56 protein-coding genes and 4 pseudogenes (1 of these 60 running past the window's edge) are annotated in these 54604 nt (G+C 61.9%); 33 read left to right on the top strand and 27 right to left on the bottom strand.

Annotation, left to right across the window (positions count from 1 at the left end; all coding sequences use genetic code 11):
- Together mmsA and mmsB are read left to right on the top strand one after the other, a co-directional pair.
- Positions 1-502 carry the 3' portion of a multiple monosaccharide ABC transporter ATP-binding protein gene (gene mmsA / locus ACFXS9_RS02810; RefSeq protein ID WP_392684919.1) on the top strand. 1061 nt of this gene lie to the left of the window's left edge, so 502 of the gene's 1563 nt are visible here — the last part of the coding sequence; the start codon falls outside the window, past its left edge; its stop codon occupies positions 500-502.
- Positions 499-1680 carry a multiple monosaccharide ABC transporter permease gene (gene mmsB, locus ACFXS9_RS02805; protein WP_392684916.1) on the top strand — a complete coding sequence of 394 codons (1182 nt, stop codon included), beginning with the start codon at positions 499-501 and terminating at the stop codon, positions 1678-1680. The genes mmsA and mmsB overlap by 4 nt, the downstream gene beginning before the upstream one ends.
- 11 nt (positions 1681-1691) lie before the next feature.
- Here mmsB and kdgD read toward each other — a convergent pair whose 3' ends face one another.
- Entirely contained in the window at positions 1692-2642 is a 951-nt protein-coding gene (gene kdgD / locus ACFXS9_RS02800; RefSeq protein ID WP_392684913.1) for a 5-dehydro-4-deoxyglucarate dehydratase, read from the bottom strand.
- A gap of 64 nt (positions 2643-2706) precedes the next feature.
- Positions 2707-3633 carry a LysR family transcriptional regulator gene (locus ACFXS9_RS02795; protein ID WP_392684911.1) on the bottom strand — a complete coding sequence of 309 codons (927 nt, stop codon included), beginning with the start codon at positions 3631-3633 and terminating at the stop codon, positions 2707-2709.
- Between the two features lie 237 nt (positions 3634-3870).
- On the opposite strand from ACFXS9_RS02795, the gene ACFXS9_RS02790 reads away from it, so the two are divergent.
- The 3 genes from ACFXS9_RS02790 to ACFXS9_RS02780 are packed head-to-tail and all read left to right on the top strand — an operon-like array spanning position 3871 to position 6838.
- On the top strand, positions 3871-4851 hold the full coding sequence (locus ACFXS9_RS02790) for a Bug family tripartite tricarboxylate transporter substrate binding protein (RefSeq protein ID WP_392684908.1): 981 nt from the start codon (positions 3871-3873) through the stop codon (positions 4849-4851).
- Positions 4852-4861: 10 nt separating this feature from the next.
- On the top strand, positions 4862-5311 hold the full coding sequence (locus tag ACFXS9_RS02785; RefSeq protein ID WP_392684905.1) for a tripartite tricarboxylate transporter TctB family protein: 450 nt from the start codon (positions 4862-4864) through the stop codon (positions 5309-5311).
- Between the two features lie 27 nt (positions 5312-5338).
- Positions 5339-6838 (top strand): tripartite tricarboxylate transporter permease, encoded by a 1500-nt coding sequence (locus tag ACFXS9_RS02780; RefSeq protein WP_392684903.1) that lies wholly within the window; start codon positions 5339-5341, stop codon positions 6836-6838.
- A 12-nt stretch (positions 6839-6850) separates the two neighbouring features.
- On the opposite strand, the gene ACFXS9_RS02775 is transcribed toward ACFXS9_RS02780, so the two are convergent.
- The 3 genes from ACFXS9_RS02775 to ACFXS9_RS02765 are packed head-to-tail and all read right to left on the bottom strand — an operon-like array spanning position 6851 to position 9416.
- On the bottom strand, positions 6851-7540 hold the full coding sequence (locus ACFXS9_RS02775; protein WP_392684900.1) for a DUF1045 domain-containing protein: 690 nt from the start codon (positions 7538-7540) through the stop codon (positions 6851-6853).
- Between the two features lie 20 nt (positions 7541-7560).
- Positions 7561-8754: an alpha-D-ribose 1-methylphosphonate 5-triphosphate diphosphatase gene (locus tag ACFXS9_RS02770; protein WP_392684897.1), complete on the bottom strand. Its 1194-nt coding sequence runs from the start codon at positions 8752-8754 to the stop codon at positions 7561-7563.
- Positions 8751-9416, bottom strand: a complete 666-nt coding sequence (locus ACFXS9_RS02765; protein WP_392684894.1) for a chloramphenicol acetyltransferase — start codon at positions 9414-9416, stop codon at positions 8751-8753. The genes ACFXS9_RS02770 and ACFXS9_RS02765 overlap by 4 nt, the downstream gene beginning before the upstream one ends.
- Before the next feature lie 185 nt (positions 9417-9601).
- On the opposite strand from ACFXS9_RS02765, the gene phnC reads away from it, so the two are divergent.
- From phnC to phnE (ACFXS9_RS02745), 4 genes and pseudogenes are all read left to right on the top strand, one after another.
- Positions 9602-10417 carry a phosphonate ABC transporter ATP-binding protein gene (gene phnC, locus ACFXS9_RS02760; RefSeq protein ID WP_392684891.1) on the top strand — a complete coding sequence of 272 codons (816 nt, stop codon included), beginning with the start codon at positions 9602-9604 and terminating at the stop codon, positions 10415-10417.
- A 76-nt stretch (positions 10418-10493) separates the two neighbouring features.
- Positions 10494-11402 (top strand): phosphonate ABC transporter substrate-binding protein, encoded by a 909-nt coding sequence (gene phnD, locus ACFXS9_RS02755; protein ID WP_392684889.1) that lies wholly within the window; start codon positions 10494-10496, stop codon positions 11400-11402.
- A gap of 68 nt (positions 11403-11470) precedes the next feature.
- Positions 11471-12358 (top strand): phosphonate ABC transporter, permease protein PhnE, encoded by an 888-nt coding sequence (phnE, locus tag ACFXS9_RS02750; RefSeq protein WP_392684886.1) that lies wholly within the window; start codon positions 11471-11473, stop codon positions 12356-12358.
- A pseudogene (phnE, locus tag ACFXS9_RS02745) lies at positions 12355-13210 on the top strand (phosphonate ABC transporter, permease protein PhnE). The gene phnE (ACFXS9_RS02750) and the pseudogene phnE (ACFXS9_RS02745) overlap by 4 nt, the downstream one beginning before the upstream one ends.
- A gap of 101 nt (positions 13211-13311) precedes the next feature.
- Here phnE (ACFXS9_RS02745) and phnF read toward each other — a convergent pair.
- Positions 13312-14037 carry a phosphonate metabolism transcriptional regulator PhnF gene (phnF, locus tag ACFXS9_RS02740; protein ID WP_392684883.1) on the bottom strand — a complete coding sequence of 242 codons (726 nt, stop codon included), beginning with the start codon at positions 14035-14037 and terminating at the stop codon, positions 13312-13314.
- A 105-nt stretch (positions 14038-14142) separates the two neighbouring features.
- Here phnF and phnG point away from each other — a divergent pair, with 105 nt between their 5' ends.
- From phnG to ACFXS9_RS02695, 9 genes and pseudogenes are all read left to right on the top strand, one after another.
- A complete protein-coding gene (gene phnG, locus ACFXS9_RS02735) occupies positions 14143-14604 on the top strand; it encodes a phosphonate C-P lyase system protein PhnG (RefSeq protein ID WP_392684880.1) in 462 nt (153 codons plus the stop codon).
- A 4-nt stretch (positions 14605-14608) separates the two neighbouring features.
- A complete protein-coding gene (phnH, locus tag ACFXS9_RS02730; protein WP_392684877.1) occupies positions 14609-15217 on the top strand; it encodes a phosphonate C-P lyase system protein PhnH in 609 nt (202 codons plus the stop codon).
- 3 nt (positions 15218-15220) lie between these two features.
- Positions 15221-16323, top strand: a pseudogene (locus ACFXS9_RS02725) (carbon-phosphorus lyase complex subunit PhnI).
- On the top strand, positions 16320-17204 hold the full coding sequence (locus ACFXS9_RS02720) for an alpha-D-ribose 1-methylphosphonate 5-phosphate C-P-lyase PhnJ (RefSeq protein WP_392684874.1): 885 nt from the start codon (positions 16320-16322) through the stop codon (positions 17202-17204). Before ACFXS9_RS02725 ends, ACFXS9_RS02720 begins: the two are co-directional and overlap by 4 nt.
- On the top strand, positions 17197-17994 hold the full coding sequence (gene phnK, locus ACFXS9_RS02715) for a phosphonate C-P lyase system protein PhnK (protein ID WP_392684871.1): 798 nt from the start codon (positions 17197-17199) through the stop codon (positions 17992-17994). The genes ACFXS9_RS02720 and phnK overlap by 8 nt, the downstream gene beginning before the upstream one ends.
- Before the next feature lie 8 nt (positions 17995-18002).
- Positions 18003-18701, top strand: coding sequence for a phosphonate C-P lyase system protein PhnL (gene phnL, locus ACFXS9_RS02710; RefSeq protein ID WP_392684868.1), 699 nt, complete (start codon positions 18003-18005; stop codon positions 18699-18701).
- A 13-nt stretch (positions 18702-18714) separates the two neighbouring features.
- A complete protein-coding gene (locus tag ACFXS9_RS02705; protein WP_392684865.1) occupies positions 18715-19869 on the top strand; it encodes an alpha-D-ribose 1-methylphosphonate 5-triphosphate diphosphatase in 1155 nt (384 codons plus the stop codon).
- Positions 19866-20477, top strand: coding sequence for a phosphonate metabolism protein/1,5-bisphosphokinase (PRPP-forming) PhnN (gene phnN / locus ACFXS9_RS02700; protein WP_392684862.1), 612 nt, complete (start codon positions 19866-19868; stop codon positions 20475-20477). The genes ACFXS9_RS02705 and phnN overlap by 4 nt, the downstream gene beginning before the upstream one ends.
- 1 nt (position 20478) lies before the next feature.
- A complete protein-coding gene (locus ACFXS9_RS02695; RefSeq protein WP_392684859.1) occupies positions 20479-21090 on the top strand; it encodes a pyridoxamine 5'-phosphate oxidase family protein in 612 nt (203 codons plus the stop codon).
- 21 nt (positions 21091-21111) lie between these two features.
- Here ACFXS9_RS02695 and ACFXS9_RS02690 read toward each other — a convergent pair whose 3' ends face one another.
- Complete coding sequence (locus ACFXS9_RS02690) at positions 21112-21375, bottom strand: hypothetical protein (RefSeq protein ID WP_065748409.1); 264 nt, start codon at positions 21373-21375, stop codon at positions 21112-21114.
- A gap of 138 nt (positions 21376-21513) precedes the next feature.
- Between ACFXS9_RS02690 and ACFXS9_RS02685 the strand changes: the two genes are divergently transcribed.
- The 4 genes and pseudogenes from ACFXS9_RS02685 (at position 21514) to ACFXS9_RS02670 (ending at position 23735) form a co-directional block, all read left to right on the top strand.
- Entirely contained in the window at positions 21514-21840 is a 327-nt protein-coding gene (locus tag ACFXS9_RS02685) for a hypothetical protein (protein WP_392684857.1), read from the top strand.
- Positions 21841-22134: 294 nt separating this feature from the next.
- A pseudogene (gene pqqA / locus ACFXS9_RS02680) lies at positions 22135-22214 on the top strand (pyrroloquinoline quinone precursor peptide PqqA).
- A gap of 302 nt (positions 22215-22516) precedes the next feature.
- The gene (locus ACFXS9_RS02675) at positions 22517-23176 is read left to right on the top strand and encodes a hypothetical protein (protein ID WP_392684855.1); all 660 of its coding nucleotides are present in this window, start codon (positions 22517-22519) and stop codon (positions 23174-23176) included.
- A gap of 322 nt (positions 23177-23498) precedes the next feature.
- Positions 23499-23735, top strand: coding sequence for a hypothetical protein (locus tag ACFXS9_RS02670; RefSeq protein WP_392684852.1), 237 nt, complete (start codon positions 23499-23501; stop codon positions 23733-23735).
- An 18-nt stretch (positions 23736-23753) separates the two neighbouring features.
- Here the strand turns inward: ACFXS9_RS02670 and ACFXS9_RS02665 are convergent, their stop codons facing one another.
- From ACFXS9_RS02665 to ACFXS9_RS02645, 5 genes are read right to left on the bottom strand one after another with little or no spacing between them, the layout of a single operon-like run.
- Entirely contained in the window at positions 23754-24098 is a 345-nt protein-coding gene (locus ACFXS9_RS02665; protein WP_392684849.1) for a hypothetical protein, read from the bottom strand.
- A 34-nt stretch (positions 24099-24132) separates the two neighbouring features.
- The gene (locus ACFXS9_RS02660) at positions 24133-24927 is read right to left on the bottom strand and encodes a pentapeptide repeat-containing protein (protein WP_392684846.1); all 795 of its coding nucleotides are present in this window, start codon (positions 24925-24927) and stop codon (positions 24133-24135) included.
- Between the two features lie 48 nt (positions 24928-24975).
- Positions 24976-25704, bottom strand: coding sequence for an ABC transporter ATP-binding protein (locus tag ACFXS9_RS02655; RefSeq protein ID WP_392684843.1), 729 nt, complete (start codon positions 25702-25704; stop codon positions 24976-24978).
- Positions 25694-26431, bottom strand: a complete 738-nt coding sequence (locus tag ACFXS9_RS02650) for an ABC transporter permease (RefSeq protein WP_392684840.1) — start codon at positions 26429-26431, stop codon at positions 25694-25696. The genes ACFXS9_RS02655 and ACFXS9_RS02650 overlap by 11 nt, the downstream gene beginning before the upstream one ends.
- A 1-nt stretch (position 26432) precedes the next feature.
- Positions 26433-27407, bottom strand: coding sequence for an ABC transporter substrate-binding protein (locus ACFXS9_RS02645; protein WP_392684837.1), 975 nt, complete (start codon positions 27405-27407; stop codon positions 26433-26435).
- Positions 27408-27493: 86 nt separating this feature from the next.
- Here ACFXS9_RS02645 and ACFXS9_RS02640 point away from each other — a divergent pair, with 86 nt between their 5' ends.
- Entirely contained in the window at positions 27494-27853 is a 360-nt protein-coding gene (locus ACFXS9_RS02640; RefSeq protein WP_392684834.1) for a hypothetical protein, read from the top strand.
- Positions 27854-27978: 125 nt separating this feature from the next.
- Here the strand turns inward: ACFXS9_RS02640 and ACFXS9_RS02635 are convergent, their stop codons facing one another.
- Positions 27979-28797, bottom strand: a complete 819-nt coding sequence (locus tag ACFXS9_RS02635) for a quinoprotein dehydrogenase-associated SoxYZ-like carrier (RefSeq protein WP_392684831.1) — start codon at positions 28795-28797, stop codon at positions 27979-27981.
- Positions 28798-28853: 56 nt separating this feature from the next.
- The gene (locus ACFXS9_RS02630; protein WP_392684829.1) at positions 28854-29780 is read right to left on the bottom strand and encodes a quinoprotein relay system zinc metallohydrolase 2; all 927 of its coding nucleotides are present in this window, start codon (positions 29778-29780) and stop codon (positions 28854-28856) included.
- Between the two features lie 233 nt (positions 29781-30013).
- Here ACFXS9_RS02630 and ACFXS9_RS02625 point away from each other — a divergent pair, with 233 nt between their 5' ends.
- Both ACFXS9_RS02625 and ACFXS9_RS02620 read left to right on the top strand, forming a co-directional pair.
- Positions 30014-30898 (top strand): substrate-binding domain-containing protein, encoded by an 885-nt coding sequence (locus ACFXS9_RS02625; protein WP_392684827.1) that lies wholly within the window; start codon positions 30014-30016, stop codon positions 30896-30898.
- The gene (locus tag ACFXS9_RS02620) at positions 30895-31470 is read left to right on the top strand and encodes a PQQ-dependent catabolism-associated CXXCW motif protein (protein ID WP_392684825.1); all 576 of its coding nucleotides are present in this window, start codon (positions 30895-30897) and stop codon (positions 31468-31470) included. Before ACFXS9_RS02625 ends, ACFXS9_RS02620 begins: the two co-directional genes overlap by 4 nt.
- Before the next feature lie 3 nt (positions 31471-31473).
- Here ACFXS9_RS02620 and ACFXS9_RS02615 read toward each other — a convergent pair whose 3' ends face one another.
- The 7 genes from ACFXS9_RS02615 to ACFXS9_RS02585 form a co-directional block, all read right to left on the bottom strand.
- Positions 31474-32085 (bottom strand): hypothetical protein, encoded by a 612-nt coding sequence (locus ACFXS9_RS02615; RefSeq protein WP_392684822.1) that lies wholly within the window; start codon positions 32083-32085, stop codon positions 31474-31476.
- Positions 32082-32930 carry an ABC transporter permease gene (locus ACFXS9_RS02610; RefSeq protein ID WP_392684819.1) on the bottom strand — a complete coding sequence of 283 codons (849 nt, stop codon included), beginning with the start codon at positions 32928-32930 and terminating at the stop codon, positions 32082-32084. Before ACFXS9_RS02610 ends, ACFXS9_RS02615 begins: the two co-directional genes overlap by 4 nt.
- Positions 32927-33676 carry an ABC transporter ATP-binding protein gene (locus ACFXS9_RS02605; protein WP_392687217.1) on the bottom strand — a complete coding sequence of 250 codons (750 nt, stop codon included), beginning with the start codon at positions 33674-33676 and terminating at the stop codon, positions 32927-32929. The genes ACFXS9_RS02610 and ACFXS9_RS02605 overlap by 4 nt, the downstream gene beginning before the upstream one ends.
- A 68-nt stretch (positions 33677-33744) precedes the next feature.
- Complete coding sequence (locus tag ACFXS9_RS02600) at positions 33745-34749, bottom strand: YVTN family beta-propeller repeat protein (protein WP_392684816.1); 1005 nt, start codon at positions 34747-34749, stop codon at positions 33745-33747.
- Positions 34734-35915, bottom strand: a complete 1182-nt coding sequence (locus tag ACFXS9_RS02595) for an ABC transporter substrate-binding protein (RefSeq protein ID WP_392684813.1) — start codon at positions 35913-35915, stop codon at positions 34734-34736. Before ACFXS9_RS02595 ends, ACFXS9_RS02600 begins: the two co-directional genes overlap by 16 nt.
- Before the next feature lie 113 nt (positions 35916-36028).
- Complete coding sequence (fghA, locus tag ACFXS9_RS02590; protein WP_392684810.1) at positions 36029-36874, bottom strand: S-formylglutathione hydrolase; 846 nt, start codon at positions 36872-36874, stop codon at positions 36029-36031.
- Positions 36871-37527, bottom strand: coding sequence for a response regulator (locus tag ACFXS9_RS02585; RefSeq protein WP_392684807.1), 657 nt, complete (start codon positions 37525-37527; stop codon positions 36871-36873). The genes fghA and ACFXS9_RS02585 overlap by 4 nt, the downstream gene beginning before the upstream one ends.
- Positions 37528-37713: 186 nt before the next feature.
- On the opposite strand from ACFXS9_RS02585, the gene ACFXS9_RS02580 reads away from it, so the two are divergent.
- Both ACFXS9_RS02580 and ACFXS9_RS02575 read left to right on the top strand, forming a co-directional pair.
- Positions 37714-39063 (top strand): histidine kinase, encoded by a 1350-nt coding sequence (locus ACFXS9_RS02580; RefSeq protein WP_392684805.1) that lies wholly within the window; start codon positions 37714-37716, stop codon positions 39061-39063.
- A 409-nt stretch (positions 39064-39472) separates the two neighbouring features.
- Positions 39473-41662: a TonB-dependent receptor gene (locus ACFXS9_RS02575; RefSeq protein WP_392684802.1), complete on the top strand. Its 2190-nt coding sequence runs from the start codon at positions 39473-39475 to the stop codon at positions 41660-41662.
- A gap of 80 nt (positions 41663-41742) precedes the next feature.
- On the opposite strand, the gene ACFXS9_RS02570 is transcribed toward ACFXS9_RS02575, so the two are convergent.
- Positions 41743-42711: a helix-turn-helix domain-containing protein gene (locus ACFXS9_RS02570; protein ID WP_057847777.1), complete on the bottom strand. Its 969-nt coding sequence runs from the start codon at positions 42709-42711 to the stop codon at positions 41743-41745.
- A 54-nt stretch (positions 42712-42765) separates the two neighbouring features.
- Here ACFXS9_RS02570 and ACFXS9_RS02565 point away from each other — a divergent pair, with 54 nt between their 5' ends.
- The 6 genes and pseudogenes from ACFXS9_RS02565 (at position 42766) to ACFXS9_RS02540 (ending at position 48933) form a co-directional block, all read left to right on the top strand.
- Complete coding sequence (locus tag ACFXS9_RS02565) at positions 42766-43005, top strand: hypothetical protein (RefSeq protein WP_392684799.1); 240 nt, start codon at positions 42766-42768, stop codon at positions 43003-43005.
- Between the two features lie 122 nt (positions 43006-43127).
- The gene (xoxF5, locus tag ACFXS9_RS02560; protein WP_392684796.1) at positions 43128-44930 is read left to right on the top strand and encodes a lanthanide-dependent methanol dehydrogenase XoxF5; all 1803 of its coding nucleotides are present in this window, start codon (positions 43128-43130) and stop codon (positions 44928-44930) included.
- A gap of 113 nt (positions 44931-45043) precedes the next feature.
- Positions 45044-45565, top strand: a complete 522-nt coding sequence (locus ACFXS9_RS02555; protein ID WP_392684793.1) for a c-type cytochrome, methanol metabolism-related — start codon at positions 45044-45046, stop codon at positions 45563-45565.
- A 45-nt stretch (positions 45566-45610) separates the two neighbouring features.
- Positions 45611-46717, top strand: a complete 1107-nt coding sequence (locus ACFXS9_RS02550) for an S-(hydroxymethyl)glutathione dehydrogenase/class III alcohol dehydrogenase (protein ID WP_065748431.1) — start codon at positions 45611-45613, stop codon at positions 46715-46717.
- A 26-nt stretch (positions 46718-46743) separates the two neighbouring features.
- Positions 46744-47313, top strand: coding sequence for an S-(hydroxymethyl)glutathione synthase (gene gfa / locus ACFXS9_RS02545; protein WP_392684789.1), 570 nt, complete (start codon positions 46744-46746; stop codon positions 47311-47313).
- Positions 47314-47735: 422 nt separating this feature from the next.
- Positions 47736-48933 (top strand): annotated as a pseudogene (locus ACFXS9_RS02540) (fumarylacetoacetate hydrolase family protein).
- A gap of 15 nt (positions 48934-48948) precedes the next feature.
- Here the strand turns inward: ACFXS9_RS02540 and ACFXS9_RS02535 are convergent.
- From ACFXS9_RS02535 to ACFXS9_RS02515, 5 genes are read right to left on the bottom strand one after another with little or no spacing between them, the layout of a single operon-like run.
- Positions 48949-49299, bottom strand: a complete 351-nt coding sequence (locus ACFXS9_RS02535; RefSeq protein WP_392684786.1) for a hypothetical protein — start codon at positions 49297-49299, stop codon at positions 48949-48951.
- Positions 49296-51818: a cytochrome c oxidase subunit I gene (ctaD, locus tag ACFXS9_RS02530; protein WP_392684783.1), complete on the bottom strand. Its 2523-nt coding sequence runs from the start codon at positions 51816-51818 to the stop codon at positions 49296-49298. Before ctaD ends, ACFXS9_RS02535 begins: the two co-directional genes overlap by 4 nt.
- Positions 51819-52781: a cytochrome c oxidase subunit II gene (gene coxB, locus ACFXS9_RS02525; RefSeq protein WP_392684780.1), complete on the bottom strand. Its 963-nt coding sequence runs from the start codon at positions 52779-52781 to the stop codon at positions 51819-51821. It abuts the gene before it with no gap.
- Between the two features lie 38 nt (positions 52782-52819).
- Complete coding sequence (locus tag ACFXS9_RS02520) at positions 52820-53947, bottom strand: c-type cytochrome (RefSeq protein ID WP_392684777.1); 1128 nt, start codon at positions 53945-53947, stop codon at positions 52820-52822.
- A 2-nt stretch (positions 53948-53949) separates the two neighbouring features.
- Entirely contained in the window at positions 53950-54603 is a 654-nt protein-coding gene (locus ACFXS9_RS02515; RefSeq protein WP_392684774.1) for a cytochrome c oxidase assembly protein, read from the bottom strand.
- Position 54604: the final 1 nt, after the last annotated feature.

Below are 54604 nucleotides of genomic sequence, written 5' to 3'. Positions count from 1 at the left end.
GATCCTGGATGCCGACGTCCGCAAGAACATCACGCTGGCGAGCCTTGGCCGCGTGGCGAGGCAGGGCAGGATCGATGATATGTCCGAGCTGCGTGTCGCGAGCGAATACCGCAACCGGATGCGGATTCGCTGTTCCGACGTCTATCAGGAGACCGGGCAGCTCTCCGGCGGCAATCAGCAGAAGGTCGTGCTGTCGAAATGGCTGATGACCGATCCGAAAGTATTAATCCTCGACGAGCCTACGCGCGGCATCGATGTCGGGGCAAAATACGAAATCTATTGTATCATCAATGAGCTTGCCGAGGCAGGCAAGGGCGTGGTGATGATCTCGTCGGAAATGCCGGAATTGCTCGGGGTCTGCGATCGTATCTGCGTGATGAATGACGGCGCTTTGGTCGGAGAATTCACCGCCGCCGAGGCCACCCAGGAAAGGATCATGCGCGCCATCATGCGCAACAAGGAAATCGACAAGAAGGTACTTCAGGGAGATTTGCGGCCATGACCGACAAGACGGTTGCGCTGCCCGGGCACGCCGGATTCATCAAGAACAATTTGCGCAACTACGGCATGCTGCTGTCGCTGTTTGCGATCATGTTGTTTTTCCAGGTCATGACCGACGGCACGCTGCTGCAGCCGCTGAACCTCACCAATCTGGTGCTGCAGAACAGCTACATCGTGATCATGGCGCTCGGCATGCTGCTGATCATCGTCACCGGCCATATCGACCTGTCGGTCGGTTCGGTCGCGGGCTTTGTCGGCGCCGTCGCGGCGGTGCTGATGGTGCGCTATCACGTTGCCTATCCGCTGGCTTTCATCGCCTGCCTGCTGGTGGGCGCGCTGATCGGCGCCGCACAGGGCTATTGGGTTGCCTACTTCAAGATCCCGTCCTTCATCGTGACGCTGGCCGGCATGCTGGTGTTCAAGGGGCTTGCGCTCGCGATCCTGGCGGGCCAGTCGGTCGGGCCGTTTCCGCCGACCTTCCAGAAATTGTCCTCCGGCTTCATCCCCGAACTGTTTCCCGGCGCCGGCACGCTTTATCCGACATCGCTATTGATCGGCGCCGTCTTGGCGGTGGCCTTGGTCTATACCAGTGCGAAGAACCGGGCACGGCAGGCATCGCACGGCATCGATGTGGAGCCCTTTGGCTTCTTCGTCGCCAAGAGCGCGCTGCTGTTCGCCGTGATTGTGTTCTTTGCTGGCCTGATCGCCTCGCATCGCGGCCTGCCTAACGTGCTGGTGATCATGACGGCGCTGATCGGGCTCTATGCTTTCGTCACCACCCGTACGGTGATTGGCCGTCATATCTATGCGATCGGCGGCAACGCCAGGGCCGCCAGCCTGTCCGGCATCAAGACCGAACGGCTGACGTTCCTGACCTTCGTCAATATGGGCGTGCTGGCGGCTCTCGCCGGTCTCGTGTTCGCCGCGCGGCTCAATACGGCGACGCCGAAGGCCGGCGCCGGCTTCGAACTCGATGTCATCGCGGCCTGTTTCATCGGCGGCGCGTCCGCTTATGGCGGCGTGGGCAAGGTCGGTGGCGCCGTGATCGGCGCCATGATCATGGGCGTCATGAACAACGGCATGTCCATCCTCGGCATCGGCATCGACTACCAGCAGGTGATCAAGGGCCTGGTGCTGCTCGGCGCCGTCTGCCTGGACGTCTACAACCAGCGGCGATAGGGCAGCAGCGGCTACGCGGCCGCCAGCTCCCGCTTCGCGAACTCGCTGGTCTTGAGACGTGCGACGAGTGCTGCCACTTCCTCGGTCTCGGCGGGCGTCAGGTCCGTCAGTGGCGAACGGACATGGCCGCTGTCACGGCCGATCACCTTCATCCCCGCCTTGATGATCGAGACGGCATAGCCGCGTTTGCGGTTGCGGATCGCGATCAGAGGGAGGATGAAATCGCGCAACCCGGCCTGCACCGTCTCGCGGTCGCGGCGGCGCACGGCCGCGTAGAACTTGGTCGAGAACTCCGGGACGAAGTTGAATACCGCGGAGGAATAAGTGGTTACGCCCATTTCCAGATAAGGCAGTGCAAAGGTCTCGGCCGTCGGCAATCCGCCGACATAGGTCAGCCGGTCGCCCATGCGCAGGTGGATGCGGGTCATCAGCTCGATGTCGCCGATACCGTCCTTATAGCCGACCAGGTTGGGGCAGCGCTGGCACAGTCTCTCGAGCGTATCCTCGTTCACGATCGCATTGTCGCGGTTGTAGACGATGACACCGAGCTTGGTCGCATTGCACACCGCTTCGATATGGGCGGCCAGTCCTTCCTGTTCCGAAAAGACCAGATAGGGCGGCAGCAGCAGCAAGCCGTCGGCGCCGGCCGCCTCGACCCCGATGGCAAGTTGCGTCGCCATCGCGGTGCCATGGCCAATCCCGGCGAGCACCGGCACGCGTCCCTTGGTCTCGTCCACAGCCGTTGCCACGACCTTCGCGACCTCGGCCGGGCTCAGCGAGAAGAATTCGCCGGTGCCGCCGGCGGCAAACAGACCCGCCACCTCATACCCGCACAGCCAGTCGAGATTGGAGCGGTAGCGAGTCTCGTTGAACGTGTTGTCGGGCCGAAATGGTGTAACGGGGAACGACAGCAGGCCATCGCCGATCCGGCTGGCCATCTCCTTGGGGGTCATCTTGCTCATGCTCTTGTCCTTCAGCGGCTTACGCCAAAGGATTAATGCAAGATGCCCACGGACGGAGACCCAATCACTGTATCGATCGATCCATTGATTGGATCGAGCCGGGTTGGCCGGCAAGGTCTCGGGCAATGCCGGCAATGACGGGGAGAAGCGGATTGTCATTATCGCCGCGCCGGACAAAGAACAATTCGGCCGGGCGCTGCCACTGCATCAGGACGGGCCGCAGCACGACGCCGCTGAAGCGCAGATTCGCCGCGGTCTCGGGGACTAACGCCACGCCGACACCCGAATGCACCATGGCAAGGATCGAATGGATCTGCGCAAGATGCTGCGCGTAATTCGGCACTAGATTTGCGCGTGAGAACAACTCGACCAGGAGATCGTGGAAATAGCGGGCTTCATATGGCTCGTACATGATGAAGGGCTCGCTCGCGAGATCCTCCAGACGTGGCTCGTCCGCCTGAGCGAGCGGACGGTCGCTCGGCAGAGCCGCGACCAGCGGTTCCGCCGTCACGCGGAAGGCGTCAAGACCACCGCGCGGTATCGGCGGGCGGAGCAGGCCGATATCGATCTCGCCGGAATCGAGCCGCTTGAGCTGGTCGCTGGAGACCATTTCCTTCAGCGATATCTCGATATCGGGAAGTTCGCGCCGGCAGGCCGCGACCAGCGCCGGCACGTAGCTGTAGGCGGATGTGGCCGTGAAGCCGATATTGATCGATCCGGCCTTGCCGCTTGCCATCCGGCGGGCCAGCACGGCCGCGCTTTCCGCCAACTTGAGGAGATGCCGCGCATCGATCAGAAAACGCTGGCCCGCCGGCGTTAGCTGGACGGCGCGGTTGCTGCGCTCCAGCAGCGTCACATCGAGGACGCGTTCGAGAATCTGGATCTGTCGGCTGAGCGGCGGCTGCGTCATGTTCAGTCGCTGCGCCGCGCGCCCGAAATGCAGTTCTTCCGCAACTGCAACAAAGCAGCGCAACTGGCTCAGCTCAAACATGAAATCCGTATTTTCAACCTGAGACGAAGGGCCGGTGACCGGCCGGATGTCCGACTTCTACCGGCTGATGCGCGGCCGATCCATCCAAAAAAGGTATCGACCTATCCGCAGACTAATTCATAGGCCACCCTGCCCATGACCTATCATTCCTCCCCAACGCTGCCTCGAAGGTCTGCAGCCTGCCGGTGAAAACGGCGGGATCGCGCTGAATTGCGCTTTGAAACGGAGGAACGACCGATGTCTATGCCATCTCTCGCCCGGGCGATTGCCGCCGCTGTCCTTACGGTGTGCGCCTTGGCGCCAAGCGGAGCGCGCGCCCAGAATTTTGAGCGGCCCGTGCGGCTGATCGTGCCGTTCGCTCCCGGCGGCACCTCGGATATTTTGGCGCGCCTGATCAGCCCAAAACTATCCGCCGCCATCGGTCAGTCGGTCGTGGTCGAGAACAAGCCGGGCGCAGCGGGCAATCTCGGGGCCGACGCCGTCGCCAAGGCGCAGCCCGACGGCCACACGCTGTTGCTGATGGATGTCGGATCGCTGGCAACGGCGCCCAGCCTGTTTTCCGATCTCACTTTCGACGTTCAGAAGGACCTTGCGCCCATTTCCATGGTGATGTTCGGCCCCTACGTCCTGGCCGTCCATGAATCGGTCCCGGCGAAGTCGTCCAAGGAGCTGATCGAATACGCCAAGGCCAATCCGAACAAGCTCACTGTCGCCAATTCCGGCGTCGGCGGCGCCAATCATATCACCGCCGTGGTGATGGCGAAGGAACTGGGAATTCAGTGGAAGAACGTTCCCTACAAGGGCGGGGCCGCTGCCTCGCGCGCCGTGGTGTCCGGGGAGAGCGGCGTGATCATCAACGGCGCGGCGGCGACGATGCCCTTTGTGACAAACAAGCAGCTTGTCGGACTTGCCGTCACCGGCGAGCAGCGGATTGCCTCGGCTCCCGATCTGCCGACTTTCAAGGAGGCCGGCCTGCCCGGCGGCGACGCCGGGACCTGGCAGGGCATCCTGACCACCGGTGGCACGCCGCCTGCCATGGTCGCGCGATTGAACGCCGAAATCCGCAAGATCCTGGAGCTTCCCGAGATTCAGCAGAAGATCGCCGAGCAGGGTGGCGTGGTGCGCGGCCAATCGCCGGAGGAATTCCGCAACTGGCTCAAGGACGCGACGACGCGCTGGGGCACGATCATTCGCGAGGCCGGCATCAAGGGCAGCTAAGGGCGGGCCGATGACGCGTTCCCGGATCGACCTGCAGGACCTGCTGTTTGGCCTGTTCCTCGTGGCGGTGGCGACGGGTACGCTCGTCGCCACGCGCAATCTGACGGTCGGTCACGCCGCCGATATGGGGCCGGGCTATATGCCGCGCGTCGTCGCACTCGCGCTGATGGTGTTCGGCGTCTTCTTTACCGGGCGTGGGCTCTGGCGCGCGGGTCGCGGCATCTCGTCCGTTCAGTTGCGGCCGCTGCTGGCGATCCTGGCTTCTGTCGGCGTTTTCGCGCTGACGGCGGAGCGGTTGGGCCTCGCGATCGCCTCCGTCGCCGCCGTAATTCTCGCCAGCTTCGCCACCCGAGAAGCCCGGCTTGTCGAGACCGTGGCGTTTGCCGTCGTGCTTTCGGGCGCTGCCGTTCTTCTGTTCGTCAAGTTGCTGGGCTTGCCGATCCCGATCTGGCCCCGCTAGGGCGGCACGCTTCGCAGGCAGACGCATATGGAACTGTTTGACAATCTGCTGATGGGTCTTTCGACGGCCCTTCAACTCAACAATTTGATTTTCTGCCTGATCGGCGTGGTCATCGGGACCGCGATCGGCGTGCTGCCCGGCATCGGTCCGATTCCAACGGTGGCGTTGCTGCTGCCCTTCACCTTCGGCCTGTCGCCTGCGAGCGCCATGATCATGCTGGCCGGCATCTTCTACGGCGCGCAATATGGCGGCTCGACCACCGCCATCCTGGTCAATGTGCCGGGCGAGACGTCGTCGGTCGTCACCTGTATCGACGGTCACGAGATGGCCAAGCAGGGCAGGGCCGGAACCGCGCTGGCCATTGCCGCGATTGCCTCGTTCTTTGCCGGCACGATGGCGACGATCGTGATCGCGCTACTCAGCGTGCCGTTGTCGGTGCTGGCGCTTAAATTCACCGCGGTCGAATATTTCAGCCTCCTCGTGCTCGGCCTGATTGCCGCAGTCGTGCTCGCGCATGGTTCGGTCGCCAAATCGCTGGCAATGGTGCTGCTGGGGTTGTTGCTCGGCCTCGTCGGGATCGATGTCTCGTCGGGCGTCGCACGCATGACTTTCGGCATCCCCGCACTCTCGGATGGTCTTGATTTCGTGCCGATCGCGATGGGCCTGTTCGGGCTGGGTGAAATCATCGCCAATCTGGAAAGACCCGCCGAGCGCCGTGTCGTCAGCCAGTCGATCCGCAGCCTGATTCCGAGCTGGACGGATTTGCGGGCGGCTTTTCCGGCCGTGGTGCGCGGCACGGCGCTGGGTTCTGTGCTGGGGGTGTTGCCCGGCGGCGGCGCTGCGCTTCCGCCGTTCTCCTCCTACGCGCTGGAGAAGAAGCTCGCCCGCGATCCCTCACGCTTCGGCAAGGGCGCCATCGAGGGCGTTGCCGGTCCGGAGGCCGCCAACAATGCCGGCGCCCAGACCAGCTTCATTCCGCTCTTGACGCTCGGCATTCCAGCCAACGCCCTGATGGCGCTGATGATCGGCGCGCTGATGATGCAGGGCATCCAGCCCGGCCCGCAGATCATGACCGAGCAGCCCAAGCTCGTCTGGGGCGTCATCGCCAGCATGTGGGTCGGCAACCTGATGCTGCTGATCATCAACCTGCCGCTCATCGGCCTGTGGGTCTCGATGCTAAAAATTCCGTATCGGCTGCTGTTTCCCGCCATCGTTCTGTTCTGCTGCATCGGCACCTACGGGATCGCCAATAGCCTGTTCAATGTCTGGCTGATGATGGGCTGCGCCTTGATCGGCTATTTCTTCATCAAGATCGGCGTCGAGCCGGCGCCGCTGCTACTTGGCCTCGTGCTCGGTCCACAATTGGAAGAGAACTTCCGGCGCGCGATGTTGATCGCTGACGGCGATTTCACCGTCTTTCTGTCGCGGCCGATCAGCGCGGTCATCCTCGCAGTCGTCGCCGCCTTGTTGCTGGCAATGCTTTCGCCGGCAATTCTGAGAACGCGGAAAGAGGCGCTGGCGGAATGAGCGGTGTGGCCGTCAGTCGCGCAGTTGCCAGCGGCCGATGACCCGAAACCGCGAATTCGCATTGTCCTGACGACACAAGGCGATGGCGTCGATAGCGATCGGGCCGATGCCGGTTGTCGAAAACCTGCTGCGTAGCGTTGCCACAATCGGCTCGCGCCGTTCGGCGGGAAGCCGTCCCGTCAGCGTCATGTGGAAGCGAAATTCCTCGAAGACGTAAGGGTAGCCCCAGCGGTCGAGATAGTCGCGCTGCCGTGGCGTCAGCGCCGCCGGACTTCGCCGCGCGCGATCTTCCGGGCTGAGTGGAGCGCGGAACGGATCGAATGCCATGGTCGCCTGGGCGGCAAGCAGGTCGAGATCTGCCGACGGTTCGCCGGGAATGAGCGCAATGAAGCCGCTGATCGAATCGACGACCGGTTGGATCACGGGCACTGGCCGGGCCAGATCGGCGAACAATTCGCAGGCCGCAGCAAGCTGCGCCTCGGCCTTGCCGTCGGCCAGCGCTATCGGCGCCTTCAGCGTGGCGTGAAAGCCGTATTTGCGCGGATTGCGCGTCAGCTCGCGCCAGTCCAACGGGAGACCGTCCGGAAAGGACAGGTCTTCACCGCGATGGGCATCGTAGCCGAGCAGAGAAGCGCCGAACCGGTCGAGCGCGCTGTCGGGCCTGGCGGTGTGATAGATTGCGTAACGGGGGTAATTTGCCATTGCGTCAGAATACGGCCGCCTCACGCGGCTGCAACTGCCTTGCGTGTTGCTGCGGACGAACGGACAAGACGGTTCGCCTCTGTCAGATGTACGACACGCCCCGCGGCAATGACTGCGACGACCCGCGGCCGCAGCGGCACCGTGTCATCGACGAGAAGGATGTCGGCGCGCTGTCCTGCGGCGAGCGTGCCGCGATCGGCGAGGCCGGCGGCACGCGCCGGTGCCGCCGAGATCAACTGCCATGCCGCGGCCAGCGGCAGAACGGCGTCGGCCACAAGCCGGAATGCCGCCAATAGCGGCGCCGGATAATAATAGTCCGACGCAAGCACCGAACAGAGGCCCTTGGCGATCATGTCGGAGGCCCTGGTCCAGCCGGTATGGCTGCCGCCGCGCACGACATTGGGCGCGCCGAACACGATGAAGTCTCCGGCTTCGGCAGCATCGCGTGCAGTTTCCTCGTTGACCGGGAATTCGGCGATTGCAACGCCCTGCGCGCGGAAGGCCTGCCGCATCGCCGGGCTCTCGTCGTCGTGGGAGAGCATCCGGACGTTTGCCGCGCGCGCTGTCTGCGCCAGCCGGGCGATCGAAGCCGGCACGTCGTGGCCGCGGCAGACCACACGTTCCACCAGGCGATCGAACGCCTCCTTGCTGAGACCCGTGCGGTCGACCATTCGGCTGCGCTTTTGCGGCTTGGCGAGGCTGGCGACCGTCGAGTCCATATGGTCGTTGAAGGCGAACAGGTCGACGCGTCCTTCCGAAAGCCAGCCGATGATTTCGCTTTCCGCGTCGAGATTGTAGGTCTCGTGCCGGAGATGGAAGCGGGTGTCGGCGGCGAGCTGCGGCCGCATCTGCTCGATCGCCTCCAGCAGGCGCCTGGCATTGTCGGCGCTGCGCAGGCCGGGCTCCCACGACCAGGTCGTGGCATGATAGACGGTCGTGATCCCGTTGCTGATCGCCTGCCGGTCGCTGTCGACAAGCGCCACATCGATCGGGAAATCGACCCCGGGGCGCGGCATCATCTGCCGCTCGAAGGCATCACCATGCAGATCGACAATGCCCGGCAATACCAGGAGGCCGTTGGCATTGACGCCACCGATGCTGTAGTTGCTGTCCGCACCTACGGCTGCGATCTCGCGGCCAGCGATCCGCAATGAGGTTTCGACGATTTCGTTGCCGAGCAGGGTCCGGCCACCTTCGATGAACAGTTCAGTCACGATGCGGCACTCTGGTTGAATGGACGGCGACTAGCTGCGGCGCCGGCTTCGTACTTTTCGAGAAAGCCCGCTACATCGAGCTTGCGGAAATCGGGCAGGGCGCGGCGCAGCGTCTCATGGTCCCAATCCCACCACGCGAGTTCCGCAAGCCGCCCGGCAATGGATTCCGTAAAACGCCGCTTGATCGGCCGTGCCGGATTTCCCGCAACGATCGTATAGGCGGGGACGTCCTTGGTCACGATGGCGCCGGCGGCGACCACTGCGCCGGTGCCGATCGAGCGGCCAGACAGAATGACCGCGCCGTGGCCGATCCAGACATCATGGCCGATATGGACGTGATGCTTGCGGCGCCATGCAAAAAACTCGGCATCGTCGCTCTCGCCCGAAAAGTAGCTGGAGGCGCGGTAGGTGAAATGCGCCTGCGAGGCCCGGTGCATCGGATGATTACCCGGATTGATGCGCGTCATCGCCGCGATCGAACAGAATTTCCCGATCGTCGTATAGGTGATCTGCGAGTCGTTCACGACGTAGGAATAATCGGCCATCGTGACTTCGAGCAGAATGGTCCGGGCGCCGACCTCGGTGTAGGCGCCAAGCTGGCAGTCGCGCACTGACGCGGTGGGGTCGACCAATGGTTCAGTGGGAAGCATCTTGCCGGCCATCGGTAACGTCCATCTACAATCGGGAAAAGGGGCACCCGCTCGTCTTCGATGCGCTTGATGACAGGATCATGACGGACACATGACGCCCGCTGCTGTGGACGAACGCCGCACCGCAGCGTGCGTGTCACACAACTGTAAGATCGAGCCGCTAGCGATGCTCCACGATCGGGACTCTGGAGCATTGCATGCTGGTGGTTGAAGGTTTGACGTGTCGGTTCGGCACCAAGGCCGCGGTGGATAACGCGTCTTTCTCGATTCAGCCGGGCAGCTTCGTCGGCGTGATCGGCCGCTCCGGCGCCGGCAAGTCGACGCTGCTGCGGATGATCAACCGTCTCGCCGAGCCTTCCGAGGGACGCATCCTGTTCGAAGGCGTCGACGTGACCGCGCTGCGCGGCAAGGAGCTGCGGCAATGGCGCGCGCGCTCGGCGATGATCTTCCAGCAGTTCAATCTGGTCGGCCGGCTCGATGTCCTGACCAATGTGCTGATGGGGCGGCTGGCTGCGGTACCGTCATGGCGTTCCCTCGCTCAGCTTTGGCCCGAACGTGACAAGGCAATAGCGATGTCGGCGCTCGAACAATTCGATATGGCGTCTATTGCATCCCAACGCGCCGACCAGCTCTCCGGCGGTCAGCAGCAGCGCGTCGCGATTGCGCGTGCGCTGGTACAGGAGCCCGACATCATACTTGCCGACGAGCCAATTGCTTCGCTCGATCCTCGCAACACCCGTGTGGTCATGGATGCCTTGCTGCGCATCAACAAGCATTTCGGGATCACCGTAGTCTGCAATCTGCACTCGCTCGATCTGGCGCGAAGCTACTGCGATCGTCTGATCGGCATGGCGTCGGGGCGGATAGTGTTCGACGGCGCACCGGTGGCGCTGACAGATCGCATCGCGCGTGAGCTCTACGATCTTGAGGCCAATGAGGTGATGGATGCGACGCCGGCGCTTGCGCCAGTCGGATCGGCGGTTCCCACGCTCGGTACGGTCGCCGCGGCCTGAGTGTTGCGTCCAAAAATCAAGAGCTGCGCGGGACTTGAAATCCGCAAGCTAAATTGCTGCAAAAACAGGAGACGTCATGTTCAATCGTCTTATTATCCTCGCCGCTGCGGCGGGATTGGTATTCTCAGCTTCCCCCGCATCAGCCCAGGACTGGAAAGCGAAATATCCCGAACTGGTGTTCGCAAAGGTCCCCGATGAGAATGCATCGGGAACGACCAACCGTTGGACGCCTTTGGCGGAGTATCTGTCCCGCGAGCTCGGCACGAAGGTGACGCTGCGGATCGCCAACGACTACGCCGCCGTGATCGAAGGGCAGCGGGCCGGCAACATCCACATCGCGATGTACGGTCCGGCGTCTTATGCACGTGCGTACATCATCGGCGCCAAGGTCGAGCCGTTCGCGATCGAAGTGAATGGCGACGGCACCAAGGGCTATTACTCCGTCCTCTATGTCAAAAGCGACTCGAGCTACAAGGACATCAAGGACCTGAAAGGCAAGAATCTCTGCCTTGTCGACCCCAATTCAACGTCAGGCAACAACGTGCCGCGTTTCGCGATGGACAAGATGGGCATCGACCCGGAGAAGTTCTTTTCCAAGGTGGTTTATTCGGGAAGCCATGAAAACGCGGTGATCGGGCTTGCCCAAGGCACCTGCGATGCGGCGTTCAACTGGTGGAATGACGAAAAAGAATCGAACCTGCTGCGGATGGAACGCAAGGGCATGGCGAAGGCCGCCGATTTCAGGATCATCCTGAAATCCGAACAGATTGTGAATTCGCCGATGGCATATCTCGGTAGCCTGCCTGCCGACCTCAAGGCGGCGATCAAGAAGGCCGTGCTGGAAATTGCAGTGAAGGACAAGGCCGCTTTCGACAAGATTTACGAAGGGAAGCAACTGCCCTTCGTCGAGGTTGACCACAAGGCCTATGAGGCCGTGATCGATCTGACCAAATTTGTCGACAGCTTGCGCAAGCAGAAGTCCTGAACGGAACGACGTTTCCAGACGATTCGGGCGGATCGCGAGGTCCGCCCATTGTCTCTTCAGAAAATTCCATGCGAACAGCAGTCCCCGAATTCCCGGAAGCCAGGCTGCGCGAGCTGGCCGATCGCTATGCGGCTGCAGTTGCCGCCAAGCGACGGCGTATATGGCTGGGTTCGGCGGTCCTGATCGCCGCGGCGCTTGCCGCCGGCTGGATGGGCGACGTCGATCTTTGGAAGTTTGCCGAGAATTTCTGGCGCTTCCCGGCCTATTTCGCCAGCATAGCTCCCACGTTTTCGTTCTCGTCTGCCTGGAATGATCTCTCGGAATGGCTTTGGGGCTTGCCTCGCTGGACGCTGCTTCTCGGAGATACCCTGCTGATTGCGTATATGGGAACCCTTTCGGGAGCTATATGCGGATTCGCTCTCTGCTTTCTGGCATCGGCCAATCTCGTCAGGTCGCGCGCAATCGTTTTCGTCACACGGCGCGTTCTCGAATTTTGCCGGACCGTGCCGGAGATCGTCTTTGCCCTGGTTTTTGTACTGGCATTCGGCCTGGGACCGCTTCCAGGCGTGCTCGCAATAGCAATCCATACCACTGGCGCGCTTGGCAAGCAGTTCGCCGAAGTTGTCGAGAATATCGATAACAAGCCGATCGAGGGGGTGGCGGCGAGCGGAGGTAGCTGGATTCAGATTGTCCGGTTCGGCGCGGTGCCGCAGGTCCTTTCAAACTTCGTGAGTTATGCTCTGTTGAGATTCGAGATCAACGTGCGCGGCGCGGCGGTGATGGGCTTCGTCGGCGCCGGTGGGATCGGGCAGGATTTGATCGAGGCCGTGCGCAAGTTTTACTACAGTGACGTTAGCGCCATCCTCTTGCTCATCATCGTCACGGTCATGCTGTTCGATTTCATTACAGAGCGCGTGCGCCATCGCCTCCTTGGGCTGGAGGGCACCGGCGCATGAAATCGTTCAGCTCCGACGCTCAGGCCGCAATCGTTGAACGCTATCCGAGCCATTTTCGCCCGGATTGGTGGAGCAGGGCAAAGATCACGATAGGCCTTGGCACGGCTGTCGCGCTTTTTCTGTTCGGGATTGCCCAGCTAGACATTTCGTTTCACCGGCTTTCTGACGGAATGGCCAGGCTAGGCGGATTCCTTCGGCTTATGTTGCCGCCCGATCCTGGTTCATGGGCAGAGGCATTGAAGTATTTGAATGCGCTCGGCGAGACGGTGTCGATCGCATTTCTCGGTACGCTGGGCGGAGCACTGCTGGCCTTGCCAGTGGCTCTGCTGGCCGCACGCAATGTGGTTGCGAACCGGATCGTCCACTTCTTCTCACGCCGTAGCCTCGACACCATCCGTGGTGTCGATATCTTGATCTGGGCGCTCATCTGGGTCGGCGTCGTGGGATTGGGTCCGTTTGCAGGTATCCTTGCGGTCATCTGCAGCGATTTCGGGACGTTTGGAAAGCTATTCTCGGAAGCTATCGAGGCTGCCGACAAGAACCCCGCAGAGGGAGTTCGATCGGCGGGCGGCAGCCATCTCCATAGCGTCCGGTTCGGGCTGTTGCCGCAGGTCTTTCCAATTCTGCTGAGCCAAGTGCTTTACTACTTCGAGATCGAACACGCGCTCGGCGACGATTATCGGAATCGTCGGGGCCGGCGGAATCGGCCTTCAGCTTGCCGAACAAATCCGGGTGCTGGAATGGCAAAAGGTATCGTTTCTGATTCTGCTTATCCTCATCGCGGTTTCCGCAATTGACTGGATTTCCGGCAAACTCCGGTTTGCGATCATCGGACAACGAGCGGTCGCGTGATGCTTCGTTAGGGTGGGCAAAGGCGCGCGAGCTACGTGCCCACCATCTAGGGCACGTCACTGAATGGTGGGCACGCTATCGCTTTGCCCACCCTACAAGCATCAACTGTTCTCCACCAGAAACTCGACACGCTCCGCGGCGAAGCGCGCGCGTTTGGTTACCAACGGTTTGCCGTCGGTATCGACATCGGTACTATCGACCACGAGAACGGGACGCCCGAGCGCGAGATCGAGCCTTGCGGCGTCGGAGGCGTCCACGATGGTGGCGGTGACGCGGGTTGAAGCGCGGCGGTAATCGCGAACGCCGTAATGCACCAGCAGTTTGGTCATCGAGCGTACGTTGGCGAAGACCGCTCCGGCGCCCGGAAAGCGATCGGCGGAAAGCCAATTGGTGCTGACGCAGATCGGCGTACGGTCGGCGAGCCGCACCGATTCGATCCGGACCAACGGCGCGCCGGTCTTCAGTCCGAGCTCACGGGCCAGTTCGCGCGTCGCGGGCTCTTCGGAGGCATCGATCAATTGGCCGCGCGGCTCGCGGCCGCCGGCGCCGACGATTTCGGAAAATCGCGTCCGCGAGCGCAAGGGATAGGCGAGGCGCTGCGCCTCGACATAGGTGCCGCTGCCGCGTTCGGCGCGCACCAGGCCGCGTTCGGCAAGCGCAGCCAGGGCGCGCCGCACGGTGTGGCGGTTGACCCGATAGGTATCGGCGATCTCGATCTCGCCCGGCAGCTTTTCGCCCGCAGCAAAGCGGCCGTCGGCAATGCCGCGCTCGATACCGTCGGCAACCTGCCGCCACAAGGCGACGCCGGAACTCTCCTGCAGGCTCATGGCGTGGTGATACCAGAAATTATCCGTTTGTCACGAAACAGTCATGGCGCTCCGTTATCAAGTTGTCTATTATCATAGACAACTTGATTCAGGCAAGGTTGCTCAATGGGATTGACCGGTCGGAACAGCAGAGAGGCGCAGCGCAAGGCCGCGATGGCGGTGCTGGCGCATTCCGAGGCTGGCGACATTGCGGGCCATCTCGCGGCGATCGCGGTACCCGCACATGAGAACTTGCGCGAGCCCGAGAATGGCCTCGTGATGGTGCGCGGCCGCATCGGCGGCGACGGTGCGCCGTTCAATCTCGGCGAGGCCACGGTGTCGCGCGCGGCGGTGCGTCTTGCGACCGGCGAGATCGGCTTCGGCTACGTGCTCGGCCGCGACAGGCAGAAGGCGCAGATGATCGCGCTGTGCGATGCCATGGTGCAGTCGACAGAGTTTTCGGGCGAGGTCGAGACCAAGGTGATCGGGCCTTTACGCGCCGCCATGATCGCCGATCGCAGCCGCAAGGCGGCCGAGGCTGCGGCGACGCGGGTCGATTTCTACACCATGGTGCGCGGCGAGGGGTGATGCGATGACGACGGTTGCAGAATTGCCCGCAGGGTTTGCCGACAAGGTGTTGTCGGCGCAGTCGACCTTCCGTTCCGTGATGGATGCGATGGCGCGTCCGGGGAGCGTGCAACGGGTCGCGGCGGCTGCCGGCACGCCGGCCGGGATGATGCGCGGCGCGGCGGCGATCGCGCTGACGCTGTTCGATCACGACACGCCGATCTGGCTCGATGCCGCGATGTCGGTCACGCCTGATGTTGCGAAATGGCTCAAGTTCCATACCAGTGCGCCGGTGGTCGCGGATTCCTCGATCGCCAGCTTCGCCCTGATTGGCGACGCCAAGAACCTGCCGGCCCTCGATTGCTTCGCGTTCGGCAGCAACGAGTATCCTGACAGGTCGACGACACTGATCCTGCAGGTCGAGAGCCTGACGCAGGGGCCCACCTTCCAGATGAGGGGGCCGGGCATCGACGGTACAGGGCTGCTGCTGGCGACGCTCCAGCCGCGCGACCTCTTTCAGCGGCTCACCATCAACGAAGCCCTGTTCCCGCGCGGCATCGATGTCGTGCTGGTTCATGACGACTTGATTGTCGCGATCCCCCGAACCACGCGGCTGGTCGCAAGCGGAGCGTAGCCCATGTATGTAGCCGTCAAAGGAGGCGAACGCGCCATTGAGAACGCCCACCGCCTGCTGGCGCATGAGCGGCGTGGCGACCGTGATGTGCCCGAACTCCGCTGGCGCAAATTGCCGAGCAGCTCTCGCTCGGCGTCGACCGCGTCATGACCGAAGGCTCGCTCTACGACCGCGAGCTGGCGGCACTTGCGATCAAGCAGGCGCGCGGCGACTTGATCGAGGCGATCTTCCTGGTCCGCGCCTTCCGCGCCACGCTGCCTCGTTTTGGCGCGACCGAGCCGGTCAACACCGGCGAGATGCAGGTCCGCCGGCGCATCTCCTCGACGTTTAAGGATATTCCGGGTGGCCAGATCCTGGGGCCGACTTTCGATTATACCCATCGCTTGCTGGACCCGCAGCTTGCGGACGGCTTTGTGCCGGAGCAGCCGACGACGTCGGAGGTGACGCGGGCGGCAACGCCACGCGTCACCGACATTCTCGGTCGCGATGGCTTGATCGAACCTTCGCCGACAGCGGATGCCGATGCGCCGGTCGGCGATCTCACGCGCGAGCCGCTGAGCTTTCCGGCCGACCGCGACCTGCGGCTGCAAAATCTTGCGCGTGCCGACGAGGGGTTCCTGCTTGCGCTCGGATACTCTTCACAGCGCGGCTATGGACGCAATCACCCATTTGCCGGCGAAATCCGCTTCGGCGAGGTGGAGGTGGAATTCTTCGCCGAGGACGCCGGCTTTGCCGTCCCGCTTGGCTCGATCGCGCTGACCGAGTGCCAGATGGTCAACCAGTTCAAGGGATCGGCGACCGAGGCGCCGTGTTTTACGCGCGGCTATGGCCTGGCCTTCGGACAAAGCGAGCGCAAGACCATGTCGATGGCGTTGGTCGATCGCAGCCTGCGCGCCCGCGAGCTGGGCGAGGAAGTGATCGCTCCGGCCCAGGATGAGGAATTCGTGATGTCGCACTCGGACAATGTTCAGGCGACCGGCTTCGTCGAGCATCTCAAGCTGCCGCATTACGTCGACTTTCAGTCCGAGCTCGGTCTGTTGCGCAAGCTGCGCAAGGAGTTCGCTGAGGCCAATGAGGCGCCGGATATGCAGGAGGCCGCGGAATGAACACACCAGCTTACAATTTCGCCTATCTCGACGAACAAACAAAGCGGATGATCCGCCGCGCGATCCTGAAGGCAATTGCGATTCCCGGCTATCAGGTGCCGTTCGCCAGCCGCGAGATGCCGATGCCCTATGGCTGGGGCACCGGCGGCGTGCAGGTGACGGCCGCGATCCTGGGGCCCCAGGATGTGCTGAAGGTGATCGACCAGGGTTCGGACGACACCACCAACGCGATCTCGATCCGGAAATTCTTCGGCAAGACCGCGGGCGTCGCAACGACGACCGCTACGTCGGACGCCACCGTGATCCAGACCCGGCATCGGATTCCCGAAGCGCCGCTGCATGCCGGGCAGGTGCTGGTCTATCAGGTGCCGATCCCCGAGCCGCTGCGGTTCCTGGAGCCGCGCGAGACCGAGACGCGGCGCATGCATGCGCTGGCCGAATATGGCCTGATGCACGTCAAGCTGTATGAAGACATCGCGCGCTTCGGCCATATCGCGACCTCCTACGCCTATCCGGTGAAGGTGAATGCACGCTATGTGATGGACCCGTCGCCGACGCCGAAATTCGACAATCCGAAGATGGACGATTGCCCGGCGCTGCAACTGTTCGGCGCAGGCCGCGAAAAGCGCATCTACGCGATCCCGCCGCACACCCACGTGGTGTCGCTCGACTTCGAGGATCACCCGTTCACGCGCTATCGGTTCGACGCGCCTTGCGCGCTGTGCGGCGCCGGCGATTCGTATCTCGACGAGATCGTCACCGACGACAAGGGCGGCCGGATGTTCGTCTGCTCGGATACCGACTACTGCGAGTCTCGCCAGTTGGCCGGCCATCGCGGCAGCGAGAGTGCGCCGCCGCACAAGGAGAGGGCGCATGGCTGAGCCGCAAGACCCCATGCAAGACCAGCCGCTTCTGGTCGCCGAAAACGTTGGCAAGAACTATGGCCGGTTGACCGCCTGCCGCGACGTATCGTTTGCGCTCTATCCCGGCGAGGTGCTGGCTATCGTCGGCGAGTCCGGCTCGGGCAAGTCCACGCTGCTGCAACTATTGTCCGCGCAGCTCGCGCCGAGCGCCGGGCGGGTGTCATACCGGATGCGGGACGGCGTGTTGCGCGATCTCGCCGGCCTCGGGGAGGCCGAGCGCCGCTTCTTGTTCCGTACGGATTGGGGCTATGTGCACCAGGACGCCGCGCAGGGCCTGCGGATGGCGGTCTCGGCCGGCGCCAATGTCGGCGAACGGCTGATGGCGGTTGGCTGGAATCACTATGGTCGCATCCGCGATATCGCCTCGTCCTGGCTGGAGCGCGTCGAAATCGATACCGCGCGTATCGACGACGCACCGCGCACCTATTCCGGCGGAATGCGGCAGCGGCTGCAGATCGCGCGCAATCTGGTCACCGAGCCGCGGCTGGTGTTCATGGACGAGCCCACCGGCGGGCTCGACGTGTCGGTGCAGGCGCGGCTGCTCGATCTGATGCGCAATCTCGTGAGCGAGCTCGGCCTTGCCGCCATCGTCGTCACCCATGACCTCGCTGTGGCGCGGCTGTTGTCGCACCGCGTGATGGTGATGAAGGGTGGGCGTGTCATCGAAACCGGCCTGACCGACCAGGTGCTCGACGACCCCCGCGAGCCCTATACCCAACTGCTCGTTTCCTCGATCCTGCCGGCATGAGCGCGCCAATGACTGCGATGATCGACATCACCAGCGCCGAAAAGACCTTTACCATGCATCTGCAGGGCGGCGTCGAGCTGCCCGCGGTCCGCGGCGTCTCGTTTCAGGTCGAGCCGGGCGAATGCGTCGTGCTGTCGGGCCCCTCAGGCGCCGGCAAATCCTCGATCCTGAAAATGATCTTTGGCAATTACCGCTGCGATGGCGGCCGGATCGGCATCCGGCATCAGGGCACGGTGATCGACCTTGCCACAGCCGAGCCGCGGCAGGTGCTCAGCGTGCGCCGCAAGACCATCGGCTATGTCAGCCAGTTCTTGCGGGCGGTGCCGCGGGTCGCCACCATCGACGTGGTACCGGAGCCGCTGATCGCGAACGGAATTGCACGCGCGGAAGCCCGCGAGAAGGCGGGCGCGCTGCTACGCCGCCTCAACATTCCCGAGCGGCTGTGGGCACTTCCGCCATCGACGTTCTCCGGCGGCGAGCAGCAGCGCGTCAACATCGCGCGTGGTTTCATCTCCGATCTGCCAATTCTGCTGCTGGACGAACCGACCGCCTCGCTCGACGCGGCCAATCGCGCTGTTGTCGTTGAGTTGATTGAACAGAAGAAGCGACAGCGCGTCGCGATGGTGGCGATCGTCCATGACGATAAAATTCGCCATCTGATCGCCGACCGCATCGTCGACGTGACATCGTTTGCCGCCGCGGCATGAAGGAAGATGTGAGATGACTTCGAAGCACGAAACCATCCTCGGCAATGCCCGCCTCGTACTGGCCGATCGCGTGATCGAGCACGGCTGGGTCGCTTTCGCAGATGGCCGCATCGCCGAATATGGCGAGGGTACTGCACCGTCAGGCAGCGAGGACGCCGGTGGCGACCTGATCATGCCCGGCCTGATCGAGCTCCACACCGACCATCTCGAAATGCACTATGTGCCGCGCCCAAAGGTGTTTTGGGATCCGATCGCAGCGGTGGTTTCCTACGACGGACAATTGGCCACCTCGGGCATCACCACGGTTCTGGATTCGCTGCGGGTCTGGCGCGAGGACGGTGCCGAGGACGTCGACGGCAGGGCAGGCGTGCTCGCGGGTGCGATCACGGCGGCGCGTGAGGCAAACCTGCTGCGCGCAGAACACTTCCTGCATCTGCGCTGCGAAATTCCGATGCCAAGCGTCGTCGAGGAAGCCAAGGAGCTGATCGACCGGCCGGACGTGCGGCTGATGTCGCTGATGGACCATACGCCGGGTCAGCGCCAGTTCCGCGACGAGGTCAAGCTCCGCGATTATTACCGCGGCAAGGGCGGCGGCATGACCGATGCCGAGCTCGATGTACTGTTCGAGAAGCGCTTTGCCTATCAGAAGGCCTATGCCGCGACCAACATGCGTGAAATCGTGGCGCTTGCCCATCGATATGAAATTCCGCTCGCCAGCCACGATGACACGACCGAGGAAAATGTCGCCGATGCGATCCAGGATCGCGTTTCCGTCGCTGAGTTTCCGACCACGATGGAAGCCGCCCGCGGCCTGCATCAGGCCGGCATCGGCATCCTGATGGGCGCGCCGAACGTGGTCCGCGGCGGCTCGCATTCCGGCAACATCGCCGCGATCGATCTCGCCCGCGAGGGACTGTTGGACATCCTGTCGTCCGACTACATCCCCTCCAGCCTTTTGATGGCAGCCCTGCAGTTGCCGCAGCATGTGCCGGCGATCGATCTGGCCTGCGCCGTCCGCACCGTCACCAAGACACCGGCCGAGGCCGTGGGTCTTGCGGACCGTGGCGAGATCGCAGCCGGCAAGCGGGCCGATGTGATCCGGGTGCATGTCGCCCGCAACATTCCGGTGGTGCGCAGCGTCTGGCGGGAAGGGCGGCGCGTGGCATGACGGAAATCTTGACAACCGCAGCGCCAGGCCAGGCCACCGCAATCGGGCCGGGCCGTTTGATCCTGGTGGTCGGTCCGAGCGGCGCCGGCAAGGACACGCTGCTCGGCCTCGCCAAGGCCGCCTGCGCCGATGACAGCAAAATTGCGTTTCCACGCCGTGTGATTACGCGCGAGGCGTCGGCGTCGGAAGAAAACCAACAGGTCAGCGCCGGAACGTTCCGGGAGGCGCTGGCGCGTGGCGAATACGCCATGCATTGGGAGGCCCACGGCCATTGCTACGCACTGTCGCGCGCGATCGACGACGAAATCCGCGCCGGGCGAACCATCGTTGCCAACGTATCGCGCACCGTGATTGGCGCGATGCGCCGCGCCTATGCCGACGTGGTGGTGGTTTCGATCACTGCCCCGCCAAACGTTCTGGCCGAACGGCTTGCGATGCGGCGGCGGAGCAGCGACGGCAGGCTCGAAGCGCGCTTAGGTCGCACGGTGGAGGATGCGGCGGCCGCGCCCGACGTCACCATCGTCAATACCGGCAGTGCCGAATATCATGCCCGCCAGCTCGTCCGCGTCATCAAGGGCGAGAAATGGGACGATCGATTGGAGAGCTAAAATGACTGTTGTCGCGACCATCGAGCAGCTCGAGGCCATCTATGGCTTTCCCAACGATGCCTCGACTGTCAAGGTCGCGGACAGGATCACGCCAGCCTATCGGACGTTGATGGACAAATCGCCGTTCGCAGCGCTCGCGACCTGCGGACCGGAGGGGCTGGACTGCTCGCCGCGCGGCGATCTGCCGGGCTTCGTTCGCATCCACGATGAGGCAACGTTGATGATGCCGGATCGCCGCGGCAACAACCGCTGCGATTCGCTGCGCAATATCGTGCGCGATCCGCGTGTGGCGCTGTTGTTTCTCATCCCCGGCTCCGGCAGCACGTTGCGTATCAACGGCCGCGCACACGTCTCGGCCGATCCGGAATTGCTCGCGTCGTTCAAGATGGAGGGTAAGGCGCCGCGCACCGTCATCGTCATGGCGGTCGAAGAGGTTTATTTCCAGTGCGCGCGCGCCCTCGTGCGTTCCGATCTCTGGAATCCCGACAAGCGCGTCGACCCGAGAAGCTTGCCGACGCCCGGCCAGATCCTTGCCGAAATGAGCGACAACGCCGTCGGCGGCGAGAAATACGATCGGGAATGGCCGGAGCGCGCGCGGCAGACGATGTGGTGATGCGCTGATCGTCGTCGCTGATCATCCTGCCGGAACATGCGGGCAGGTCATGGATCGCGGCTTGCTGCCGCGCTTGTCGATGGGCACGTTGCAATTGTCGATCCGTTGCTCGTCCATCCATTTTTTTCCAAGGCGCTCTTTTCCGGTCAGCGATGATCCGTCAGCCGGCAGGGCGGTTTCCGCATTCGGTGCGGTTTGGCCAGGCTGCCTTTCCTGCGCAAACACCCCCGATGCAAAGCACAGCGCGAAAAGAAAACTGATCAACCCGCGGTGAATCGGTTCCATTGGATTGTCCTCACCAGAAACCCACCCATCAGACTAAACATGTTGATATTCACGTAGCCACCCGGAACCTGCGGACAACGGGTCGGTTGCCTCTCATCGCGTTGCGCGCTCTTCACAAGAAAAGGTAAGGAGAGACAGATGAAAATGAAACGGCTCATTCTTGCCGGTTGCTCGATCCTGGTCTTGAGCACCGGCGCGGCACTGGCGGGTCCTTGCGAGACGGGACGCGCGGCCAATCTGAAGGATGCTGGCTCCGGACCGGCCAAGATGGGCAACAGTCAGACAACGGGTATGGCCGGCAGCACCGATAAACATCCGCCGACCGATACGATGAATCGAGCGGCTGGAGAAACTGCTGCATCTTCACAAGATACGCAACGGCAGATGCAAGGCGAACCGACGGCGGCACAGCAGGCTGAAGGTGCCAAGGCCGACAAGGTCACAGAGGCGGACAAGGACTGCTGAAGATACGTATCGACCCTGGTCGTCATACGGCTTCGGCAGACAAGCGCGGATGCGCAATAGGAGGTCGTTCGAACTGTGATTGGACGGATCCTCGCGGTGAATGCGTCGATTCGGCGCCCTCATCCGCAGGGTTTGTCCAAGAGGGAAGTAGGCTTGTCCAAGAGCGAACTTCTTCCTTCGGAGATAGTGCGCTGAGTGCGACCTTCGACCTTCCGTACTTGCGCTCTGTCCACGGTGACCCTAGTTTTCGTCCCGGCACGAATGTCGTGCCAGCACTGCTTGGGAGGACCCCTGATGAGTTGGAAGACTCGAAGATCGTCGAAGTGTCGGTGGGCATGGAAATCAACATGTACGCCTGCGCGGCGCGTAAATAGACGCGTCGAAACGGTCTGCCCGGCTCTGGCAACAGTCTGTTGCTGTGGGCCGGGCAAGCTGTTCAACTACCATGAAGTCCTCCATTGCTTGCACCAAGAGTAAGCCCGCGGATCCTGCCAAAACCACAGGGATTTCCGTAGGCGGTCGGCGGTACCGATCCGGCCAGTTTCTGCGCTGCTCCACCTGAATTCCGTATTTTCCCATGGCTCGCGGACGGTCGCCGCATCATGCTAGGGTATGCCCGGCCGGCACCGCCGGGAATCACCCGTTCCACCCCATGACCCGCTGAATGCGAATGTCTATGCGTGCAAGGACCTTCCAGGCGGCGGTCGTATCCTTTGCTGCGCTGCTGCCGGCTTGTGGCTATGCCGAGGGCATCGACACCGAGCATCTGTTCGGCTTCATGATCGGCACCGATGTCGGCAATGTCGGCGAACGGGAGTTTCAGAGCGAGACGACCGGGCGCTTCGGCAGAAACGGAGGTACTTACCGGGCGGTCGGCCAGGAGTTTGAACTGGAGTTTGTGCCGGTCCGGAATTTTAGAATCGAGGTAGGAAGCACGTTTGCGTCGCATCTGATCAGTGGCGTGCCGGGCCTTGACGACCAGCGCCGGCTGTCATGGCAGGGTGGGTCGATCGATTTGCGCTACCGCTTTCTCGATCGGGAAACGGCACCATTCGGGGTTACGTTCGCGACGGAAGCGCACGCGCATCGTGTCGAGGAGACGACCGCTGAAGCGGTCCGGAGTTTCGGGACTGAATTCAGGCTGGCGTTCGATCGCGAGCTCGTAGCGAATCGCGTCGTCGCGGCGTTCAACCTGATCTACGAACCAGAGTGGACACGATTGATCGGCAGTGGCGCGATGGAGCGGGTCTACCGCCGGCACGGCGCTTGGGGTCATGGCGCAGTTGCATCCCGGTTTCTTGCTAGGCGGCGAGGCGCGTTACCTGCGAAAATATGAGGGGATCAGTCTGGACAAACTTGCAGGGCAGGCGTTGTTTGTCGGTCCGACCGCATATTTCCAGTTGTCGAAAAGCTCGCGGCTGACCGCGAGCTGGAGCTTGCAAGCGTGGGGGCGTCCGGCGGGGGCGACTGCCTGCCTTGATCTCGTCAATTTCGAACGTCACCAGGCGCGGCTGGTATTTGGCGTCAACTTTTAGGGCTGGCGGCTGCGCGCGCGGCCCCGAGTTCCGACTTTTTCACGGGGTAGTGAAACGTCAGGCCGCCCATTGCCGTAGCTCTTTGCGTTAATCTGTTCGAGAACAATGCAAGGGATATCAGATATGACTCCGATAGATTTGGTCGTGACCGTCTGTGCGGTGCTCTCGCCCACCACTTGCGAGGAAACCCATTTGGTCTTTTCTTCAAATGCTTCATTGCAGCAATGTGCCATGAATGCGCAGCCCTACATCGCGCAGTGGATTGGCGAACACCCGAAATGGACCGCGGTCAAGTGGCGCTGCGAATATCCAGGTACCAATCGGAAGGCATCCGGCGACGCCATGTGGTCAGCAGGCTAAATAATCGTCCAGCGGCGGCTATTTGTTACAGTCCTTCAAGTCCTTGTCCGCGATCGAAAACACGGCGTCAGCCTTGATTTCGATCTCGCGAACGAAGCAGTGCTTTGAGCCGCGATAGCCGACCTTGGCGTCATAACGTCCCGGCTCCACGCCCGAGATGCGCAGGCGTTCGTCGTGGTCGACCTCCTTGTCCTTGTCGTTCAGGGTGAGGTTGGGACCCCAATCGTTCTTGCCGGGCGGGGAAAGCTGAAACTCGGAAATGGTCGCCGTCGTAAGATTCCACAACCGGATGCCTTTTCCCTGCGCGGCCACCTCGTTGGCGCTCGTTGACAGCAGTGCCACCAAAGCCAGTATCCATCGCATCGGTCATCCTTTCGTCGCGGGGCGCCTGGAGCCGTCATTGCCTGATCAGACGGTCTCGATTCTTGACTTTATCGAAGTTTCTTGCCCGATCGAGACCGATCGGGGCGATCAACCGGGCCGTATCGAGATCCGCACCTTCGAAATCGGTATCGACGACGGTGACGCCGGTCAGGTCGGCTCCGCCCAGTTGGGCACTCTTGAGAGATGCGCCGGTGAGGTCGCCGCTCTTCAGCACCGCAAATTCGAGATCGACGCGAGACAGATCGGCACCGCGCGCGTTCAGGCGTTCCAAATTGGCCGATTTCAGCACCGCGCGCATCAGGCCCATCGATTGGTTGCGCATGTCGGCACCGAGATTTGCGCCCGCGATCGAAGCGCCGACGAGGCTCGCACCGGTGAGATCGGCAGCGACGCGCGCTCCCGAAAGATCGGCGCCGTCGAGGCGGGCGCGAGCCATCTGCGAAGCGAACAGGTTTGCGTTCCTTAGGCTTGCGCCGGTCAGGTCGGCTTCGATTAGCCAAGCCTGGTCGAGAATTGCGCGATCGAGTGTGGCGCCAGCGAGCTTTGTCTTGTTGAGTCGGGCCGCGCGGAACGTTGCGCCGGACAGGTTGAGGCCCGATAGGTCCAGGCCGGATAATCTCTTCCCGGTGAAATCGGCGGGCGCGGCGGTGGTCGCTGAGGCGAGCGCGGCCTCGACCTCTCCGCGGGTCAATTCGGCCGAGACCATATCGGGCGACGTCAGGTCAACATGACGCATCATGTCCTGGGCCGTTGCCGTCATCGCCACAAGAGCAAGACCGATCGCTGCAGTTCCGATCGAGCGTTTCATCGTCAACCCCAACCGATCACGCATCCTAGCACCGGCCTGAGGCACTGCCTATGACCCATCCTGCCTGGTGGGACAGCCATCGATCCGCCGCATGATTTCCGATTTGATTGCGGCGATCTCGACCTCTCCGCGTGCGCTACGCGGCGTGCGGATAGGCAGGTCCGCGAGAACCCGGGCCGGGCGCGGCGACAGCAGGATCACGCGATCGCCGAGACGAACCGCATCGTCTACATCATGGGTGACCAGCAGCGTCATCACGGAGCGACCGTCTATCAACATGGCGATCTCATCGCGCAGGCGGCTCGCAAGAGCGGCGTCCAGCGAGGCGAGCGGTTCGTCGAGAATAAGGAATTCCGGCTCAACGGCGAAGGCGCGGGCAAGCGCCACGCGCCGCGCGAGGCCGAGCGATAACTCGCCGGGAAAATGGTTGCGATGTGCCTTCAGCTCCAGAATTTCGAAGAGTGCTGAAAGCTTCGGTTCATCGGCAAGAGGCGCGGCAAGTCGCACATTCTCCTCGACCGATCGCCACGGCAACAGCCGCGGCTCCTGGAATACGAAGCCGATCCGCGCGCCGGCGGGTCGCGAGACGCGCCCTTGAAAATCGGGGTCGAGGCCGGCGAGGATCCGAAGCATCGTGCTCTTGCCGCAGCCGGACGGGCCGACCAATACACCAACCTCTCCTGCATTAAGCGCAAAGGCGACGCCGGCGATGACGTCGTGCTGTTCGCCCGCCGCGCTCTTGAATGTCTTGCTGGCGATTTCGACCTCAAGCCGCACGGGGACGCCACCGGGATGACCGGGCCTCAAACGGCTGGACCAGCAAGGTTTCAATGAGAAGCACGACCGCGGCGAAGCTCAGCGAGTAGGCAAGCAATAAAGGAATGTCGAATAGCTGGAACGCCACGCCAATCTCGAAACCAACACCGTTTGGACGTCCAAGCAATTCCGCAACAAGTACGATCTTCCAGACCAGGGAAAGTCCTGACCGTGCCGCGGCTGCGATGTAGGGCGACAGTTGAGGCAAAATGACGTGTCGAAACCTGCTCCAGCGGGGCAATGCGAACACCGTCGCCATTTCGTCGAGCGCCGCGTCGAGGGCACGCGCGCCCTCACGTAGCGTCACGACGGCGGTCGGGAGTTTGTTGATGGCGATTGCCGCAATTGCAGCGACTTCGGTCAATCCGGCCCAGATGTAGGCGAGCACGATGACCACGAGCGCCGGCAGATTGAGCAGCAGGATCAGCCAGGGGTCGCCAAGCCGATCGGCAAGCCGCACCCGGCCCATCAGGTATCCGATAGCCGTGCCCAGCGCCATCGCCAGCGTGAAGGCGAGCGTAACGCGCGCCAATGTCGCGCCGAGATGGAAGAACAGGTTGCCCGACCTGGCTTCCGCGATCATAGCCGTGAGCACGGTGGGTGGAGGTGGCAGCTTCGCGTCACCGGCAAACAGCGAAGCGATCCACCAGATCGCGACGAACATGGCGAACGACAGCAGGCGTGCCACCTCAATCTCCCGGGATCGCGTGATAGAATGTTCCGGCATCCAGTTCAGGCGCTGGCCCGACAAGTTCATGACCGCCGATTTCAGCCAGCACGCGGTAGAGAATGCGTGCGTCGGCTTCTTCGTCGGCGATCGGACGACGCGGAATTCCCTCTCGATAGCGATCACGATAGGCGCGCAACGTTGCGGCGTCTGGAGCGCCGGTCAGCGGTGCAATTTTCTCCCACTCGGCATCCGAGGTCGACAGAATCTCCTTCGCCGCGCGGGTCATGGCGATGAAGCGGGCAATTTTGTCCTGGTTTGTGTTCGCCCATTTGTCGTCGAAGACGTAGCCGAGCATCGCGGAGCGGCCTTTGGCGCCTAGTTTCGGCAGCAGGTCCTCGATGCCGGCGAGGCGCCGGAAGCCTTTTGCTTCCAGTGCCGCACAGAAATTCCAGTAGTTCACGGTCGCATCCATTTCGCCGCTCAGCGTCTTGGCTGCCAGCAGCGGCGGCGCGCCGTAAGCGATTGTCGCGTCCGACTTCAGGTCGATGCCGCCCTGTTTCAACCATGCCAGAAGCAGCAGCCAGTTCTTGTCGATCGGCCCGCCCGCGACGGCGAGCTTGCGGCCCTTGAGATCGGCCAAGGTCTGGATCGGTGACGAGGCAGGGACCATCACGGCGCCGAGCGCGCTCGAATACGGATAGAATGTCAGCTTGGCGCCAAGCCCGCGTTCGCGCGACACCCAAAGCCAGTCGGTAACCACAATGTCGGCATTTCCGGCGCGAAGCGCAATCTTGCCCGCCTCGGGGCTCGCCAGTTCGAGAACCTGGACCGAAAGGTTGGCATGCTTGTCGAGGCCGTGCGCTCGGATCACTGCAAGTTCCCAGGCGAACGTTCCGGTCTTCTGCACCGCAACGCGTAAGGCCTCGGCGCTGCAGCACGTGCCGAGCGAGACCAAGACAATCGTAGCAACCAGTGTGCGAACGAAATGCGTCATGGTGCTTGAGCCGTATCCTTGAAACGTCTGCTTTTCAGCGCGCCAGTCATAGCATAGCTTCCACGGTTAACAGCGGGAGGAAGAGTATGACGCTTGTCGGATGGGTACGACGTATTGTCGCCACGTTGACAGCGCTGATGGCGACTGCGGTGGTCGCGCACGCCCAGGACATCAATGATTATCCGACGTCGGCGCGCGTCGAATATGTTTTCGGGTGCCTGAAGGCAAATGGCGAGACGCGGAAGGCGATCGAGCAATGTTCCTGTTCGGTCGACGTCGTGGCTTCACTCTTGCCCTACCAGCGCTATGTCACGGCCGAAACCGTGCTCAGTATGTCGCAGGTCCGAAGCGATCTGGGCGGCCCGTTCCGCACGTCGGAGCAGGCGGCAAGCGCGCTCAACGAGCTTAGGCGAGCCCAGGCCGAAGCGGAGGTCCGCTGCTTCTGAATGCGGACATTGTACGAGCTGGTGACGTACGCGCTGGTGACATGGCCCCCGGCTCTGCAGCGCATCACTCCGTGCTGCGCTGCGTCCGGGGCACGAGAGAAACGGCTCAAGCCTGATAGTCGGTATCAAGTCCCCGAATCATCCACCTTCCATTCGCGCTGGAAGACGTGCCCCTCGGTATCTTTTGCCTCGGCGCGGAAACGTTTCGCGCCATTGGAGACGTAGGTGAATCTGATATTGGGGTCCTCTGAAATGGAAATGCCGCCTTCCATCGTCAACACCGGGCTGTCATCCTGCCAGAGCCGCAGTTCATTGATGAAGAAGGCCGGGACATACAGGTGCGTGACCTGGTCCATCTGCAAGCCGGAATTGTTGGGATGGCCGATCATGATCTGGGCTTCGCGCGCGCCGCCGACCGGCCCTTCGCCGGCCTTCGCGAACTGCCGATAGCGCATCTGGCCGAGCCTGGCCTTGGCGTCGTTGGCGTTTTTGGCGGCGGGTGCCGAACAGCCGCCGGAGGCCTTTACATAGGTTTTGGTCATGTAAAGTTTGCCGTCGCTGAGTTCGGCCACCGCATGGACATCGGTGTAATTGTTGACGCGGACGCGGGTGGAGATTTCCGAGACGTTGGCGTCCGGTCCAAGCTGGAACTTCGCCGCCATCGGCGCGGGATTCTGGTCGATGACCAGCGTAATGCTCAGCACCTGTCGGCTATCGCCGGTCGCAAGTTTCGTTCGCAAGGTGACCGGGACGATTGCGGCATCCTCGGCACGCGACGGCATTTCGATGCCGATCACGTCGCTGCCATCGTTCATCGGACGATTGTTGAAGATGTCCTGCACCAGTCCAGGCCAGAGGTCATTTGCCTCTGCCGCGAGCGCCATCGGTGCGCCGCAGATTAGCAAACCAGCGACGCCGAAGAGGCGGAACAGATATCCGGACATGGTCAAGACCTTCGCGCGGATGGAAGCAACGCACGCAACATAGGGCAAAGCGCATGCTATTCCCATTCAATTTCCGAGAATGCTGCGGTTGCGTTGCGGGCGTTGAAGTCGTCGAACAATTCCCACCGGGATCGCTCGGAGCTTGCTGCAGTACCCGCCGCTGCCCCTATCGGTTCGCCGCGGGCGATGAGCCCGCGTACATCTGAGGCCAGCGTTTCAAGGTAACGACGCTGGTCGGTGAGGGCGGCCGGCCATCCGCTCACGGGACCGTGACCGGGAACCACACGCTCCGCAGGCAAGGCGCCGAGTTCGCCGATGACGGCCAGCCAGCCGCGGATGCTGCCGTCCAGCACGGGCGTGTGAGTGAGAAACACGAGGTCGCCCGCGAACAGGGTGCCGGTCTTTTCATCTAGCACAGTGAGATCGCAATCGCTGTGCGCGGCAGGCCACGCCCGTACGGTGAGGATTCGTCCGCCGAGATCGAGCTGGAGCGTGCCGCTGACGAGCAGCGTCGGCGGCACGATGCGTATTTCGTCGATCAATTGATCACCCATCGTGCGGCGAAATGCGTCGAGATAGAATTGTCCGCGCGCCGCCAGCGCGCGCGGCAGGTTCGCGTGGCCGACAAACGTCGTTGCGTCCTGCACGAAAGCGCCGTTGCCGAAGATGTGGTCGGGGTGGCCGTGCGTACTGATGACGTAGCGGATCGGCTTGCCGGTCCGGGCGCGAATGGCTGCCAGCAACTGCCGTCCCTCGCGAAGGCTGCCGCCCGTATCGATGACGGCGACCGCGTCCTCGCCGATGATGAAACCGACATTGGCGATCGCGCCTGCGTTCTCGCGCGTCATCTGCGCGGTTTGGCCGTTGTGTATGAATACGCCATCCGCAATGGAGTTGACGGGCAGCTCCTGTTGCTGCGCGAAAGAAGCTGTGATCGCCGCGATCATCGCGAGCGCGGCAAGGATCCATGCGGGATGAGCCATAATTCGGCCTTCGTCTCTCCACGAAGCGCAGCCGGCAATTCAATGTTTCATCGCGGCTGCGTTTGCGTCGCAGCACGGGCGGCCAGTTCGCCGGGATTATTCCTGTTGCGTGCCCCAATTGACAAGCATAGCATTTTGCTTGTCTGCGGCTTCAACGGAACTTCATTCGTCGAGGTTGCCGATATCTTTTGCGAGTTGGCAACAATAGCGAGCCGGAAGTGCTGCAGCTTTCCATGACATGTGCCAGACAGAAGCGCTGGCTGGCGATTTCAACCTTGGTGATGCTCGCGGTGTTTTTCGGGCGCGATGTTGCGCGCGCGCAGATCAAGGAAGGCGGCGATCTGTCGATTGAGCTCGTCGATCCCAAGGTGCTGCGCGTCTGCGCCGATCCGCATAATTTGCCGTTTTCCAACGACAAGGGCGAGGGATTCGAGAACAAGCTCGCCGAATTGTTCGCCGAGAAGCTGCACAAGAAACTGGACTACATGTACTTCCCGCAGGCGACGGGCTTCGTCCGGATGACGCTTGGCGCCCATCGTTGCGATGTCATCATGGGCTTCCCACAGGGAGATGACGTGGTCCAGGGCACCAATCCCTATTACCGCACCGCCTACGCGCTGGTCGTCAAGAAGGGCAGCGGCCTCGACGAAGTGACCACGCTGGAAGACGAGCGTCTCAAGGGCAGGCATATCGGCATCGTGGCCGGAACACCGCCTGCCACGAATATGGCGGTCAACGGCCTGATGGCGAATGCCAAACCGTATCAGTTGATGGTCGATACCCGCTTGGATTCGTCAGCGGAGGCCATGATAGCCGACCTGATGTCCGGTAAGATCGACGCCGGCATTCTCTGGGGGCCGATGGCCGGCTTCTATGCGAAGAAGGCGGACCCCCCGCTCCATGTCACGCCCCTCGTGAAGGAAAAGTCAGGCCCTCGATTGGCGTATCGTATCGGCATGGGGGTGCGGGCGGCCGACCAGAACTGGAAGCGGCAGCTCAATCGCCTGATCCAGGAAAACCAGCCGGCCGTCAACAAGATACTGCTGGACTTCGGCGTTCCCTTGCTCGATGAGAATGACCGGCCGATCGGTGCGGAGACGGCAACCAAAGCCCCATGAGAGAAGCGCTCGCAGGCCTGATCCTTGCGACATTCCCATTCGTCGTCTCGACCTTCGCGCAGGAGAGGCCTCCCGAGCCCGACGGGTATCGCATGGAAGATTACCGTGCGCCGGTTCCCGCAACCCTTGCCGGTGTACGCGTGCTGACCACCGCAGAGGCCGAGGCGATCTGGCGCGCCAAGGCCGGCGCATTCATCGACGTGATGCCTCGTGCGCCGAAGCCGCAAAATCTTCCCGAAGGCACCATCTGGCGCGACAAGCCGCGGCTCAACATTCCCGGCAGCGTGTGGCTGCCGGACACCGGCTACGGAAAGCTCGCGGCCGTAACGGAAGACTATCTGCAGCGCGGGCTTGTCGGCGCGACGGCAGGCAACAACGCTGCGCTGGTGGTGGTCTACTGCCTTGCCGATTGCTGGATGTCGTGGAACGCGGCCAAGCGCATCCTCACTTACGGCTATTCCAACGTGGCGTGGTATCCTGACGGGACCGACGGGTGGGAAAGGGCCGGTCTGGCGCTGGCGGAGTCGCATCCGGAGCCGCGGACCGGCGAGGAGACCGCATCGCCGCGTTAGCGACTATTCGATCTCCTGCTGAATCGTTCGTCCGAGGGCAAACAGCCGCTGGTCGATCGCTGTCGGCACCTCGCAGACGAATTTGATGACGTTCCGCCGGTCTTCGAAGATGCGCGTTTGCCAGACGAGTTGATTGCTGAGTTCGTCGATCTTCGTCTGGTTGGGCGGCGTTTCGCCCTGCAGCGCTTGCAAGGCCAGCGTGTCGGTGCGGATTTTATCCGCCGCTTCGCGCTGTTTGCGGGTGACGCGCTCCAAGCCGTTCATAACCTGGGAGCGTTGGGCATTGAGAGACTCGAACAAGCCGGCAAACAGCAGTTTCCCGCTTGCGGTCTTGTCGGCTGCACCGTTCAGATATTCCGTGATTGCCTTTTGCGCCTCCTCGAGCGGGGTCCGCCTTGCCGCGAGCTTCGCGACCAGCGCGCTGACGTTGGCATCGTCCTTCCACTTGCCGGAGACGTCGTCGAGTGGCGGGCCTGCCCACACCGCGGCGACGGATATCTCGGGTACCTTGGCCTGCGTGCACGGCCAGTCCGGATAGCGTGGATCGGCGGCGTGGCTGTACCCGCTCACGGCCGCAACGGCAAGGAGTACGGAGATCGCGATCCGGTATTTCATGTCTCGCCTCCGGCAGGGCCGCGGCGGATCAGGCCACGCGATGGATCGTAGGCGAGGATGGCGCCGATCATGAAGGCGATCGTGCAGCCTCCGACGACCGCAAGCGCGATCCAATTCATTTGCCCATATAGCGCAAAACGTATCAACTCCACCGCATGCGTGAACGGATTGAACAGGCAGACATAGTAGAGCATCGGACTGCTCTCCAGGATGCGCCATAGTGGATAAAGCGCCGAGGAAGCAAAGAACATCGGAAAGATGACAAAGTTCATCACGCCCGCAAAGTTCTCGAGCTGTTTGATGCCGGACGAGATCAGCATGCCCAACGCGCCGAGCATCAGGCCTGAGAGGACCAGCGCCGGCAGCACCGTAAGATAGCCGGTCGGCGGCGCTGCGATATCCCAGAACCAGGCGATCAGCAGGAAGGCATAGACCTGAAGCAGCGAGACCGCGGTTCCCGCCAGAAGCTTGCAGGACAAGAGGAACCATCGCGGCAGCGGGCTCACCAGCAAGGTCCGCATGTTGCCCATTTCTCGGTCGTAAACCATGGAGAGCGAGGACTGCATGCCGTTAAAGAGCTGGATCATCGCCATCAGCCCGGGCGCGATATAGACCTCGTAAAGAATGTAGGTCTCATATGGGGGGATGATGGAGAGGCCGAGCACCTGACGGAAGCCTGCGGCGAAGATGAACAGCCACACCAGGGGGCGCACGAGCGCGGAGATGAAGCGTTCGCGCTGGTGCAGGAAGCGAAGCGCCTCGCGCCACACGATGCCGTTCAGGCAGATCAGATATTCGGCCAGCGAGAAGCCACGCTGGATTGGCGGCATGGCTGCCGATGTCATGACGTTGAACTCCCGTTCTGAGCGGTGGAGCCGGTCAACCGCATGAACGCCGTGTTGATGTCGCTACCGCCGGCATCGGCGATCACCCGCGCCACCTTGCCCTGGGCCAATACGCGGCCCTGATGCAGCACGACGAGATCGTCGTTCGAACCGATCTCATCGAACAGATGCGTCGCCCACAGCACGCTTATTCCCTGTTCGGCAACGAGCTGCCGAACGTGGCTGAGGATGTCGGCGCGCGCCTTGACGTCGAGGCCGACGGTTGCTTCGTCAAGCAGGAGCAGGCGCGGGCGATGCAGCAGCGCCCGCGCGATCTCCAATCGTCGCATCTGGCCGCCGGAGAGATCGCGCACCTTGCTGCCGGCGCGGTCGGCAAGGCCGATGCGTGCCAGCACTTCACCGCTGCGCGCGCAGGCATCGCGCCTGCCGATGCCGTGCAAGGCGGCGTGATAAAGCAGATTCTGCGTCACCGAGAGGTCGAGATCGAGCGTGCGGGGCTGAAACACCACGCCGAGCAGCCGCAAGGCTTCGCCGGGTGCCTGCGCGACGTCATGGCCGAAAATTCCGATACGTCCGTGCTGGATTCCGAACAGCCGCGTGATCAGCGAGAACAGGGTGCTCTTGCCGGCGCCGTTCAGGCCGAGCAACGCGGTGAAACTTGCCGGCGCGACGGAAAAGGCGATCTCGATCAGCGCGCGCCGGGTGCCATAGGCATGGCTGACGCCTTCGACCGACAGCGCAGGCATCTCCACGGCATCGGGCCGGGGATGGAAACCTTGCGTGCTCTGACCGGCGGAAAAGGCGTCAGTGGCCGTCATGGTTGTGCAATCGTCATACCCCAGGGCAGTTCGCCGACCTGGATCGTCTTGATGACCTTTTGGGCTGCGACGTCGATCACCGAGACATCGTTCGATACGCCATTGGTGGTCAGCAGATATTTCTCGTCGGGCGTGAATGCCATGTGCCAGACACGTTGGCCCACCAGCAGATATTTGGTGACCTTGTGGCTAACGGCGTCGACGACGGCGACGCGATTGGCCGGGCCGAGTGCGACGAAAGCGGTCTTGCCGTCCTTGGTCATGCCGATGCCGACCGGCTGGATGGCTTCGCTTCGCAGGCCAGGAATTTCGAATGAAATCTTCTTCGTCACCTCCCGCTTGGCCGGGTCGATCACTGAAACAGTACCGCCGATCTCCGACGATACCCACACCTCGGAATTGTCACGTTTGAACTCGGCGTAGCGCGGGCGCGCATCGACCAGAACGTTGGCGACGATCTCGCGCGTCGTGGTGTCGATGAAATGCGCCATGTTGGTCGTCTCGGACGTATTGATCAGGATTTTGCCGTCCGGGCTGATCGCCATGCCCTCGGGTTCGACGCCGACCTGGATCTCGCCGAGACGGGCGCGCTTCTCGACGTCGATGATGGTCACCGTATTGTCGTTCTCATTGGCGACATAGAGAATCTTGCCGTCGGCATCGAGGGCGAACAGCTCGGGGTCCGGGCCGGAGGGCAGGGAATCGACGACCTCCTGCTTCGCAACGTCAATGACCTGAATGCTGTCGTCGTCGCCGACCGCGACGAACACAAATTTGCCGTCCCTGGTGAATTCGATGCCGCGTGGCCGCTGGCCGACCTTGATGGTCTTGATGACAGCCCAACTGTTCGTATCGATCACCGATACGGTGTTGCTCTTCTCGTTGGACACATAGGCGATGAAGGCCAATGCGGGTGTCGCCGCCGCGAGCCAGGCAGCCATTCCGGAAAACAGGCAATAACGCCAGATGCGCAATCCATCCTCCTTCAATTCAACTTGCATTTGGTTTCCGGTCGATCGACGCCAAGCGTGTCGAGCTCCGACACCTGGTGCAGGAATCCCTCCTGCGGCGAAACCGAGATCACCATGCGCCCATCGACCAGCAGGATCGGCTGGCGAAGCTGCAAATTCCAGTCCCGCAGCGTCAACCGCCGGCCTTTGAACGCAGCAACGGAAAAGTCCTTCCCTTTAAGAAAATCCGACACCGCCTTTGGGTCGCCGGACTTTGTGCGCGACGCAGCTTCACCGACCATGCGTGCTGCCGTCCAGGCCTGCATGTCCAATGCGCTCATGTGTCGCGAGTTCAGTTTGGCGAACCGACTCTGAATCTGGATCGCGCCCCACTGATCCTGTGCTGCGTGCCAACTGGTCGGAACGAGGCCCGCCGAGCCGGCAACCGGGCGCGGATCCCAGGTGCGGTAGGGCAGGTAGGACGCGAACACCTCGCTTTCGTCGGCTGCCACGAGGACGTCATAGGCCGGTGCTTGCTGGGTGAATACCGGAATTTGCCGCTGGATCAGGGTGACGCCACTGTCTGTGCGGCGCGCGCCGCCGGTATCTTCAAAGGTTCGCTCCTGAACGATCTTGGCGCCAAAGCGCGTGGCCGCGCGCCGCAGTGCGTCGGCGTAGAGCTTGTCCTGATCATGCGAGCCGACCACGAGCAACCAGCGCTTCCATTGCTTCCACACCAGATATTGCGCGAGCGCATCCGCAAGCATCGAGCGCGTCGGCGCGACGTGGATCACGTTGCCGCGGCAATCCTGCTCGCGCAGACGATCGTCGATTGCTCCGGCGTTCAATAGCAACGTCCCACGTTCGCGAAGCGCGTTGGCGGCCTTCAGAAGGTCGTCTGCCGGAAGGTCGGCAATGATGAAGCCGGCGCGCTCGGCAAGCGCCGCCGCCGCCTTCGCGACGTCCTCATCGTCCTTGAGCCGTACCTCTTCCAGCGTGAAGCGCTGATTGAGGAACTTGCCCGTGGTGTTGTTGTCCTCGATGGCGAGGCGTGCGCCGGCAAGCCCGTCGTTCTCCGCCGGCAGTTCGACGAGGGACAATTTCGCCTTGATGCCGGCGCGGCCAAGATAGCCGACGCCGATCTCGATAGGGGCGGCCGCGAGCACGGAGGTAGCTGCAATGCTCAAGCCGATCGCAGCGACCAAGCATCGGATCATGGCTTCTCCCTGACAGGTCTTCTCGACTTGATATGGAAGACCTTTGGCTTGAACCATGACCGAATTGTCTCGGCTTGCAACTCAATTCTGTTGCGCGCCGGCTTCGCGACGTGTCAGCCCTTCAGGCGCGCGGCGTGCCAACGCAGATGATCGGCCATGAATGTGGAGATGAAGTAGTAGCTGTGGTCATAACCGGGCTGCCGCCGCAAGGTGAGGGGGATTTTGGCCTTCTCGCATGCGCCTTGCAGCAACTCCGGGCGGAGTTGTTCGGTCAGAAACTGATCGGCATCGCCATAGTCGACCAGCAGATCGGGTAATCTGGCGCCGTCCTCGATCAGGGCTACCGCATCGTGCTGGCGCCATGCTTGCCGGTCGCTGCCGAGATAACCGCCGAGCGCCTTGATGCCCCATGGCACCTGCGAGGGAGCGACAATCGGCGCAAAGGCACTGGCAGCGCGGTAGCGGCCGGGATGGCGTAGGGCGATCGTCAGTGCGCCGTGGCCGCCCATGGAATGGCCAAGAATGGATTGCCGGCTTGCATCGACAGGAAAGTTTTCGGCGACCAGTTTTGGCAGTTCCTCCGTGACATAGCTCCACATGCGGTAATTGCGGACGAACGGCTCCTGCGTCGCATCGACATAGAAGCCGGCGCCAAGCCCGAAATCGTAGGCATTGGCGGGATCGCCCGGCACCCCTTCGCCGCGCGGACTGGTGTCGGGCGCAACGAAGATCAGGCCGAGTTCGGCGCAGGCGCTGCGGAATTCGCCCTTTTCCGTCACGTTGGCGTGGGTGCAGGTCAGGCCTGAGAGATACCAGACGACCGGCAGCCTGGTGCCGGCGGCGTGCGGAGGCACATACACCGAGAACGTCATGTCGGTCCGCGTTTCGCGGCTAGCGTGCCGGTAGACGCCTTGCGTTCCGCCATATGCCTTGTTCAGTGAAACCGTCTGCATGCTCATGGCCTTGCTACTCCGGCGCCGTGCGGCACGCTTATGCCAATGCCACTTTCGATTGCCAGCCGCACCAGTTCGGCGGAAGTTCGCACGCCGAGCTTTTGGCGCATGATCGAGGATGTATTAGCAACCGTTTTGTACGAGGAATGAACCAGCCACGCGATCTCGGAAAGACTCTTGCCCGCGCTGAGCAGGCGCAGGATCTCCATCTCGCGCGAAGTCAGTTTTGCAAGCGGGCTGCGAGCGTAAACGGGTCCGGCGAATGCGATGCTTCGCGCAATCGCGGAGGGCAGATAGACCCCGCCCTTGCCGACTTCACGGATGGCCTCGACCAAATCCTGCGGATCGCCTGTCTTCGCGACATAGCCCTTGGCGCCGATCTCGATGGCCCGCGCGGCGAAGACGGGATCGTCGTTCATGCTGAACATGATGATTCGTGCCGACCCAGTGCGCGCAAGAATGCGCCGCGCCAGTTCAAACCCCGAGACGGTCGGAAGGTTGATATCGATCACGCAGATATCGGGACGTTCGGCGACGAAGACGCGTTCGCCGCTCTCCGCGTCGGCGGCCTCCAGCAGCACGACCTCCGGTTCGTCGGCAAATACGGTGCGGCAGCCCGAAGCAACGATGGGATGATCGTCGACGATCAGTACTCGCATGGCATCGATCCCCGATAGCTGCTTCGCTCGTGTTGCTGCATCGCGTCAAGCTGCATCGACATCGGCGCGAGCCCGGTCATGCAACGCCTGCGAGATTGCTGTAGGCTTCAATCTGATCGTCGGTCTTTCGACTGTCAACGGTCCTCTCGACGAGGAACTGATTGCGACGCGATTGGGGCAAACCTCATGTGGCAGAAATTATCGTTGCGTGGGCGGATCAATTTGCTGCTGGCGCTGGGTCTCACGCTCGGTTTGGCCATCAATATCGCGCGGCTGGTGGTGGAGGCCGCGCCCCGTGTCCGGGCCGAAGATCAAAGTGTCATCCGGCTGGCGCGCGAATTCGTGGAGACGATCGTTCCCAGCCTGAACGAGGCGACAGATCCGGAGGCGCGGCTGAACCAGATCGTGCACGACCTCAGCAGGCTCCGGCACGTCAGTATCACGCGGCAGGGCGATGCAACCGTGGCCGAGCGCTCGGGCGATGGCGGCGACGAACGATCGCCGCCGGCATGGTTCATCGCGCTCGTGCATCCCGAAACGACCACCGTAACCGTACCGATCACGATCCACGGAAAGCCGCAGTCGCTCCTGATCGCCTCGCATCCGAACGACGAAATGGCCGAAATCTGGGACGGAATCGTTACCCAGCTAGCGGTTAGTTCCGCGCTCGCCATCGCGCTCTTTCTGGTGACGATAGTCGTGGTTGGCCGCGCGCTGGCGCCGCTGCAGGCGCTTTCGCAGACCATGGCAAACATCGAGGCCGGGCACTATGGATCACGCGTCGAGCCCGGCGGCACGCCGGAACTGGCGGCGATCTGTGCCAAGCTGAACCACCTCGCGGGCGCCCTTGGCGAAGCTGTCGAGGACAAGCGGCGGCTCGCCGAGCGCACGGTCTCGCTGCAGGATATGGAACGCAAGGAGATTGCGCGCGAGCTGCATGATGAGTTTGGGCCCTATCTCTTTACGCTGCGTGCTCACGCTGGCGCCCTGATGCGGCTAGCGGAGGACGGGCGCGCGCCGAGCGCGGATGCGTTACGCAAGCATGGCACCGCAATCATGGAGCAGATCAACGCACTCCAGCAATTCAATCGCAGGATACTGGAAAAGCTGCGGCCCGTTGGACTTGCAGAGCTTGGACTGCGCGAGGCGCTCGGCGTGCTCTTGCGTTTGTGGCGTGAGTCCCGTCCCGATGTAACCATTGACGCGAACATTGCGAACGCGCCGGACGAGACTGGAGAAGTCACGGACTTGACGGTTTACCGCATCGTTCAGGAAGCCCTGACGAATGCCTTCCGCCACGCCGACGCGACCGCTGTCAGCGTCACGGTGGAACAGGCTGCAGGAATGCATGGAAGTCGCGCCTGCGCCTTGGTGCGCGTCAGCGACAACGGCCGCGGTTTGGCGCCGGATCACAAGCTCGGTTTCGGCTTGATCGGCATGCGCGAGAGAATACTGGCGCTGGGCGGGACACTGAATGTGGTCTCCGGCAACGGGGGCCTCACGGTAGAGGCGGTCGTTCCCCACGGATCGCGCTGAGGCGGCGAAGCGACGGGCGGGAATTTTTCCCGGTTTCTTCGGGAAGGAGGACATCTGGGAAGCCCGACCTTTTGCGGCTAGCGTGTGTCGATGTCTTCTCACTAGTATCGTCCGCATCGCACCGGCATCGCCAATGCGCCGGAATGTAGTGGGGGGTGGGGACATGGGCGTACGCGTACTGGTGATCGGGACAATCTCACTGTGCCTGGTTCCCGGGATCGACCGTGCCGAGGCCCAAACCGCATCTGGCGAGAGTGAGGTCTTGCCCGCCATCGAGGTAGTCGCCCCGCCGACATCAGCCAGACCAGCGGCCAGGCCAGCCCGCGGCACTACCGCGCCTCGGGTCACCCGTAACGTGCGCAGAGTCTACGTCTACCCGACGGCGCCTACGCCGACGGCGCGATCCGGAATGGACGTCGACAAGGTGCCAGCGGCGGTCAATGCCGTGGGTGCCGGGCAGATCGCTCGCACCGACTCGCTGAACATCGCTGATGCATTACAGCAGCGGGTGCCAGGTATCGTCCTCAGTGATACGACTGGAAATCCATTTATGCCCGACGTGCAATTTCGAGGTTTCGTGGCATCTCCGGTCTCCGGTACGCCTCAGGGGCTTGCGGTTTATCAGAACGGGATGCGCATCAACGAAGCGTTCGGCGACACCGTCAATTGGGATTTGATCCCGACCGCCGCGATCAGGTCGGTCACCGTCGTAACCAACAACCCCGCATTCGGTCTCAATGCCCTCGGCGGAGCCGTCAACGTACTGATGAAGGATGGCTTCAATTATCAAGGCGCTGAAGTCAATACGATGGGTGGATCTTTCGGACGGATCCAGAGCTCGGCACAGTATGGCAAGCAGATCGACAATTTTTCCGTCTATGGTGCGCTCGAAGGCGTGCGTGACAATGGCTATCGGAATTTCTCGGAGTCGGCGATTCGCCGGTTTTACGGCGACGTCGGATACCGGACCGACAGCAGTGAATTTCACCTCAACGTGGGCGTCGCCAAGAACAATTTCGGCGCCGCGGCGGCGGTGCCGGTCGAACTGCTCCAGAGATATTGGGGCGCGACCTATACGACGCCGCAGACCACGGACAATCGCGTTGCCTACGCCAACCTGACCGGAAAGGTCGAGGTGACGCCGACCTGGACGATCGAAGGCTCGGCGCGCGTCCGGGCATTCCGGCAGAAGACAGTGGACGGAAACCCGACCGAGACGGTGCCGTGCGCCGCCGATCCGGGGCTGCTTTGCTTTAACGACGACGACGTGGCAGCAAATGGCCTTAACGGCGTCCAACTCGCAAATCCGTTCCCTGACACGGCGGTGTTGGGGCAGATCGACCGGACAACAACCCGTTCGACGACGACTGGCGCGACCCTGCAGGCCACCAACACCGACCAGTTGTTCGGACATAACAACCAGTTCATGGTTGGCGCCAGTTTCGACTCCGGCGTTACCCGCTTCGGGGCCAGCGCGGAACTGGGCACGATCGGCTCGAACTACGTCGTCAGCGGCAGCGGCATATTTCTCGGGCGGTCTGGCGAGCCTGTATCCATCGGCCCGGTCTCGCTCCGCGCCACCAACCAGTACACCGGCCTCTATGCACTCGACACATTCGACGTGACAGACGCGTTTTCAATCTCGGGCGGCGGCCGATTCAACTATGCAAACATCGTCCTTCAGGATCTGATCGGCACCGACCTCAACGGCAATCACACGTTCAGTCGCTTCAATCCGATGATCGGCGGCACCTACAAGATCACGCCGGGCTTGACGGCCTACGCGGGATACTCCGAAGCTAATCGCGCGCCGACGCCGCTGGAGCTCGCATGCGCCGACCCTGCGCGCCCCTGTATCGCTGCGGCATTCCTGATCGCGGACCCGCCGCTGAAACAGGTCGTCTCTCGCACCATAGAGGCAGGTTTCCGCGGAACGCAGGAGCTGAATATCGGAACGCTTGGGTGGAAAGTCGGCGCGTTCCGCGCGACCAATGCCGATGACATCCTGGCGATCCCCAGTCCGGAGTTGCAGGGATTTGGCTATTTCCAGAACGTAGGCCGGACGCGCCGCCAGGGTGTCGAGGCTCAGGTCAATCTGACGTCGAAGACGCTGCAACTTTATGCCAGCTATGCCCTCGTGGATGCGCGCTTCCTCGACCCCCTGACGCTCAACTCCCACAGCCCGTTCGCCGATGCCGATGGAAATATCCAGGTTCTGCCGGGCAACCGAATTCCGGCGATACCCCGCAACCGGGTCAAGGTTGGCATCGACTATTCGGTCACGGACGCCTTCAAGGTCGGTGGCGATGCATTGTTCGTCGGCAGCCAGTATTTTGTCGGCGATGAATCCAATCAGGCAGCGAGGCTGCCAGGGTATTCCGTTTTCAACGTGCACGCCTCGTATCAGATCAACAAGACGTTCCAGCTCTATGCCCGCGTCGACAACATCCTGGACCACCGCTACGCGGTTTACGGGACGTTCTTCGAAAAAGATGACATCCCCAACTTCGCCAATGGCGGCTTAGAGTTCACGGACGCCCGCTCGGTCAGCCCGGCGCGGCCGCGCGCATTTTACGCGGGCCTGAAGGCAACTTTCTAGAGAAGGGGAAGGCGCAAAAGGCGGCTCAGCGATGATGCGCGGCAGAGTGTTCAGCTTGCCGCGCCACCGGGATGTTCTCGTCAGGAAACATCCGGCGACGGATCGACGCAGTGCGCCTTGTGGATCGCGGACGGAACGAAGCCAAAATGCTTCCGGAACACGCGGCTGAAGTGCGACGAACTCGAAAAGCCCCACGAAAACGCGACATCGGTGATCGTCTTTCCGTGCTGGGTCTCCAGCTCCTGCCGGCAGTGCAGCAGTCTCGCCCGCCAGATGTAATCGCTGACGGTCATGCCCTTGTCACTGAACAGCATGTGCAGATAGCGCTTGGTGCAGCCCAATGCCGCGGATATCTGGTCGATGCAAAGATCCGGGTCGCGCAAATGTTCGCGGATGAAGGCTTGCGCGCGAATGTACATTGCTTCGGGACCGACGCGATCGAACATCGTGTCGGCCTCGCGCAGCGGTAACAGCAAGAGATCGATGAGCGAGTCGGCGACGCCGATGGCGTTGTGAGGCGACAGTCTCTTTGCTTCGTCAAACGCGGTGTGCACGAAGTCGTAGGCGATACGGCCGGTGCCGTTGCGCGCGGAGAGCTTGCAAGGCAACATTTTCGCCGTGCGGAAGCCGCGCTCGTGAAGCAGCTCCTTCGGGACGATCACGACCTCGTGCCGGGTCAATGAGGGGCTCACGATGGTGTGCGGACAGGAGACATCATAGGCAAGACAATCGCCAGGCATGATATCGATGCGGCGGCCGTTCTGTTCGAAATGCGAGATGCCGTAGGTCTGGAACAGTATCTTGACGTAGGGATGTTCGCTCAGCTTTGTGCCGGAGATCGTATGCGCGATACGATGCTGGCTCGCCTCGATCTGACAGAGTTTGAGCTGCGAGACGGTCGTGTAATTTATCCGCCCCTCCAGCGAGGAACCTTCCAGCGGATCGACATCGAACTGGCCACATAGATCGGTCAGTGCGTCTGACCAAGTTTGGATCTGCTTCTTCGGCGCTAACCCGGAAGTGCTGAGTGAACGAACTGTATCAGGCATTGCCCAGCCACCGATTTGAGAACAGACTGCAACCTCCGCCGAGGCGTCGGTCAGATGGTCGCGACATTTGGCCCCAATTTAGGCAGTCGTCAGGAAAGCGCGCAGATTCTTCCCAATATCCCTTTGACAATCCTCCAACTTAGTTTCGGCGGCGTCAAGGGAAACCTAGACCGCGAGTCGCGCAGGGAAGGCCGTGGGAACACGCCCCACGGCATGATGCTTCGCAGCATCACGGCAGAGCCGAAACAGCGCGCCAGCGCGAAATTAAAAAATTCAGTTGGGTTTCGCTATTGAGCAAGCGCGCTTCGCTCTTGGGCAAGTTTCCCATCTCCGGGCGGGATAGGAATAGGGACCAATAATGGAAGAATGGGCCGTTTCGGCGGAAACCCAAAACTCGTATCTTGGAGGAAACCACTATGCGCAAGGTGCTATCCGCAGCCTGTCTTGGCGCTATGGCGACATTCGTTGTCGGCGTCGCATACGCCAACGAAGAACTGATCAAGATGTCGCAGAACCCAAAAGACTGGGTGCAGCCGGCCGGCGACTACGCCAACACACGCTACTCGAAGCTTAACCAGATCAACGCATCCAACGTCGGGAAACTCCAGGTCGCCTGGACCTTCTCGACCGGCGTGCTGCGCGGCCACGAAGGCGGCCCGCTCGTCATCGGCAACATGATGTACGTCCATACGCCGTTCCCGAACAAGGTCTATGCTCTTGACCTTTCGCAGGACAACAAGATCGTCTGGAAGTACGAGCCGAAGCAGGATCCGAACGTCATTCCCGTGATGTGCTGCGACACGGTCAATCGCGGCGTAGCCTATGGCGACGGCAAGATCTTCCTGCATCAGGCCGACACCACCCTGGTCGCCCTCGATGCCAAGACCGGCAAGGTGGAGTGGACCACAAAGAACGGCGACCCCGCCAAGGGCGAGACGGGCACTTCTTCGCCGCTGGTCGTCAAGGACAAGGTTCTAATCGGTATCTCGGGAGGCGAGTTCGGCGTGCATTGCCACGTCACGGCTTACGACCTCAAGAGCGGCAAGCAGGTCTGGCGCGCCTACTCGGAGGGGCCGGACGATATCATCAAGGTGGATCCCGTGAAGACCACCGAGCTCGGCAAGCCGGTCGGCAAGGACTCGAGCCTCAAAACCTGGCAGGGCGACCAGTGGAAGATTGGTGGCGGCTGCACATGGGGCTGGCTGTCCTATGATCCCAGCCTGAACCTCGTCTACTACGGCTCGGGAAATCCCTCGACCTGGAATCCGAAGCAGCGTCCCGGCGACAACAAGTGGTCGATGACCGTCTTCGCGCGCAATGCCGACGACGGAATGGCCAAGTGGGTCTACCAGATGACGCCTCACGACGAATGGGACTATGACGGCGTCAACGAAATGATCCTCACCGATCAGCCGTTCAATGGCCAGCCTCGCAAGCTGCTGACCCACTTCGACCGCAACGGGCTCGCCTATACGATGGATCGCGAAAGCGGTGAACTGCTGGTGGCCGAGAAGTACGACCCGAAGGTTAACTGGACCACCGGCGTCGACATGAACAAGAGCTCGCCGACCTATGGTCGTCCCAAGGTCGTCGATCAGTATTCGACGGAGAAGGGTGGCGAGGACAAGAACACCAAGGGTATCTGTCCGGCCGCGCTCGGCACCAAGGACCAGCAGCCGGCAGCCTACTCGCCCGATACGCAACTGTTCTATGTCCCGACCAACCACGTCTGCATGGACTATGAACCGTTCAAGGTGAGCTACACCGCGGGTCAGCCTTACGTCGGCGCGACGCTCTCGATGTATCCGCCCCAAGGCGAAAGCCATATGGGCAACTTCATCGCCTGGGACAACAAGGGCAAGATCGTCTGGTCGAACAAGGAGCCGTTCTCGGTGTGGTCGGGTGCGCTCGCTACCGCCGGCGGCGTGGTGTTCTACGGAACGCTCGAAGGTTACCTCAAGGCGGTCGATGCCAAGACGGGCAAGGAGCTCTACAAGTTCAAGACCCCGTCCGGTATCATCGGTAACATCAACACCTATGAGCAGGGCGGCAGGCAGTATGTGGCCGTGCTGTCCGGTGTTGGCGGCTGGGCGGGTATCGGCCTTGCCGCAGGTCTGACCGAGCCAACTGAAGGCCTCGGCGCAGTCGGTGGCTACGCCGCGTTGGCCAACTACACCGCGCTCGGCGGCACGCTCACGGTGTTCGCGCTGCCGCAGTAAGTGCTAACTTCGTTCCGACGCGTGGCTCGTGCCACGCGTCGGTTCGTCTGCCATCGAATATTGAGGACAATCTCTTGCGTATAATCTGGTTGTTGGCGGCCACTCTCGTTTTGATGGCCTCTGGAAAGCTCGTTCTAGCCGATGACGCGGTCGATCCGAAGGCCGTCAAATCCGAGGACGGAAAGTATTTCGACAAGGAAGGCAGTCCTACCTTCAATGTCGGAGCCGACGGTACCGTGGATTGGTACACTTATTCGGGATTTCGCCGCTATCATTCGGAATGCCATGTCTGCCATGGCCCTGACGGGATGGGGTCGACCTACGCGCCGGCGCTAAGGGATTCGCTGAAGACGATGAGCTACGGCGACTTCGTCGGGGTCGTCGCGAGCGGCCGCAAGAACGGTAACTCCGTCATGCCAGCCCTCGGCGATAACCCCAATGTCGCCTGCTACATGGACGACCTTTATGTGTATTTGCGTGCCCGCGCCCATGACGCCGTCGCGCGCGTTCGTCCCGCCAAGAAGGAAGACAAGCCCGAGGCGTACACCGAGACAGAAAAAGTCCTGCATGGGAAGCAAGTGATCACGCCGAACATGCGAGGTTCACGGTCCTGGTACGTCCGTGCAGCGATTTGAAAAGCAAATGTGGAGCTTAAGATAAAAGCAAATGTGGAGCTTAAGATGAAGACCCGCGCCGCTGTCGCGTTCGAAGCCAAAAAGCCTCTTGAAATCGTTGAGGTTGATCTTGAGGGCCCAAAAGCTGGCGAGGTTCTCGTCGAGATCAAGGCGACTGGAATCTGTCATACCGACGCTTACACGCTTGACGGATTCGACAGCGAAGGAATCTTTCCTTCGATACTCGGTCATGAGGGCGCGGGCATCGTCCGCGAAGTCGGGCCGGGCGTAACGTCGGTCAAGGCCGGCGATCACGTGATTCCGCTCTACACGCCGGAATGTCGCCAGTGCAAAAGCTGCCTGAGCGGCAAGACCAATCTTTGTACTGCCATTCGCGCCACGCAGGGTAAGGGGCTGATGCCTGACGGCACCTCGCGCTTCAGCTATCAGGGCAAGCCGATCTTCCACTACATGGGCTGCTCGACGTTTTCGAACTTTACCGTGCTGCCGGAAATCGCGGTGGCAAAGATCCGCGAGGACGCGCCCTTCGACAAGAGCTGCTACATCGGTTGCGGGGTGACGACGGGCGTTGGCGCCGTGGTCAATACCGCCAAGGTGACACCGGGCGCCAACGTCGTCGTTTTCGGCCTCGGCGGCATCGGCCTCAACGTCATCCAGGGCGCGAAGATGGTGGGCGCCGACAAGATCGTCGGCGTCGACATCAACGATTCCAAGGAGGATTGGGGCCGCCGTTTCGGCATGACACATTTCGTCAACCCGACCAAGGTCAGCGATATCGTCCAGCATCTGGTCGGGCTCACCGACGGCGGAGCCGACTACACCTTCGACTGCACGGGAAACACCACCGTGATGCGGCAGGCGCTCGAAGCGTGCCATCGCGGCTGGGGCGTTTCGGTCGTGATCGGGGTCGCTGAGTCCGGCAAGGAGATCGCCACCCGGCCATTCCAGCTCGTGACCGGCCGTGTCTGGAAGGGCACGGCCTTTGGCGGCGCGCGCGGCCGCACGGACGTGCCGAAAATCGTCGACTGGTACATGAACGGAAAGATCGAGATCGATCCGATGATCACGCATGTCCTCAAGCTTGAGGAGATCAACAAGGGTTTCGACCTCATGCACGAAGGCAAGTCGATCCGTTCGGTTGTCGTGTTCTGAACTTCAAGCACAAGGAGGATAGGCCTATGACTGTTCATATCCACCCATCGATTGACAGCGGCGTAAAGCAGGGCTCTGGCAACTTCGCCGGCGGCACCCTGGTCTGCAAATGCGCGGACAGGCCAGTCAAGGTCGCCATTAAGGGCGACGTGGCGCACAACCACGCCTGCGGCTGTACCAAATGCTGGAAGCCCGAAGGGGCGACCTTCTCTGTCGTCGCCGTCGTCCCGCGCGACAACGTGAAAGTAGTCGAGAACGGCGACAAGCTGCAGATCGTCGACCAGGCGGCGGCAATTCAGCGTTATGCCTGCAAGGCCTGCGGTACGCATATGTATGGCCGGATCGAGAACACGGGGCATCCGTTCTACGGGCTCGACTTCATCCATCCCGAACTGTTCCAGGAAGGCGGATGGGCAGCTCCTGGGTTTGCCGCGTTCGTGTCGTCCGTGCTGGAGTCCGGTGTTCAGCCGAATGAGATGGATGGCATCAGGGCCCGGCTGAAGGAACTCGGACTGGAGCCGTATGATTGCCTGTCGCCGCCCTTAATGGATGCGATCTCAAGCCACGTGGCCAAATCCAAGGCCAAGGCTGCTTGAACAAGGCGGCTTGGAGCGGGCACCGGCCTGAGCTCGCACGATACCAAAAATTGCGCTGATGGCGGTCGCCGTCAGCGCAACGCGCTCTAACAGTACGGCGAGGCGGTCCCATGGCTTTCCGTTGGGCCGACGGGTGAGCAGGCCTGCTGGCCTCCAGTCTTCAGCGATCGGGGCCGGCGGGGCGTCCCGCGCCTAATTCCCAGACATCGAAGTCTTCGCGCTGTCGCCGTGCCGCCACGGTTGTTGCAGGCCGTGCAATCGGCTGCACCTGACCGATCCCTGATTTTGCATGCTGCGGTGCGGTGGCCTGTCGTGGCTGCGGCGATGCTGGAGACGGACATTCCCCGGGAGGTGTTGACCCATTGAGCGGTTCCCTTCTATGGACGGTGCTGACCGCATAGATGCTCGCGAGGATTCCCACGATGCCAATCGTCACAGACGCCGCCTTCATTCTGCCCGCCGATTTCGCCGGTGCCGCGCTGATGGGGCGCGCCTGGCGTCCCGATCTTGCCGGCCCTTCGGTGGTCGCGATCCGCCAGGACGGCGTGTTCGACATCACCGAGGACTTCCCCACCGCCAGCCAGCTTGCTGCCACGGCCGATCCGGCCGGAGCGCTGCGCGCCGCACGTGGCGAGCGCCTTGGCGCACTGCAGGATATCTTGAACAACACGCCGCCCGACACCCGTGATCCGACCAGGCCATGGCTGCTCGCTCCGATCGATTTGCAGGTGATCAAGGCTGCCGGCGTCACCTTCGCAGTGTCGATGCTGGAGCGGGTGATCGAGGAGCGGGCGCGCGGCAATCCGGATTCGGCCGAAGCGATCCGGGCCGAAGTGACGCGGATCGTCGGCACCGACCTGTCACAACTGAAGCCGGGTTCGGCCGAAGCGCAGCATGTGAAGGACGTGCTGGTTTCCCAGAACGCCTGGAGCCAGTATCTCGAGGTCGGCATCGGGCCGGACGCCGAGGTGTTTACCAAGGCGCCCGTGCTGTCCGCGGTCGGTACATGCGTGGATGCGGGCCTGCATCCGAAATCGACCTGGAATAATCCGGAGCCGGAAGTCGTGCTGGTGGTGGCGAGCGATGGGCGCATCGTTGGCGCCACGCTCGGCAACGATGTCAATTTGCGCGACTTCGAGGGGCGTTCGGCGCTGCTTCTGTCCAAGGCAAAGGACAACAACGCCTCGTGCGCCATCGGGCCGTTCGTGCGGTTCTTCGACGCGAGCTTCACGCTCGATGACGTGCGGAGAATGGAGATATCTCTGGAGGTGAAGGGGCCGGAAGGCTTCGTCCTGCACGGCGCCTCCTCGCTGACTCCAGATCAGCCGCGACCCGGCCGACATCGTCGGGCAGACGATTAACGAGAACCATCAATATCCCGATGGCTTTGCGCTGTTCCTCGGCACGATGTTCGCGCCGATCCAGGATCGTGCCGCGAAGGGGCAGGGGTTCACGCATGTCGAAGGCGATTTGGTGACGGTCGCCGCGCCGAAACTTGGCCGGCTGACCAACCGGATGCGTCACAGCGGCGATTGCGAGCCCTGGCAGTTCGGCTTGGCCGATCTGTTCGCCGCATTGATGCGCCGTAAAGGCGTCGGCCGAAGCAGCAATAGCAGATAGAAACGCGTTGGGAATCTATGCGCAAGTGGACAGGAAGATAGTCGGCAGAACCGTCCACGCGATCCCAAGAAGCGAAAGCAGGATCAGGAGGCGTGATACGCCATGCAGGAACCGAGAGCTGCCGAGGCTCTGGGCGTGCCGGGCATTACCGCGATGGAGCGTCCATGCCGTCAGGAGGAGGGCGGTTAAAGCTGCGGCAGTGGCAAGAGTGATCGTCCAGGTCATCATGGTCGCCGCTGCGGCCGCTGGTCCAATGCAGATCAGCGCTTCGGCGGCGTAGACGGTAGTCAGATGCAGAAACCAGATAAGGGGCGGAGCAAGCACCTGCAGAAGATCGCCAGGTGATGGCTTGATAGTGTCGCTCATCCTGCAAGCCTCGGAAATCCGTGCACGAGGAGAAGCCCCAGCAGGCCTTGGCCGACGGTGTAGTGATATAGCAGGCCCAGATTGTCGAAGACCACGCGTCGTTTTCGATCAAGGCGGCCAGCGAAGCTCCGCGCAATCGCAAATCCCGTCATGGCCAGAACCGCAAGGGCTAGCTGCCCCTGCAGGAAGGCAGCCATATAGACCATCGCACCATGCGCATCGGATTCCGGGCGTAGCCCGGCCCACCATTGCGCGAACACGTCGATCACCAGCGCGCCTGTAAGCGCGGCCGCGGCGAGACCGGCAAGTCCCACGAAAGCGCCACTGCCGCGAGACCTTCCGGGCAAAACACGTCGGGCGATTTCGAGGGTTGCACTGCCAAAAGCAAGCAGCAAAGCCGATACGGCAGGGTATGCGATCGGCGCCAGCGCTGAAAGCCTCGGCCAAACCTGCGGTGAGACAGTCCACAAATAGAGGTAGGAAAACACATAGGAGAGGTAAAGCGAGCCGGCGACCAATAACAGGACGATCATGGCCCACCAGGCATGCGACAATGAACCGTTTGCATAGGTAGGGAGCTTGAGGTTCGCTCCGATATCGACAGGCGGCAGCGGCTTCAAGTCGCTACCCCACATCCACACCACCGTCATCGCAATTCCGAGCAGCCCGCAGATCAGCGCAGGTACCACCGCCTTGACGGTGAGCAGCATGAAGAAGGCAGCCGTGAATACCGCCGCGAAGAACGGCGTCCAGCCCGGGCCGGGAAGGCGGAGCAGGTATTGCGGTGTCGCATCGAAGGGCGAGGTGACGATGGTTTCGCGCAGACCGGTGATCGAGCCGGGCAAGAAATGCCGTCCGTCTTCGATCTCCCTGGCTAGCTGCGGATGATGCCACAGCGGGTATGCACTGGTTACGGCCGGAATGCTGCGCAGTCCATAGACATTATTGGGCAGCCACTCGAGGGTTGCTGCTCCCCAAATATTGCCGGCTGTTTTCGACATGGCGGGACGCAGGCTTCGAATCATGTCGACCAAAAACATGGCAATGCCGGCGGCGAGCAGAAAGGCGCCGATCGTGGAGATCATGTTCAACACGTCCCATTGCATAACTGCCGGATAGGTATAGACGCGCCGCGGCATCCCCATCAGACCAGTGAGGTGCATCGGAAAGAACGCGACGTTGAAGCCCGCGAACATCAGCCAGAAGATCCACTTTCCAAGTCGCTCGGACAGTGCGAGACGGCTGAATGCCGGCGCCCAGTAGTAGAATGCGGCGAACAGCGGGAACACCATTCCGCCTACCAGTACGTAATGGAAATGCGCGACAACGAAATAGGTATCGTGCGCCTGCCAGTCGAACGGGACCATGGCTACCATTACGCCAGTGAGGCCGCCGAGGCTGAAAATCAAGAGGAAGCCCAGCACGAACAGGGACGGCGTTGTCCACCGTAAGCGGCCTGACGCGATTGTCGCGATCCACGCAAAAACCTGAATTCCACTGGGTAGCGCCACCGCCATACTGGCGGCCGAAAAGAAACTAAGCGACAGCGCCGGAATTCCGGTGGTGAACATGTGGTGGACCCACAGGCCGAAGCTGAAAAAGCCGGTTGCGATCAGCGCCACGACGATAAGTCGATAGCCCACAAGTGGTGTACCGCACATGGTCGGCACGATCATCGACACCATGCCGGCAGCCGGCAGAAAAATGATGTATACTTCCGGATGTCCGAAGAACCAGAAAAGATGCTGCCAGAGCAACGCGTCGCCGCCCCTCGCGGCGATGAAGAAAGGCCAGTCGAACGCGCGTTCCAGTTCGAGCAGCAGCGTGGCCAGGATCACGGCCGGGAATGCGAAGACGATCATGCCGGCGAAGATCAGCATCGTCCACGCAAACATCGGCATCTGGTCGAGGGTCATGCCGGGTGCCCGGGTGCGCAGCACTCCGACGATGATTTCTATCGCACCGGCGATCGCTGAGATCTCGATAAATCCGATACCCAGGAGCCAGAAGTCCGCCCCCGGTCCGGGCGAGAACTGCGAACTGGTCAGCGGCGGATACATGAACCAGCCGCCCGATGGCGCGAGGTCGAAGAACAACGTGCTGAAGAAGATCAGCCCGCCGACCAGATAGGCCCAGAACGCATAAGCGCCGAGTCGCGGAAAAGGCAGGTCGCGCGCACCGAGCATCTGGGGAAGCAAAAGTATGCCCATTGCCTCGACGACGGGAACGGCGAACAGAAACATCATCACGGTGCCATGCATCGTGAAGATCTGATTGTAGGCTTCCTGGCTGAGAAAGGTATTGCTGGGCACCGCGAGCTGAAGGCGCATCAGCAGTGCGAGAATGCCCGCCAGCAGGAAGAACAGAACCGCAGTAGCGGTATAAAAAAAGCCGATCACTGTGTTGTTGACGTCGGTGGCAATACGCCAGCCTCTAGGCGAAGCCCATATTGCTTCGAGCTGAGCCAGTTCCTCGCTTGGCCGGGGTAATGTGTTTGGGTAGGAGGCTGCGTCAACCATCTAGTCTGCTGCCTTGAGGCTCAGAAGGTAGAAGGCAAGCGCCTCCAGTTGCTGTGGCTGCAGGACGCGAAACTCAGGCATCAAATTTCCGGGTTTGACGTGCTGGCCATCGACAATGAAGCGCATCAGGTTTTCGCGGGTCAGCGGCAGGGTATCGATGCCGACTGAGCGTCTCGCGCCGATGTGCGTCAGATCCGGACCGACCGAGCCTGCGGCGGCGGTGCCGCGCACCGTGTGACATGCGCCGCAGCCGGCGGCGAGGAAGATCGATCTTCCGTGCAGGCCGATGTCGGTCTGAGGCGTCGCAGGCACCGTCGCCGCGCGCTCGAGCCAGGCCGCATAATCGGATGAAGACATAGCGATCACGTCCATGGCCATGAGGGCATGGGCCCCGCCGCAATATTCGGCACATTGTCCGCGATAGATTCCTGGGCGATCGACAGTGAGCTGCAATTGGGTCGTGCGCCCCGGGATCATGTCGACCTTTCCACCGACGCTCGGCACCCAGAAACTGTGAATGACGTCAGCGGCCTTGAGTTTCAATGTGACCGGAGATCCAACCGGAATGCGAATTTCATTGGCGCTGGCAATCCGTGAACCAGCAGGAGCATGGTACGTGACGCGCCACCACCATTGCTCTCCGACCACCTCGATGCTGACGGGGCTGCCACCGTGGGGCAGGTTGAGGTGCGAACGCATCACCCAAACGCCGTAGACCAGAAGCACCGTCAGCGTCACGGCAGGAAATGCGATGCCGAGCCAGATCACGGTGCTCTCTCGCGCCAGCGCTTGGCGTATTCGCAATGGCCCGCGGATGGCGAGCATTAACGTCACGATCACGAGGACGAGCACGAATGTCCCGAACCCGAACAGAAACCAGGCTACTTCCGCAATCTGCACTGCCTGGAGACTGCTCGGATTCATCACCGATTGAACATCGCTGGTACAGCCGCCGAGAAGCATCGAGGCGCCGAGCAGGTACCAGAATGGTCGAGCCCGTATCATTTATTCTCTTTCGAAGCTGACGCGCTTATCGACGCAAAATAGGCCGCGACATCGTCGATCTGCTGCTCGTTTAGAGACCGCGCGATAGGCGCCATGATCGGATCGGTTGCTGAGGAGGATGTGACTCCCTTCCTCCAATTCCGCAGCCTGTTGACGATGTAGGTGGCATGCTGTTCCGAGAGACGCGGATAGACGTTGAGCGCTGACGTGCTGTGACAATCCATGCATGCGGGGATTTTTGCATTCGGATCCCCCCGCGTCGCGAGTTCGCGGCCACGCTCGACGGCCGCAGCGTTCTCCAATCGGTTCGGCGCGCCCGGCCGCGCAAGTCCCGCGTAATAGCGTGCTACCCGCTCGCGTTCGGCGGGGGACAGTCCGCTCGCCACCGGCTGCATGATGCCGCTCGCACGGCGGCCTGCGGCGAAGTCTTCCAGCGCCGCAATCAGAAACTCGGCGGGCTGGCCGTGCAGCACCGGCACCAGTTGGCTCTTCGGTCCGCGGCCGTCCGCACCATGACAACGCGCGCAGGCGCTCATCGCCCCCGACGTATCCTCAGTGGTGGCGATCTCTCTTCCAATCTGCGGTCGAATTGATAAGCCGCCAAGCGCCAATTCGCGATAGCCTGCCGCATCAAGGGCGGGAAGTTGCCTGAGGAAGGCGACTATTGCCCATACCTCGTCGTCACGCTGTGCCGCGACCCAGGCCGGCATGCCGGTGTATTTGATGCCATGTTTGACAATCCAGAACAGCTCCCGATCGCGCCAATCCCGCACCGCCTTCGAAAGGTCAGGTGGAGGAGGCAACATGCTTTGCGCGATCGGATCGATCGGAACGCCTGGTGCGCCGTGGCAATAAGCGCATCCATTGTGGAAATGAGCGGCGCCGAGTGCCGAGAGATCGTCGCTGTAGGTTTGCGGGGCCTCGATGCCAAGCGCGTGGGTCGTTACGGAATTACGCATTCCGAATGTAAGAATGGCATTGGTCAGCGCGAAGTGGCCTCGACTTGCCGCAACGCTGTAAAGACCGGACCATGCGAAGAGAAAGCCGCCGAGCACGATTGCGATCATGCCATAGAGAATGAAACGGATGGTTCGTATCAGGCGTGGGCGTGAAACAAGGGGCATCGCTAGCGGCCGATGGTGAGCCTGCCGTCCGGCATGGGAGCCGCCGATATTTCCGCGCGTGTTATTAACTGCACGGTGATGATCACGGCCGCGACCAGATAGCTGAGTGGACAAGCTGTGATCATGAGCAGGCCGGCTAGATGTTGATCCTCCAGCGCGTGATGCGATGAGAAATGTTCAGCAGCGCCAGCAAAATGGTCCGCGAACCCATAGAGTGTTCTCGGCGCGAAGATGAGCAGCGCCGCAGGCAGACATGTCAGCTTTCCAGTAAGCAGAAGCGCCGGAATTGTCTGCCACCGCGGCGCGGCGGACGTTGTCAGCAGGGACAACCAGAAGAAGAGCGCAGCTAGCAATAGAGCTGCGTGGAAAGTCAAACCAGCTGCCGGAGACTGGAGGAGAAGGTGATGGACCGCGGGGGAATGCCACGTCCCGAGCAGAACAATCTGGGCGAAAGTCGCGGTCCAGAGCCAGAACGGTCGGGTGCCGCCGATGTGCCGGCGGGTAACGATCAACGCGGCGACCGAGGGCGCGATGATATTCATCGACGTGATATGCAGCACCATATGGGTCGAGAAATGACCAAGATCGTAAACCAAAAGCACCGCCGCCCCAGTCAAGAGAACGGCAGTAGCGCTCGCAATGGCGGGACTGGTCATC

This window comes from Bradyrhizobium sp. RDI18 (assembly GCF_043203335.1).
Taxonomy (GTDB): Bacteria; Pseudomonadota; Alphaproteobacteria; order Rhizobiales; family Xanthobacteraceae; genus Bradyrhizobium; species Bradyrhizobium retamae.
Note: the sequence above shows the minus strand (reverse complement) of the source record. Positions and strands in the feature narration are given on the sequence as shown.

What these genes read in the sequence shown, in the direction of transcription:
- ACFXS9_RS02585 (WP_392684807.1), bottom strand. Translation starts at nt 37,527, where the DNA reads ATGCGAGTACTGATCGTCGACGATCATCCCATCGTTGCTTCGGGCTGC.
- ACFXS9_RS02580 (WP_392684805.1), top strand. Translation starts at nt 37,714, where the DNA reads ATGTGGCAGAAATTATCGTTGCGTGGGCGGATCAATTTGCTGCTGGCG.
- ACFXS9_RS02785 (WP_392684905.1), top strand. Translation starts at nt 4,862, where the DNA reads ATGACGCGTTCCCGGATCGACCTGCAGGACCTGCTGTTTGGCCTGTTC.
- ACFXS9_RS02665 (WP_392684849.1), bottom strand. Translation starts at nt 24,098, where the DNA reads ATGCGATGGATACTGGCTTTGGTGGCACTGCTGTCAACGAGCGCCAAC.
- phnN (WP_392684862.1), top strand. Translation starts at nt 19,866, where the DNA reads ATGACGGAAATCTTGACAACCGCAGCGCCAGGCCAGGCCACCGCAATC.
- ACFXS9_RS02675 (WP_392684855.1), top strand. Translation starts at nt 22,517, where the DNA reads ATGCGTGCAAGGACCTTCCAGGCGGCGGTCGTATCCTTTGCTGCGCTG.
- ACFXS9_RS02705 (WP_392684865.1), top strand. Translation starts at nt 18,715, where the DNA reads ATGACTTCGAAGCACGAAACCATCCTCGGCAATGCCCGCCTCGTACTG.
- ACFXS9_RS02600 (WP_392684816.1), bottom strand. Translation starts at nt 34,749, where the DNA reads ATGCAAGTTGAATTGAAGGAGGATGGATTGCGCATCTGGCGTTATTGC.
- phnG (WP_392684880.1), top strand. Translation starts at nt 14,143, where the DNA reads ATGGGATTGACCGGTCGGAACAGCAGAGAGGCGCAGCGCAAGGCCGCG.
- ACFXS9_RS02535 (WP_392684786.1), bottom strand. Translation starts at nt 49,299, where the DNA reads ATGAGCGACACTATCAAGCCATCACCTGGCGATCTTCTGCAGGTGCTT.
- ACFXS9_RS02625 (WP_392684827.1), top strand. Translation starts at nt 30,014, where the DNA reads ATGACATGTGCCAGACAGAAGCGCTGGCTGGCGATTTCAACCTTGGTG.
- phnD (WP_392684889.1), top strand. Translation starts at nt 10,494, where the DNA reads ATGTTCAATCGTCTTATTATCCTCGCCGCTGCGGCGGGATTGGTATTC.
- ACFXS9_RS02605 (WP_392687217.1), bottom strand. Translation starts at nt 33,676, where the DNA reads ATGCCTGCGCTGTCGGTCGAAGGCGTCAGCCATGCCTATGGCACCCGG.
- xoxF5 (WP_392684796.1), top strand. Translation starts at nt 43,128, where the DNA reads ATGCGCAAGGTGCTATCCGCAGCCTGTCTTGGCGCTATGGCGACATTC.
- phnF (WP_392684883.1), bottom strand. Translation starts at nt 14,037, where the DNA reads ATGAGCCTGCAGGAGAGTTCCGGCGTCGCCTTGTGGCGGCAGGTTGCC.
- ACFXS9_RS02610 (WP_392684819.1), bottom strand. Translation starts at nt 32,930, where the DNA reads ATGACATCGGCAGCCATGCCGCCAATCCAGCGTGGCTTCTCGCTGGCC.
- ACFXS9_RS02685 (WP_392684857.1), top strand. Translation starts at nt 21,514, where the DNA reads ATGAAAATGAAACGGCTCATTCTTGCCGGTTGCTCGATCCTGGTCTTG.
- ACFXS9_RS02555 (WP_392684793.1), top strand. Translation starts at nt 45,044, where the DNA reads ATGGCCTCTGGAAAGCTCGTTCTAGCCGATGACGCGGTCGATCCGAAG.
- ACFXS9_RS02635 (WP_392684831.1), bottom strand. Translation starts at nt 28,797, where the DNA reads ATGTCCGGATATCTGTTCCGCCTCTTCGGCGTCGCTGGTTTGCTAATC.
- ACFXS9_RS02640 (WP_392684834.1), top strand. Translation starts at nt 27,494, where the DNA reads ATGACGCTTGTCGGATGGGTACGACGTATTGTCGCCACGTTGACAGCG.
- ACFXS9_RS02615 (WP_392684822.1), bottom strand. Translation starts at nt 32,085, where the DNA reads ATGAAATACCGGATCGCGATCTCCGTACTCCTTGCCGTTGCGGCCGTG.
- ACFXS9_RS02720 (WP_392684874.1), top strand. Translation starts at nt 16,320, where the DNA reads ATGAACACACCAGCTTACAATTTCGCCTATCTCGACGAACAAACAAAG.
- ACFXS9_RS02595 (WP_392684813.1), bottom strand. Translation starts at nt 35,915, where the DNA reads ATGATCCGATGCTTGGTCGCTGCGATCGGCTTGAGCATTGCAGCTACC.
- ACFXS9_RS02515 (WP_392684774.1), bottom strand. Translation starts at nt 54,603, where the DNA reads ATGACCAGTCCCGCCATTGCGAGCGCTACTGCCGTTCTCTTGACTGGG.
- ACFXS9_RS02790 (WP_392684908.1), top strand. Translation starts at nt 3,871, where the DNA reads ATGTCTATGCCATCTCTCGCCCGGGCGATTGCCGCCGCTGTCCTTACG.
- gfa (WP_392684789.1), top strand. Translation starts at nt 46,744, where the DNA reads ATGACTGTTCATATCCACCCATCGATTGACAGCGGCGTAAAGCAGGGC.
- ACFXS9_RS02775 (WP_392684900.1), bottom strand. Translation starts at nt 7,540, where the DNA reads ATGGCAAATTACCCCCGTTACGCAATCTATCACACCGCCAGGCCCGAC.
- ACFXS9_RS02660 (WP_392684846.1), bottom strand. Translation starts at nt 24,927, where the DNA reads ATGAAACGCTCGATCGGAACTGCAGCGATCGGTCTTGCTCTTGTGGCG.
- ACFXS9_RS02795 (WP_392684911.1), bottom strand. Translation starts at nt 3,633, where the DNA reads ATGTTTGAGCTGAGCCAGTTGCGCTGCTTTGTTGCAGTTGCGGAAGAA.
- mmsB (WP_392684916.1), top strand. Translation starts at nt 499, where the DNA reads ATGACCGACAAGACGGTTGCGCTGCCCGGGCACGCCGGATTCATCAAG.
- ACFXS9_RS02670 (WP_392684852.1), top strand. Translation starts at nt 23,499, where the DNA reads ATGACTCCGATAGATTTGGTCGTGACCGTCTGTGCGGTGCTCTCGCCC.
- ACFXS9_RS02620 (WP_392684825.1), top strand. Translation starts at nt 30,895, where the DNA reads ATGAGAGAAGCGCTCGCAGGCCTGATCCTTGCGACATTCCCATTCGTC.
- ACFXS9_RS02550 (WP_065748431.1), top strand. Translation starts at nt 45,611, where the DNA reads ATGAAGACCCGCGCCGCTGTCGCGTTCGAAGCCAAAAAGCCTCTTGAA.
- ACFXS9_RS02630 (WP_392684829.1), bottom strand. Translation starts at nt 29,780, where the DNA reads ATGGCTCATCCCGCATGGATCCTTGCCGCGCTCGCGATGATCGCGGCG.
- phnE (WP_392684886.1), top strand. Translation starts at nt 11,471, where the DNA reads ATGCGAACAGCAGTCCCCGAATTCCCGGAAGCCAGGCTGCGCGAGCTG.
- ACFXS9_RS02780 (WP_392684903.1), top strand. Translation starts at nt 5,339, where the DNA reads ATGGAACTGTTTGACAATCTGCTGATGGGTCTTTCGACGGCCCTTCAA.
- ACFXS9_RS02645 (WP_392684837.1), bottom strand. Translation starts at nt 27,407, where the DNA reads ATGACGCATTTCGTTCGCACACTGGTTGCTACGATTGTCTTGGTCTCG.
- phnL (WP_392684868.1), top strand. Translation starts at nt 18,003, where the DNA reads ATGACTGCGATGATCGACATCACCAGCGCCGAAAAGACCTTTACCATG.
- ACFXS9_RS02520 (WP_392684777.1), bottom strand. Translation starts at nt 53,947, where the DNA reads ATGCCCCTTGTTTCACGCCCACGCCTGATACGAACCATCCGTTTCATT.
- ACFXS9_RS02695 (WP_392684859.1), top strand. Translation starts at nt 20,479, where the DNA reads ATGACTGTTGTCGCGACCATCGAGCAGCTCGAGGCCATCTATGGCTTT.
- ACFXS9_RS02765 (WP_392684894.1), bottom strand. Translation starts at nt 9,416, where the DNA reads ATGGCCGGCAAGATGCTTCCCACTGAACCATTGGTCGACCCCACCGCG.
- ctaD (WP_392684783.1), bottom strand. Translation starts at nt 51,818, where the DNA reads ATGGTTGACGCAGCCTCCTACCCAAACACATTACCCCGGCCAAGCGAG.
- phnH (WP_392684877.1), top strand. Translation starts at nt 14,609, where the DNA reads ATGACGACGGTTGCAGAATTGCCCGCAGGGTTTGCCGACAAGGTGTTG.
- ACFXS9_RS02565 (WP_392684799.1), top strand. Translation starts at nt 42,766, where the DNA reads ATGGTCGCGACATTTGGCCCCAATTTAGGCAGTCGTCAGGAAAGCGCG.
- ACFXS9_RS02570 (WP_057847777.1), bottom strand. Translation starts at nt 42,711, where the DNA reads ATGCCTGATACAGTTCGTTCACTCAGCACTTCCGGGTTAGCGCCGAAG.
- fghA (WP_392684810.1), bottom strand. Translation starts at nt 36,874, where the DNA reads ATGAGCATGCAGACGGTTTCACTGAACAAGGCATATGGCGGAACGCAA.
- ACFXS9_RS02690 (WP_065748409.1), bottom strand. Translation starts at nt 21,375, where the DNA reads ATGGAACCGATTCACCGCGGGTTGATCAGTTTTCTTTTCGCGCTGTGC.
- kdgD (WP_392684913.1), bottom strand. Translation starts at nt 2,642, where the DNA reads ATGAGCAAGATGACCCCCAAGGAGATGGCCAGCCGGATCGGCGATGGC.
- ACFXS9_RS02575 (WP_392684802.1), top strand. Translation starts at nt 39,473, where the DNA reads ATGGACGTCGACAAGGTGCCAGCGGCGGTCAATGCCGTGGGTGCCGGG.
- phnK (WP_392684871.1), top strand. Translation starts at nt 17,197, where the DNA reads ATGGCTGAGCCGCAAGACCCCATGCAAGACCAGCCGCTTCTGGTCGCC.
- coxB (WP_392684780.1), bottom strand. Translation starts at nt 52,781, where the DNA reads ATGCTTCTCGGCGGCTGTACCAGCGATGTTCAATCGGTGATGAATCCG.
- phnC (WP_392684891.1), top strand. Translation starts at nt 9,602, where the DNA reads ATGCTGGTGGTTGAAGGTTTGACGTGTCGGTTCGGCACCAAGGCCGCG.